43 protein-coding genes, 1 tRNA gene and 1 riboswitch (1 of these 45 only partly in view) are annotated in these 57,671 nt (G+C 68.7%); of the genes, 25 read left to right on the forward strand and 19 right to left on the reverse strand.

The features are described from left to right. The first annotated feature begins 332 nt into the window (after positions 1 to 332). On the forward strand, positions 333 to 1,535 hold the full coding sequence (locus tag ACFV6H_RS05220) for an acyltransferase family protein (protein ID WP_385538759.1): 1,203 nt from the start codon (positions 333 to 335) through the stop codon (positions 1,533 to 1,535). A 62-nt stretch (positions 1,536 to 1,597) separates the two neighbouring features. Then, positions 1,598 to 2,395 (forward strand): HNH endonuclease family protein, encoded by a 798-nt coding sequence (locus tag ACFV6H_RS05225; RefSeq protein ID WP_385538761.1) that lies wholly within the window; start codon positions 1,598 to 1,600, stop codon positions 2,393 to 2,395. Between the two features lie 134 nt (positions 2,396 to 2,529). Here ACFV6H_RS05225 and ACFV6H_RS05230 read toward each other — a convergent pair whose 3' ends face one another. Beyond that, complete coding sequence (locus ACFV6H_RS05230) at positions 2,530 to 3,348, reverse strand: hypothetical protein (RefSeq protein WP_385538763.1); 819 nt, start codon at positions 3,346 to 3,348, stop codon at positions 2,530 to 2,532. 107 nt (positions 3,349 to 3,455) lie between these two features. Further along, entirely contained in the window at positions 3,456 to 4,277 is an 822-nt protein-coding gene (locus ACFV6H_RS05235) for a DUF4352 domain-containing protein (protein ID WP_385538765.1), read from the reverse strand. Positions 4,278 to 4,495: 218 nt separating this feature from the next. On the opposite strand from ACFV6H_RS05235, the gene ACFV6H_RS05240 reads away from it, so the two are divergent. From ACFV6H_RS05240 to ACFV6H_RS05250, 3 genes are all read left to right on the forward strand, one after another. Then, complete coding sequence (locus ACFV6H_RS05240; RefSeq protein WP_385538767.1) at positions 4,496 to 6,694, forward strand: N-6 DNA methylase; 2,199 nt, start codon at positions 4,496 to 4,498, stop codon at positions 6,692 to 6,694. 123 nt (positions 6,695 to 6,817) lie between these two features. Beyond that, the gene (locus ACFV6H_RS05245; RefSeq protein WP_385538769.1) at positions 6,818 to 7,456 is read left to right on the forward strand and encodes a hypothetical protein; all 639 of its coding nucleotides are present in this window, start codon (positions 6,818 to 6,820) and stop codon (positions 7,454 to 7,456) included. After that, positions 7,453 to 8,985, forward strand: coding sequence for a protein kinase (locus ACFV6H_RS05250; protein ID WP_385538771.1), 1,533 nt, complete (start codon positions 7,453 to 7,455; stop codon positions 8,983 to 8,985). Before ACFV6H_RS05245 ends, ACFV6H_RS05250 begins: the two co-directional genes overlap by 4 nt. A gap of 100 nt (positions 8,986 to 9,085) precedes the next feature. On the opposite strand, the gene ACFV6H_RS05255 is transcribed toward ACFV6H_RS05250, so the two are convergent. Together ACFV6H_RS05255 and ACFV6H_RS05260 are read right to left on the reverse strand one after the other, a co-directional pair. Then, a complete protein-coding gene (locus ACFV6H_RS05255) occupies positions 9,086 to 10,165 on the reverse strand; it encodes a chitinase (protein WP_384977382.1) in 1,080 nt (359 codons plus the stop codon). Between the two features lie 150 nt (positions 10,166 to 10,315). Beyond that, positions 10,316 to 11,233 carry a class I SAM-dependent methyltransferase gene (locus ACFV6H_RS05260; RefSeq protein ID WP_384977384.1) on the reverse strand — a complete coding sequence of 306 codons (918 nt, stop codon included), beginning with the start codon at positions 11,231 to 11,233 and terminating at the stop codon, positions 10,316 to 10,318. A 187-nt stretch (positions 11,234 to 11,420) separates the two neighbouring features. Between ACFV6H_RS05260 and ACFV6H_RS05265 the strand changes: the two genes are divergently transcribed. Next, a complete protein-coding gene (locus ACFV6H_RS05265) occupies positions 11,421 to 11,927 on the forward strand; it encodes a GtrA family protein (protein WP_385538774.1) in 507 nt (168 codons plus the stop codon). Here ACFV6H_RS05265 and ACFV6H_RS05270 read toward each other — a convergent pair. Further along, entirely contained in the window at positions 11,890 to 13,878 is a 1,989-nt protein-coding gene (locus ACFV6H_RS05270) for a tachylectin-related carbohydrate-binding protein (protein ID WP_385538776.1), read from the reverse strand. The genes ACFV6H_RS05265 and ACFV6H_RS05270 overlap by 38 nt on opposite strands. Before the next feature lie 200 nt (positions 13,879 to 14,078). Between ACFV6H_RS05270 and ACFV6H_RS05275 the strand changes: the two genes are divergently transcribed. Next, entirely contained in the window at positions 14,079 to 23,837 is a 9,759-nt protein-coding gene (locus tag ACFV6H_RS05275) for a polymorphic toxin-type HINT domain-containing protein (RefSeq protein ID WP_385538778.1), read from the forward strand. A gap of 577 nt (positions 23,838 to 24,414) precedes the next feature. Here ACFV6H_RS05275 and ACFV6H_RS05280 read toward each other — a convergent pair. Then, complete coding sequence (locus ACFV6H_RS05280) at positions 24,415 to 24,597, reverse strand: hypothetical protein (protein ID WP_385538780.1); 183 nt, start codon at positions 24,595 to 24,597, stop codon at positions 24,415 to 24,417. Between the two features lie 42 nt (positions 24,598 to 24,639). On the opposite strand from ACFV6H_RS05280, the gene ACFV6H_RS05285 reads away from it, so the two are divergent. The 12 genes from ACFV6H_RS05285 to ACFV6H_RS05340 all read left to right on the forward strand — a co-directional run bounded on the left by ACFV6H_RS05285 (position 24,640) and on the right by ACFV6H_RS05340 (position 37,925). Beyond that, on the forward strand, positions 24,640 to 25,110 hold the full coding sequence (locus ACFV6H_RS05285) for an NUDIX domain-containing protein (protein ID WP_385538782.1): 471 nt from the start codon (positions 24,640 to 24,642) through the stop codon (positions 25,108 to 25,110). Between the two features lie 1,471 nt (positions 25,111 to 26,581). Continuing rightward, positions 26,582 to 27,238 carry a SurA N-terminal domain-containing protein gene (locus tag ACFV6H_RS05290; RefSeq protein WP_384977399.1) on the forward strand — a complete coding sequence of 219 codons (657 nt, stop codon included), beginning with the start codon at positions 26,582 to 26,584 and terminating at the stop codon, positions 27,236 to 27,238. A 90-nt stretch (positions 27,239 to 27,328) separates the two neighbouring features. Continuing rightward, on the forward strand, positions 27,329 to 28,375 hold the full coding sequence (locus ACFV6H_RS05295) for a nucleoside triphosphate pyrophosphohydrolase (RefSeq protein WP_385538784.1): 1,047 nt from the start codon (positions 27,329 to 27,331) through the stop codon (positions 28,373 to 28,375). A 44-nt stretch (positions 28,376 to 28,419) separates the two neighbouring features. Continuing rightward, the gene (locus ACFV6H_RS05300; RefSeq protein ID WP_385538786.1) at positions 28,420 to 29,976 is read left to right on the forward strand and encodes a tetratricopeptide repeat protein; all 1,557 of its coding nucleotides are present in this window, start codon (positions 28,420 to 28,422) and stop codon (positions 29,974 to 29,976) included. Then, positions 29,933 to 31,309 carry a cytochrome P450 gene (locus tag ACFV6H_RS05305; RefSeq protein WP_385538788.1) on the forward strand — a complete coding sequence of 459 codons (1,377 nt, stop codon included), beginning with the start codon at positions 29,933 to 29,935 and terminating at the stop codon, positions 31,307 to 31,309. The genes ACFV6H_RS05300 and ACFV6H_RS05305 overlap by 44 nt, the downstream gene beginning before the upstream one ends. Positions 31,310 to 31,491: 182 nt before the next feature. Continuing rightward, positions 31,492 to 32,367 carry a transglycosylase family protein gene (locus tag ACFV6H_RS05310; RefSeq protein ID WP_385538790.1) on the forward strand — a complete coding sequence of 292 codons (876 nt, stop codon included), beginning with the start codon at positions 31,492 to 31,494 and terminating at the stop codon, positions 32,365 to 32,367. Between the two features lie 458 nt (positions 32,368 to 32,825). Further along, positions 32,826 to 32,998, forward strand: a riboswitch (cyclic di-AMP (ydaO/yuaA leader). 2 nt (positions 32,999 to 33,000) lie between these two features. Then, the gene (locus ACFV6H_RS05315) at positions 33,001 to 33,825 is read left to right on the forward strand and encodes a transglycosylase family protein (protein ID WP_385538792.1); all 825 of its coding nucleotides are present in this window, start codon (positions 33,001 to 33,003) and stop codon (positions 33,823 to 33,825) included. 335 nt (positions 33,826 to 34,160) lie between these two features. Then, on the forward strand, positions 34,161 to 35,450 hold the full coding sequence (gene eno / locus ACFV6H_RS05320; protein ID WP_066946955.1) for a phosphopyruvate hydratase: 1,290 nt from the start codon (positions 34,161 to 34,163) through the stop codon (positions 35,448 to 35,450). Between the two features lie 187 nt (positions 35,451 to 35,637). Further along, a complete protein-coding gene (locus ACFV6H_RS05325; RefSeq protein ID WP_385538795.1) occupies positions 35,638 to 36,111 on the forward strand; it encodes a septum formation initiator family protein in 474 nt (157 codons plus the stop codon). A gap of 62 nt (positions 36,112 to 36,173) precedes the next feature. After that, a complete protein-coding gene (locus ACFV6H_RS05330) occupies positions 36,174 to 36,749 on the forward strand; it encodes a DUF501 domain-containing protein (protein ID WP_385538797.1) in 576 nt (191 codons plus the stop codon). Then, positions 36,746 to 37,723, forward strand: coding sequence for an exopolyphosphatase (locus tag ACFV6H_RS05335; RefSeq protein ID WP_385538799.1), 978 nt, complete (start codon positions 36,746 to 36,748; stop codon positions 37,721 to 37,723). The genes ACFV6H_RS05330 and ACFV6H_RS05335 overlap by 4 nt, the downstream gene beginning before the upstream one ends. Position 37,724: 1 nt before the next feature. Further along, positions 37,725 to 37,925, forward strand: a complete 201-nt coding sequence (locus ACFV6H_RS05340; protein WP_384977421.1) for a hypothetical protein — start codon at positions 37,725 to 37,727, stop codon at positions 37,923 to 37,925. Positions 37,926 to 37,995: 70 nt separating this feature from the next. Here the strand turns inward: ACFV6H_RS05340 and ACFV6H_RS05345 are convergent, their stop codons facing one another. Beyond that, complete coding sequence (locus ACFV6H_RS05345; protein WP_385538801.1) at positions 37,996 to 38,265, reverse strand: type II toxin-antitoxin system RelE/ParE family toxin; 270 nt, start codon at positions 38,263 to 38,265, stop codon at positions 37,996 to 37,998. Next, positions 38,262 to 38,543 carry a type II toxin-antitoxin system Phd/YefM family antitoxin gene (locus ACFV6H_RS05350; RefSeq protein ID WP_385538803.1) on the reverse strand — a complete coding sequence of 94 codons (282 nt, stop codon included), beginning with the start codon at positions 38,541 to 38,543 and terminating at the stop codon, positions 38,262 to 38,264. The genes ACFV6H_RS05345 and ACFV6H_RS05350 overlap by 4 nt, the downstream gene beginning before the upstream one ends. 457 nt (positions 38,544 to 39,000) lie before the next feature. Between ACFV6H_RS05350 and ACFV6H_RS05355 the strand changes: the two genes are divergently transcribed. Further along, a complete protein-coding gene (locus ACFV6H_RS05355; protein WP_384977429.1) occupies positions 39,001 to 40,389 on the forward strand; it encodes an NAD(P)/FAD-dependent oxidoreductase in 1,389 nt (462 codons plus the stop codon). Positions 40,390 to 40,703: 314 nt separating this feature from the next. Beyond that, entirely contained in the window at positions 40,704 to 42,002 is a 1,299-nt protein-coding gene (locus ACFV6H_RS05360; RefSeq protein ID WP_385538977.1) for a class I SAM-dependent methyltransferase, read from the forward strand. Between the two features lie 143 nt (positions 42,003 to 42,145). Here the strand turns inward: ACFV6H_RS05360 and ACFV6H_RS05365 are convergent, their stop codons facing one another. Next, a complete protein-coding gene (locus ACFV6H_RS05365; protein ID WP_385538806.1) occupies positions 42,146 to 44,701 on the reverse strand; it encodes an ABC transporter permease in 2,556 nt (851 codons plus the stop codon). A 268-nt stretch (positions 44,702 to 44,969) separates the two neighbouring features. After that, a complete protein-coding gene (locus tag ACFV6H_RS05370; RefSeq protein WP_385538808.1) occupies positions 44,970 to 45,740 on the reverse strand; it encodes an ABC transporter ATP-binding protein in 771 nt (256 codons plus the stop codon). 399 nt (positions 45,741 to 46,139) lie between these two features. Between ACFV6H_RS05370 and ACFV6H_RS05375 the strand changes: the two genes are divergently transcribed. After that, positions 46,140 to 46,222: transfer RNA gene (locus ACFV6H_RS05375), tRNA-Leu, on the forward strand. Positions 46,223 to 46,374: 152 nt separating this feature from the next. Beyond that, entirely contained in the window at positions 46,375 to 47,256 is an 882-nt protein-coding gene (locus tag ACFV6H_RS05380) for a Bax inhibitor-1/YccA family protein (RefSeq protein WP_384977438.1), read from the forward strand. A gap of 138 nt (positions 47,257 to 47,394) precedes the next feature. On the opposite strand, the gene ACFV6H_RS05385 is transcribed toward ACFV6H_RS05380, so the two are convergent. Next, positions 47,395 to 47,625: a DUF4287 domain-containing protein gene (locus ACFV6H_RS05385; protein ID WP_066956338.1), complete on the reverse strand. Its 231-nt coding sequence runs from the start codon at positions 47,623 to 47,625 to the stop codon at positions 47,395 to 47,397. A gap of 156 nt (positions 47,626 to 47,781) precedes the next feature. Between ACFV6H_RS05385 and ACFV6H_RS05390 the strand changes: the two genes are divergently transcribed. Continuing rightward, positions 47,782 to 48,102, forward strand: coding sequence for a hypothetical protein (locus ACFV6H_RS05390; protein WP_093594839.1), 321 nt, complete (start codon positions 47,782 to 47,784; stop codon positions 48,100 to 48,102). A 16-nt stretch (positions 48,103 to 48,118) separates the two neighbouring features. Here the strand turns inward: ACFV6H_RS05390 and ACFV6H_RS05395 are convergent, their stop codons facing one another. The 3 genes from ACFV6H_RS05395 to ACFV6H_RS05405 form a co-directional block, all read right to left on the reverse strand. After that, positions 48,119 to 49,108, reverse strand: coding sequence for a hypothetical protein (locus ACFV6H_RS05395; RefSeq protein WP_384977701.1), 990 nt, complete (start codon positions 49,106 to 49,108; stop codon positions 48,119 to 48,121). 335 nt (positions 49,109 to 49,443) lie between these two features. Continuing rightward, positions 49,444 to 50,664, reverse strand: a complete 1,221-nt coding sequence (locus ACFV6H_RS05400) for an acetyl-CoA C-acetyltransferase (RefSeq protein WP_385538812.1) — start codon at positions 50,662 to 50,664, stop codon at positions 49,444 to 49,446. A 136-nt stretch (positions 50,665 to 50,800) separates the two neighbouring features. Continuing rightward, positions 50,801 to 51,865, reverse strand: a complete 1,065-nt coding sequence (locus ACFV6H_RS05405; protein WP_385538979.1) for an SGNH/GDSL hydrolase family protein — start codon at positions 51,863 to 51,865, stop codon at positions 50,801 to 50,803. A gap of 191 nt (positions 51,866 to 52,056) precedes the next feature. Between ACFV6H_RS05405 and ACFV6H_RS05410 the strand changes: the two genes are divergently transcribed. Next, a complete protein-coding gene (locus tag ACFV6H_RS05410; RefSeq protein ID WP_093598789.1) occupies positions 52,057 to 53,445 on the forward strand; it encodes a cystathionine beta-synthase in 1,389 nt (462 codons plus the stop codon). 298 nt (positions 53,446 to 53,743) lie between these two features. Here the strand turns inward: ACFV6H_RS05410 and ACFV6H_RS05415 are convergent, their stop codons facing one another. The 5 genes from ACFV6H_RS05415 to ACFV6H_RS05435 form a co-directional block, all read right to left on the reverse strand. Further along, the gene (locus ACFV6H_RS05415) at positions 53,744 to 54,160 is read right to left on the reverse strand and encodes a hypothetical protein (protein WP_385538814.1); all 417 of its coding nucleotides are present in this window, start codon (positions 54,158 to 54,160) and stop codon (positions 53,744 to 53,746) included. A gap of 104 nt (positions 54,161 to 54,264) precedes the next feature. After that, positions 54,265 to 55,236 carry an ABC transporter substrate-binding protein gene (locus ACFV6H_RS05420; protein ID WP_385538816.1) on the reverse strand — a complete coding sequence of 324 codons (972 nt, stop codon included), beginning with the start codon at positions 55,234 to 55,236 and terminating at the stop codon, positions 54,265 to 54,267. A gap of 13 nt (positions 55,237 to 55,249) precedes the next feature. Then, positions 55,250 to 55,915 carry an ABC transporter permease gene (locus tag ACFV6H_RS05425; protein ID WP_385538818.1) on the reverse strand — a complete coding sequence of 222 codons (666 nt, stop codon included), beginning with the start codon at positions 55,913 to 55,915 and terminating at the stop codon, positions 55,250 to 55,252. A gap of 6 nt (positions 55,916 to 55,921) precedes the next feature. Continuing rightward, entirely contained in the window at positions 55,922 to 56,623 is a 702-nt protein-coding gene (locus ACFV6H_RS05430; RefSeq protein ID WP_385538821.1) for an ABC transporter permease, read from the reverse strand. Beyond that, a protein-coding gene (locus ACFV6H_RS05435) for an ABC transporter ATP-binding protein (protein WP_385538981.1) crosses the window boundary here: on the reverse strand, positions 56,620 to 57,671 show its 3' portion. 226 nt of this gene lie beyond the right edge of the window; 1,052 of the gene's 1,278 nt are visible here — the last part of the coding sequence; its start codon lies beyond the right edge, outside the window; its stop codon occupies positions 56,620 to 56,622. The genes ACFV6H_RS05430 and ACFV6H_RS05435 overlap by 4 nt, the downstream gene beginning before the upstream one ends.

Genomic DNA, 57,671 nt, shown 5'->3' on the forward strand with positions numbered 1-57,671 from the left:
GTGGGGGGGGGGGGGGGGGGGGGGGGGGGGGGGGGGGGCGGCCTGGGTGGTGGTGTGGGGGTTTTTTGGGGGGGGTGGGGGCGGGGGGGCCGGGGGGCCGGTGGCGGTTTTTTGTGTGGGCCGCCGCCCCCACCCCCACGCCCGTAGGCGCCGAGTGACAGAGGCCACACTTGAGCTCCTCGTTGCCTTCTGGACACCTTCAGTTCGCCATGGCCGCCTTGACTGCCTGGATACCGTTCAGCGGGGCAACGGCTGAACCGCCAGGGTGTACGCGCTTGCCCTTCTGCGCCCCGTCCGGTTGCCTCGACCGCACCAGATGGGCAACAGGACACATGAAGCAGGCCGAGACGACCACGGACGAGCGTCACATACCGCAGCCCGAGATGGTCGATGTCAGTACCCTTCCCGCCGCTGTCCCCGCCGGACGGGAGCGGTCCGCCGCGCCGCCGGGCGAGCGGCGCGGGACCAGGCTCTATGTGATCGACGGGCTGCGCCTCGTGGCGGCCCTGATGGTGGTGGTGCACCACTACATCGGCACGGCCCGCGCCGACCGGCCCGACAATCCCATCTGGGGCCGTCCGGTCTCGGAGATCTTCCCGGATGTCTTTCCGGTCGCCACCTACGGCTGGCTCGGTGTCGAGTTCTTCTTCGTCATCAGCGGTTTCGTCATCTGTATGTCCTCCTGGGGACGGCGGCCGAGGGATTTCTTCGTCTCCCGGGTGATCCGCCTCTATCCGGCCTACTGGTTCGCGGTGCTGTTCACCACGGCGGTCCTGACCGTCCTGCCTGCGGTCTTCCAGCCGCTGAAGCCCACGCAGTGGATCCTCAATCTGTCCATGCTCCAGAAGGGCATGGGCGTGCCGGACGTCGACAATGTCTACTGGACGCTCTGGTCCGAGCTCCGCTTCTATCTCATCTTCCTGCTCGTGGTGGCCACCGGTCTGACCTACCGGAAGGTGGTCGTTTTCTGCTGTGTCTGGGGCACGGCCGCGGTGTTCGCCGGGAAGTCCGGGATCCCGGTCCTGATCACGCTCACCAACCCCGACGCCGCGTGGTTCTTCATCGCCGGGCTTGCTCTGTATCTCATGCACCGCTTCGGCCAGGATCCGCTGCTGTGGTGCATCCTGGGCATGTCCTGGGTGATGTCGCAGAACGACATCCTGCACCGGGTCGAATTCGAGGACGTGTCGACCTGGAGCGGCTCGGTCTTCCTGTACACGGTCTTCCTGCTCGTCATGGCGGGCGTCGCGCTGGGCCTGGCCGACCGGATCCGGTGGAAGTGGCTGACCACGGCGGGCGCCCTGACCTATCCGCTCTATCTGATGCACTACGCGGTCGGCACCGCGGTGATCCACTATCTGCGCGACCGCGTCGACGCTCGGCTGCTGGTGATCGGGCTGATCGCCGGAATGCTGGTGCTGAGCTGGCTCGTACACCGCCTTGTCGAGCGGCCCTTGGCGAAGTTCCTGAAGAAGGGACTGACCGGAATGTTCTCCCGCCTGGACACCCCACCCGACCGCACCACTTCGGGCTGAGCCGTGCGACTGTGTCGGCAGAAGGTTTTCGGCGGAAGGGCGGGCAAGTGGGGGGTCGCGGAGTGCGGGCGTCTGGTGGACAGGCTGTCGGCCGCGTCACAGCGGTAGTCGGGACAGTGGTACTCGGAGCGGTGCTGACAGGCTGCACCGGCAGTGGGCTGTCCGACGGGAGTGGGCTGTCCGACGGAAGCGGCTGGCCGGGCGGTGGAGCGACGGCCACCGACGGCCACGGGACCAGTCCCTTGGCCGATCCTGACGGTACGAAGCCAGGCCTGGCGGCGATCTCCTCGGAGAAGGACGAGTCGGCCGCCCGGGATCTGATCGCCGGACTGTCCACCAAAGGGCGCGGGCCGAAGACGGGTTACTCACGGGACGCGTTCGGCTACGCGTGGATGGACACGGCGGACGGTGTGCCACTGGCCCGGAACGGCTGTGACACGCGTAACGACCTGTTGAAGCGCGACGGCCAGAACCTTCGGTTCCGTTCAGGTTCCGACTGTGTCGTGATGTCGATGACGCTGTACGACCCGTACACCGGCAAGGACATCGACTGGACGAAGCAGAAGGCATCGGCCGTCCAGATAGACCATATGGTGCCGCTGTCGTACGCCTGGCAGTTGGGCGCGGCCCGCTGGGACAAGGACAAGCGCGAGCAGCTCGCGAACGATCCGCTCAATCTTCTTCCGGTGGACGGCCCGTCCAACAGCTCCAAGGGCGATTCGGGCCCGGCGTCCTGGCTGCCGCCCAGCAAGGCGATCCGCTGCTCGTACGCGGTGCGGTTCGCGCAGGTGGCGCTCAAGTACGAACTGCCGGTGACGGCACCGGACAAGAGGACCATGCTCGCGCAGTGCGGCGGCTGACGACAGATCGGCGGTTGACGACAGGCCGGTCGGGCCGGGCGGCCGGCCGCCCGCCGGGAAAAGCTGAGAGGGAGGCCACTCCCCTGCGGTGGCCTCCCTGGTGCGATGTGCCGATGTGCCGATGTGCCGACGCGTCAGCCGCCGAGGCCGTCCAGGTCCACGATGTCCTTGTCGGCGGGGACCTCGGCGGGAACGGGCTTGTCGAAGTCCGTGAAGGCCATCGTGCCGGCGTCCTTGCCCTTGACGACTATCTTCAGCAGATACGGCTTGCCCTCGGTGGCGACATACATGGTGTAGTCGGAGGCGCCGTCGGTCTCGTTGAGCGTGATCGCCTGCTGTCCGTCCACCGTGGTGAGCGGTCCCTTGCGGGCGACGCTGTCGCCGTCCTCGAACTCGGCCAGCAGTTCATCGAGATCGCAGAACCCGACGAAGTCCTTGGCGTCCGGAGCCTTGGCGTCGGTCTTCACCCAGCGGTCGGCGAGCATCTTGACCACGGCGTCGGTCTCTTCCTTGGGCTGTCCCTTGCCCTGGGCCCGCAGCATCTCCTCGTCGAACTTCATATAGACGGTCGCACCGACCTTGGACACCGTCGCGGTGCCCTCGCCGTTCATCGACATCGTGCCCGCGCAGTCGCCCTTCTTGTCGAGAGCCATATCGGTGAGGACGGTCCCTGTGCCCTCCTTCACATCGGCCTTGAGCGTGAGGGAGGAGGCGGCGCGGATGGCGGCGAAGGCCTTCTCGGCGATCTCTGGGCCCGAGAGATCCGCGAACGGCTCGGGCTTCTCGCCGGAGTTGCTCTTGCTGGAACTGGACTTGCCGGGATCCTTGGCGTCCTTGCCGCCGTCCTTGCCGTCCGAGCCGGTCGCTCCGCAGGCCGGGAGCGTCAGGACGGCGACGGTGCAGAGGGCGGCGAGTGCGCCACGGCGGATTCGAGGAGCGGTGGTGACGGTCATAACGGTTCTCCGGTGACTGCGATCGGCTGCGATGCGGCGTGGCCGCGATATGGCTGGAGTGGTGCGAGCGGTGCGTGCGGTGCGTGTAGCGCGTGTGGCGCCGGGACTCAGAGCTTCAGGTCCCACTGGGACGAGTCGTGCAGGATGCCCGGGCTGACCTCGACCGTGAGCGCCTTGGCGGCGGACGGCGCGTCGAACGCGAACAGGACCGTGGCCTTCTTGCCGGGCATGACCGTGCCGCCGAAGCCGATTCCGGTGGTGTCGTCGATGATCGACTCCGCCTCGACACCGTCCTCGCCGGCCCGCGCTATGACGGTCGCCAGCCCGGCGTCGAACTTCTTCTTGCCGGCGTTCTCGATCACCACGGTCACCTTGTAGGCCTTGTTGCCCTTGGTGTGGCCGACCGCGTACTCGCCGGGCGTATAGGCGGTGGGCTCCGAGACCGTGACCGTCAGATCGTCGTCGTAGACGGCGGAGTCGCCAGAGCCGAGTATCTCGCTCTTGCCGCCGCCGTCCTTGCCGTCCGTACCGCCCGCCGCCTTGGGTGCCGAACTGACCGAGGACGTCGCCTCGTCCAGTTCCTTCACCGCGTCGCCCACGAGCTTGAAGGTGAGGAACGCGCCGACCGCCGCGAGGACCAGGGCGAGCAGTCCGAGGACGACACCCGAGGTGGCCACTCCCTTGTTCGTCGCCTCGCCGCGTCCGGCTCTGCCTCGTCCGGCCAGCCCGAGGATCAGCCCGATCAGCCCGAGGACACCGGCCAGCCAGAAGAGGAACGGGATCAGCCCCGAGACGGCACCGATGATCCCGAGGACCAGGGAAGCGATCCCGAGGCCGTTGCGGGCGGCCATGGGAGCGCCGTGTCCCGGCGGTACCGGCGCCTGCGGATACGGCGACGACTGCGGGTACTGCGGTGAGGACTGCGACATGGGTGTGCCTCCGCGGACTGGCATACGAGTGTGAGCGGGACTTCGAAGCCATCCCGTGTGGCGATGAGTCAATAACAGCAGAAGCTGTGAACCGAGTCAACAATGAATGTCGTCCTTGGGTTGGTCTACGCTGTGAATCGGACTGTTCGATCACACCGCTATGCTCAGCGTCACAGCGCACGGCCACAGCGGAGCCGCACGGTGAGGGAGGCAGCCAGGTGCCGGAGAACGCAACAGAGGTGACGGCCGCGGGAATCGCCCGGCTCGCGGGCGTGGGACGGGCCGCCGTGAGCAACTGGCGACGGCGGCACGCCGACTTCCCGCAGCCCGTCGGCGGCACCGAGACCAGCCCGTCCTTCGCCTTGAACCAGGTCGAGCAGTGGCTGCGTGACCAGGGAAAACTCGCCGAGGTACCGCTGCGTGAACGGGTCTGGCAGGAGCTGTCGGGCGACAGCGCGACCGCCGCCACCGCCCTTGTCCGCGCCGGCTGCGTCCTGCTGCTCGTACGGGACAGGCCCACGCGGTGGCGGCAGCTGGCCGCCGCGTCGGACGCCCAGCTCGTGGAACTGCTGCCGGTGGCGCTCGGCGAGGTGCTCGCCGTGCACTTCGGCGCGCCGACGGAGAGCGCTGTTCGCACTCCGGGCGCGCGTGAACTGCTTCCTTCCGTCCCGCTGCTGCGGAGTGTTGCCGAACTGGCGGCGGAGCTGGGCCCGCGCCGGACCTTCGAGTTTCTGCTCGGCCGCCATCTCGACGCCAATCCGCGCCAGTACACACCGACTCCGCCGGAGGCCGCCGCGCTGATGGCCGCGCTGGCGATCCCGTCCGCCTCGACCCCGTCTGCTCAGGCGTCCTCCGCCGAGAGCGTGACCGTCCTCGATCCCGCCTGCGGCACCGGCGCGCTGCTGTGCGCCGTACCGCACGCGGCCGTCCTGTACGCCCAGGAGGCCGCTCCCGAACTCGCCGCGCTCGCCGGACTGCGCCTCGCCCTCCACGCGGACGGCACGGACCACCCGGAAGCCGAGGTCCGCACGCGCGCCGGCGACACACTGCGCGCCGACGCCTTCCCTCGGCTCGCCGTCGACGTCGTGCTCTGCCATCCGCCGTTCAACGAGCGCAACTGGGGCCATGACGAACTGGCCTACGATCCGCGCTGGGAGTACGGATTCCCGGCCCGTACGGAGTCCGAACTGGCCTGGGCCCAGCACGCGCTGGCCCGGCTGCGGCCCGGTGGCACCGCCGTCCTGCTGATGCCGCCCGCCGTCGCGTCCCGCCGCTCCGGCCGTCGCGTCCGGGCCGATCTGTTGCGCCGCGGCGCCCTGCGCGCCGTGGTCGCCCTGCCGGCCGGAGCCGCGCCTCCCTATGGCATTCCGCTCCATCTCTGGATCCTGCGCAAGCCCGTAGCGGGCGAACGCCGTTCTCCCGAGCTGCTGTTGGTCGACACCGCCGAACTCTCCACGACCGGTGGCCGGGACACGGGCGGCGGCCGGGACAGCGTCGACTGGACGACCGTCCATGCCACCGTGCTCGACGCCTGGGCGCCCTTCGACCGGCTGGGCACGGCCGAGGAGCGACCGGGCGTCAGCCGTGCGGTGCCCGTGGTCGAACTCCTCGACGACGATGTGGATCTGGCTCCCGCCCGCCACCTGCCGCCTCCGGCCACCGCGGGCGGTACGGCCGAACTGGTCCACGTACGGGAGCGGCTGACCGACACGCTCCGTCGGACGGCCGAACTGACGCCGTCCGACGCTCCGTTCACGGCGGGCGCCGAGTCGGCCGGCCCGGCGCCCGTCCACCGGCCCACCACCACCGTCGGTGAACTCGCCCGCGCCGGCGCCCTCGTGCTGTACGCGGGCGGCTCGGGCGCCACCGCCGACGCCACGTCCGTACCACCCGTATCGCACGTACCGTCCGCACCCGTGCCCGCACCGCCCGTGCCCGTGCCCGTACCCGTTCTCACCGAACACGATGTGCTCGCGGGCCGCGCGCCCTCCGGTGTGCTTCCCGAGGGCGTGGCCGAGGAGCCCGTACGGATCCAGGAGGGCGATGTGGTCGTGCCCGTCCTCGGCGGCGGCGCGGTCGCCCGCGTCATGGACGCGGCTCTGGCGGGCGCGGCGCTCGGCCGCAATCTCCAGCTCCTGCGGCCCGATCCGGCCGCCCTCGATCCATGGTTCCTGGCCGGTTTTCTGCGCGGCACCGCCAACGCCCGCCGGGCCAGCAGCTATGCCTCCACCGCGACCCGGCTCGATGTGCGCCGGCTCCAGCTTCCCCGGCTGCCGCTCGCCGACCAGCGGCGGTACGGTGAACGCTTCCGCGCGCTGGCCGAGTTCGAGGACGCGCTGAGGCTGGCGGGAAAGCTGGGCGAGCAGCTCGTACAAGGGCTGTACGACGGTCTGGCGGACGGCAGCGTTCCGATGTGATCAGCTCGACAACGGTTCGGCGCAACCCGTAACCCGTTGTCCGTGTCGGTGTATACGCTCGGATCCGCATTCCCGTGCGAGATTTCCGTGCGAGCTCAGTCCACCAGGCACCCAGGAGCAGTCATGTTCGGCCCCGGCTTCGCGCCGACGCCCCCGCCCCCGCGGCGACCGCACCTCGCCGTGCTCATCTCGCTGCGGGTGCTGTTCGTGGCTCTCACGGTGCTGAGCTTCGGTTTTCTCGGCTGGGCGGCGATGCTGAGGATCGCGGTCGTGCGGCGCCGGGCGGTCGACTGGCTGCTGTTCTGCGCCGCTCTCGGCTCGGAGCTGGGCCTTTTCCTCTACATCGCGACGACCGCGGATGCGGAGCCGACGAACACGGACCTCGTTCTGCTGGTCCTGCTCCTGCTGTCGGCGGTCGCGATCACGGCCTACTTCCTGGTCTTCGACATCGGGCACTACGCCGAGAGCGGCCGAATATCCGCGTTCCCGTACATGCCATCCATGCCACCATCGGCGGTGCCGTCGCCGCAGCCGTACGGCTACACCTATCCGCCTCCGTACGCCGCGCCGGTCCAGCCACAGGCACAGCCGCAACCGCAGCCGCAGTCCGCGCCACGGCATCAGCCCCAGCCCCAGCCCCAGCATCAGCCGCAGACTCCGCCGCGTATCGACCAGGTCCGTGCCGAGCTTGACGAGCTGAGCGACATCCTGCGCAAGGGACAGGAAGGCCGGGAGGACCGGGAAGGCCGGAACGAGCGGTGAACGGGCGTGTCATCGCCGGTCGTTACGAGCTGTCCACGCTCATCGGCCAGGGCGGTATGGGCCAGGTCTGGACGGCGTACGACCAGCGGCTCGACCGCCGTGTCGCGGTGAAGCTGCTCCGTCCCGACCGGATGGCCGCCGCGACGGCCGCCGAGGAGATGCGGCGCCGCTTCGTACGCGAGTGCCGTGTCACCGCCCGGGTGGACCATCCCGGGCTGGTCACCGTCCATGACGCGGGCAGCGACGACGAGGACCTCTATCTCGTCATGCAGTACGTCGAGGGCGCCGACCTCGCCGACCATCTCGCGGAGCACGATCCCTACCCGTGGCCATGGGCGGTCTCGGTCGCCGCCCAGCTCTGTGCCGTACTGGCCGCCGTGCACGCCGTGCCGATCGTCCACCGCGACCTCAAGCCGCGCAATGTGATGGTCAAGCCGGACGGTACGGTCACGGTCCTGGATCTGGGTGTCGCCTCCGTCATCGACAGCGACACCACCCGGCTCACCCACACCGGATCGCCCATCGGCAGCCCGGCCTACATGGCTCCCGAGCAGGCCATGGGCGGCGCGGTCGGCCCGTACACCGATCTGTACGCGCTCGGCGTGCTGCTCCATGAACTCCTCAGCGGAGGCGTCCCGTTCGCGGGCACCACCGCCCTCGGTGTGCTGCACCGCCATCTCTACGAGGCGCCGCTGCCGGTCCGCAGGATCAGGCCCGAGATACCGGAGGCGCTGGAGACGCTCGTGCTGCGGCTGCTCGCCAAGGATCCGCAGCACCGCCCGTCCGGCGCGCAGGAGGTGTACGAACAGCTCATCCCGCTGCTGCCGCCGCGCGGCGGCCCGGCAACGGGACCGCTCGATCCGACGCGCCCGTTTCTGCGTCCGCACGCTCCCTGGCCCGACCGCGTCAGCACACCGCCGACCGCGCCCGCGCCGCGCGGAGCGCAGGTCCCGGCGCAGCGGCCCGATGTCGCCGCCGCAGTGGACGAGGTCAAACGGCTGCTCGGCGAGGGCAGTATCGCGCGGGCGGTGGACATCCTCGGCGATATCCTCCCGGCGGCGGCCGAGGAGCACGGCGAGCACTCACCGGTCGTACGCATCCTGCGCAAGCAGTACGCCTCGACGCTGATGGACGACGGCCAGTACCGCCGCGCGCTGCCCGAGCTGCGCAGACTCGCCGACGACCGTACGGCGGAGGCCGGCCCGGGCGATCCGCAGACGCTCCAGTTCCGCTTCGACGCCGCGCAGTGTCTGGAGCAGCTCGGCGAGGCGTCCGCCGCGCTGGCCGAGTACCACGCGGTCCTTCCGTACTACGAGAGCGGACAGCCGGGCGCGCTCACCGATCCGGGCCGCGCCTTCGACATCCGGCACCGCGTGGCCAATCTGCTGCTCGCGGTGGGCGATCACGCGGCGGCCCGGCAGCAGTTGCAGAATCTGCTCTGGGACACCGAGCGCGCGTACGGCGCCTATCACGCGCTCCCGACGGAACTGCGCCGCACGCTGGAGCGCCAGCAGCGGTTCAGGGCGTAGGACTTACTCGGGCCGGTCCAGTTCAGGCATCAGGGCCTGGGCGTTGAACACCCAGGCCCTGAACGCCTTTTCAGCGAAAGCCTGTTCAGCGGCCCTGTTTTCAGCGGCCCTGCAACGCCTTGACGTTGTTCCCGAACGTCCAGTTCTTCGAGCCGTCCCAGTTGACCGACCAGGTCATCAGACCCTTGAGAGCGCCGTTGTACCTGGTCCACGCCTGCGAGACCAGGTTCGGCGCCATATAACCGCCTCCCGCGCCCGTCTGCGCCGGCAGTCCCGGGACCTGCTTGTCGTACGGGACCTTGATCGTGGTGCCCTGGATGACCAGGCCCCGGTTGAGGCAGTCCGTCTGCGCGGTGAATCCCGCGACCGTGCCGGCGGAGTACGAGTCGCCCGAGCAGCCGTACATGCTGCCGTTGTAGTACTGCATGTTCAGCCACCAGAGCCGGCCGTTGTCCGCGTACTTCTTCACGATGGGCAGATACGCGCCCCAGATCGAGCCGTACGCCACGCTGCCGCCGGTGACATACGCCGTCTCCGGCGCCATCGTCAGACCGAAGTTCGAGGGCATCTGGGCGAGCACGCCGTCGATGATGCGGATGAGATTGGCCTGCGACGGCGACAGCGTGTTGATGTTGCCGCTGCCGACCAGACCGGTCTCGATGTCGATGTCGATCCCGTCGAAGTTGTACTTCTTCAGGATCGGCACCACCGTCGCGACGAACCGGTCGGCGACCGCGCTCGAACTGAGGTCGATACCGGCCGTGGCGCCGCCGATCGACAGCAGTGTCGTGAGCCCGGAGGCCTTGGCCGCGCACATCTCGGCCGGTGTCGCGACCTTCACCGTCGCGTCCATCCCGTCCTCCCAGAGGACGGTGCCGTCCGAGCGGATGACCGGGAACGCCGCGTTGATCACGTTGTAGCCGTGCTCACGGATACGGCTGTCGGTGATCGGGATCCAGCCGAGCGGCGGATGCACACCGTTGGCGGCGCCGTCCCAGTTCTCCCAGTAGCCCTGGAGCACCTTGCCCGTGGGCTTCGACTTGACCGCGCAGGTGACATCCTGCGCCGCGCTCGTCGCGCCCGCCGCACGAGGTGCGCCAGGCGCCGCGGCGATCAGCCCTTGCAGAACGAAGGCCAAGGCGAGGCCGGCCCCCAGAAAACGTACCGTCCGAGCGATCATGCCGTGCTCCCTTCCGCCCCGGCCGGCCGGGAGCGTGGGGGACCCGGAGGCGTACGGGTGCGATGCGACGCGCTTAACGTAAGTTGGTCCAGACCTTTCGTCAATAGGGTCCGGACCAACCCGACTTGTCAGGCGCAGGCCCACAGGTTGTCAGGCGCGCGCCCGCAGAAAGGCCGAGGTGGAGACGCGGCCGAGCATCTCCAGCCGTGAGGTGCCGCCCGCGAGATGCTTGTCCGCGGCCTCCTTCACGCCCGGCCACTTCCCGTCGCCGAAGTCGTCAAGGACGACGATCCCGCCGGGAGCCACGATGTCCTCGGCCCACTCCAGATCGGCGAGTACGCCCTCCGCGGAGTGGTCACCATCCACGATGATCACGCCGTACTCACGGTCGGAGACCGCGGCCCGTACCTCGGGATCGCCGGAGAAGCCCTGCTCGATCCGGGCCTCGGCGCCCGCACGGCCGCCCAGCAGGAGATTCTCGCGTACGACATCCATCCGTACCGGCGTACCGGTCGGGTCCGCGCCCATGCCCGCGCCGGGCTGGAGCTGGCTGCCCGCGAGCGGATCGACGATCGTCAGCCGCGCCTCCAGGCCCGCGCGGTGCAGCATCCGCATCAGCGTGGCCGCGAAGACTCCGTGCAGAGTGCCGATCTCCAGGACGTCCTTGTTCGGCGGGTCGAGCAGCGGCACGGTGGCGAGCTTGCCGCAGATATTGGCGGTGGAGCCGGCCAGCCGGCCCACGGCGAGGGCCTCCATCGCGATCACATTGCGGAAGGCGATGGTGGCGTTGCGGCGCGCGACACCGCCCTCCTGCCCGGTCACATCGGCGATCTGACGCACCAAAGTGTTGAACGCGGCAGGCGTGAACACCCGGGGACCACTGCGGCCCATCTTGTTGAACAGCAGGCCCACCACATACTGCTGATTGCGCAGCTCCTTCACCTCGCGCTGAAGGGTTTCCACATCGGAGCGCAGGGAGGAGGACGACCGCTTGACGCGCTGATCCACTCGGGCCGCGACCGGACGGAGAATCCGCTTCGCCAGCCGGTTGCTCAGTAGGGATGACATGCGCGGAACGTACGCCGGTGCCTCCGTTTCCGGACCATCTGCGGATGCCGAAAAGATGAAGTCTTGATGAGGCGGGAGTGGACGAAATGTGGAGGTGTGGCCACCAGCTCGGGCCGGGCCGCTTGTGTCACACTCCTGAGGGCCGGCGGCGCGCCGGTCACTTCACTCGGGGAGAGCGCGTACGGAGATGACGGTCCGGGTCCAGCTCCTCAGATTCGCCCTGGTCGGGGTGGTGAACACCGGCACGTACTACGCGTGTTACCTGGCCCTGCTGAACAGACTGCCGTACGTCGTGTCCCACGTCCTGGCCTTTCTGCTGAGCATGGTCGGATCGTTCTTCCTGACCAGCCGTTTCACCTACCGGACGCGTCCCACCTGGCGGAAGTTCCTGCTCTTCCCGCTCACCAACGCCGCGAACTTCGTGATCACCACGAGCGGTGTCTATCTGCTGGTGGACGTCCTGCGTCTGAGCAGCCGTTACGCGCCGCTGATCGCAGCCGCCGCGGCCGTTCCGGTCACCTTCGTGGTTTCCCGTACGATCATGCTCCGCCCGGAGCGGGACAGGCCGGACCAGGACAAGTCGCTTCGGCACAGGCCCGAGCAGGGAAAGAGGGCCGACCGCATCGCTGCGGCCGGCCCTCCTGCTCCTTCGTGTGTCAGTTCGTCGGGGGAGCCGGCAGGGAATGGGCGGTGAAGGCGGGAGCCTCGGACTGCTTCGCCGCGCCGGAGGCCTCGGCCCGCTTCAGCGCGAAGTCCGGACGGACGCTGTACAGCCGCGTCTGGTTGTCCGCGGTGCGGAATGAGTAGGCCCAGGTCGGACCGGACGAGTCGGTGAAGGTGAACACGTTCGGCTCGGTCGCGGAGAGCTCCTCGCTCTCCTGCCTCCACGCGCGCCAGGTCCCGCTGCCCTGCACCGTCTCACCGGTGTGGTAGATCGTGTCGTCGGCGCCGCGTACCACGATCTCGGTAATGCCGTTCAGCGGGCTGATCACGGCGGCGGGCGAACCCTTTGCCGTCACACCGGCGACCGTGGTCCACGCGTCGTAGGCGGCGCCTTCGGTGGCCTGGACGGTCGTGACGACCGTGCCCGTCTGGTCGGTGGCGAAGACACGGAGACGGTAGCCCGGGTAGACGACCACCGCCGGAGTGCCGGTGATGGTCTGCGTGCCCAGCGCCGTCCAGGAGGAGATGGTGCCGGGCTCCTTGAACAGCGCCGTGCTCAGTACACCGGAGGCGTTCTTGCTGAAGAGCTGGACGCCGTCGCGGACGGTCACCGCGGTGAGCTGTCCGGAGATGCCGGTGCCGGAGAGCGGCGTCCAGCCCATGAAGTCCACATTGGCGCGCTGCTGGAGGCGGTACCAGGGAGCGCCGTTCGCGTCGACGGAGAACTGGACGAGCAGCCCTGACGGAGTCTTGGCGGTGACGGCGGGCTGGGCCATCGCGCCGGCCAGATCGATCCAGCCGCCCCAGTCGGCCGATCCCTTGGCGGCCTGGTTGCGCTGCGCGACACTGCCCGCGGTGTTGAGCGCGGTCACCACGATCCGGCCGTCGGTGTGCTCGGCCAGCGACGGCTCTCCCGAGTACGCCGCCTCGTTGCCGGAGATCGTCTCCCACTTGACACCGTTGAAGTCCGACGGATCGTCCTGACGGCCGTACCGGATATATCCGAGGTTGTCGGTGTACGCGTACGCCAGCCCGCCGGCCGAGGACTTGAGCACGGCGCCGCGGCTGTACGGCTGCAGGGCCACGGCCGGCGACGCGGGCGTGTGGTCGGTGTCGATCCGGCAGATGTCGGGCGCCGTGGAGACCGTTGTGTACGCGTTGGCCCAACCGCTGTTCGCCACCAGCTTGTTGTAGACCGGGAAGTCGCGGGTGTCCTCGTCGTAGCGGTAGTAGCGGACCTCGCCGTTGCCCTTGACCCGGAACAGCGTGTCCGCGCCGTAGGTGGACATCGACTTCGTGTCGGTCCAGTCCGCGGAGGAGGCCAGGACATGGCGCTCCAGCCAGCGCTGGCTGGTGACGTCGTAGCGTGACCGGTAGATCTTTCCGTCGGCGGCGCGTCCGAAGAGCACGCCCTTGTCGCCGGCGTAGATCGCCTCGTAGCGGTCCCATCCCATGTCGACGATCTTGCCGCCTGTGGCGGTGACGTCATCGCCGCTGACGCTGTAGTGCCACCAGCGCAGCGCTCCGGTCTCGGTCTCGAACGCCCAGAGGTAGCCGCCACGGTCGATGGTGACGTCATCGGCCTTGTCGCCCGTACGGAACTGGGCGAAACCTGTGGTGAGCTTCTTGTGGTGCACGTCCCATGTGCTGCTCGCGGTGATCCGGTGGCTGTAGTACAGACCGTCCGACTTGATCCCGTAGAAGGTCGCTCCAGGGCCGGCCATGAGCTTTCCGTAGCCGGTCCATCCCGTGTCGATGGTGGTGGCGGCGGGCAGCGTGTTGCCCGAGATGGGCGAGGGCATGTCCTGTCTCATCAGCTTGCCGGCCGAGTCGATGCCGTATGTCGCTCCGTTCGAGCCGCAGGTGACCGGAGCGGCGGCCTCAGCGCTGCCGGGAACCGCTACGAGCAGAGGCAGAGAGGCGGCCACTGCCATGGCCAGCGCTGTCCAACGTGCCGAGCTACGAGGCGAATTGAGAGTCATGCGTTGGACGCTAGGCGTCGCTGGGTGAACGGAGCGGTAGCGCTCGGGTGAACAACAATCTTGAGCAATCGACCACCGGGTGAACCTTCCGTAATCGACTCGACACATTCGTCATGCACTCATCATGATTTGAAGATCACTCAACTCGGCCCAGTGGGGGGACCGTGCCGGCGTACCGCAGGCTTGCGCAACGCTTCCTGATGACTCGTCTCCGGGGTAGCGGCTGGTTCAAGGCCATCGCCCTGGCGGCCGTCGGTGTCCTCACCGTCGGCACGCTCGCGGTCGCGGGAGCGGGCTTCCCGCTCTTTCCCGATCCGCTGCCCGGAGCCGAAGGGCCCGGTCAGCGCTGGGGCAGTGCCGAAGGACGTGACCATCTCGTCGCGGACAAGACCAATCGCCGTACCGGGACGTCGCTGCGTGCGAAGTATCCGCTGCGCGCCCAGGCCGTGAACAAGCCGGACAAGGGACGCAACACCGCCTCCGTCGGCACACCGCCCGCCGCGGACGTCGCGGACGTCAAGGGCTTCGACCGCAGGACCAGCAAGGAGATCGTCTCCGAGCGCGGCGCGCGCAGCCGTACGTACGCCAACGCCGACGGCACCGAGACCACCGAGCTGTCCACCGTTCCCGTCAACTACAAGGACGACAGCGGCGCCTGGCGGCCCATCGATCCCTCGCTGGTCGAGTCGGACGCGGACGACGGCGCCTTCTCCAACACCTCGGACTCCGTGGACATCCGGCTCGCGGACCGGGCCGACGCGGACCGGCTCGCCGCCCTTGCTCTCCCTTCGGGCGAGTCCTTCGCATACGGGCTGGACGGCGCCGCCGCCGCCCAGGGCAGTGCGGACGGCGACCGGGTCAGCTACTCCGATGTACTGCCCGAGACCGATCTGTGGCTGGACTCGCAGGCGGGCGGCGTCAAGGAGACGCTGGTCCTGCGCTCCGCCGAGGCGCCGACGAGCTTTGTCTTCCCGCTCCGGCTGACCGGTCTGACCGCCAAGCCCGGTACCGCGGCCGACGGCGGTGAGGGCTCCGTCGTCCTCGCCGACGGCCAGGGCCGTACGAAGGCCGCCATTCCCGCCGGATTCATGGAGGACGCCGGGCGCGTCGTCTCCCACGCGGTCCGCTACGAACTGATCGAGCGGGACGGCGGCCAGGCCCTCCGGGTCAGCGTCGATCGCGACTGGCTCACCGATCCGGCGCGCGAGTTCCCCGTACGCGTCGATCCCTCGGTCGACACCACCAAGTCGTCCTCCTCGATGTATGTCACGAGCAGCGGAGCGGTCTCGGGAGCCAGTGAACTGCACGTCGGCAAGGGCCCGGCCGGCTCCACCGCCTCCTACCTCGGCTTTCCCGGCCTTGAGACCAAGCTGAAGAACCACAACATCTTCGGTGCGCAGCTCCAGGTGGTGAACTACGACGCGGCCTCCTGCAAGCCGCGCTCCGTCTCCGTCCATCCGGTGACCCAGTCCTGGACGGTCGGGACCGGCGGCTCCTACCCGGGCCCGTCGGTCGGCGGTGCGCTCGCCTCCCGGTCCTTCGCGTACGGCTACATAGCCCTCGGCTCCTCGTCCTCCGGCTGCCCGGCGGCCGGTGAGCTGTTCAACCTCGGCAAGGGCGGCCGTGACCTGGTGCAGCGCTGGGCGGACGGTACGCAGCCCAACTACGGGCTCTCCCTGCGCGCTTCGGCCACCGATTCGCTCGGCTTCAAGAAGTTCACCGGCGACACCACCGCGAATCCGCCGACGCTGTTCGTCACGCACTCGCCGTACAACGCCTCGTACTCCTTCCCCAAGCCGGTGCCCGATCCGCCGGTCCTGCAGAACCAGGCGGGCAAGGTCAAGGTCACCGTCACCAACAAGGGCGCCGAGACCTGGACCTCCAGCGGCTACTACCTCGCCTACCGGGCCTACGACTCCAAGGGCAAGCTGGTCACACAGCAGCGCGCGGCCAATGTCACCGGCCAGGTGGCCCACGGCGGACGCATCACCTTCGACGCCACCATCAAGGCGCTGCCGCCGGGCACCTACATGCTCGACTTCACGATGGTGCGCACGGGCGGCAAGGTCTTCACCGACGAGCAGGTGCCGCCGGGACGGCTGATCCTCCAGGTCTTCGACATCGCGCCGGTGGTCAAGGAGCAGTTCCCGCCGAACGGATACCAGGCGCAGACGCTCACTCCGCAGCTCTGGGCGGCCGGCGTCGACATCGACGCGCCGCCCGGATCCACGCTCCAGTACAAGTTCGAGATCTGCGAGGCGGACAAGGACAACAAGCCCACCGCCTGTACCACCTCCGCCTATCAGTCCGGATCCGCATACCCGGTGCCCGCCGGACGGCTGAAGTGGGGCACGACGTATCTCTGGCGCGGCTTCGTCAAGGACGCGTCGAACGAGGTGCCGACCGCGCAGGTCGCGCTGATCGCCGCCGTCCCGCAGCCCGAGATCACCTCGCGGCTCGCCGAGGCCCAGGGCAAGGAGTTCGATCCGAACGCCGGCAACTTCACCACGGCCGCCATCGACGCCTCCGTCGCCGGTGTGGGCCCGGATCTGACGCTCGTACGGACGTACAACAGCCTGGACCCGAGGCGTGACGCCGCCTTCGGCGCGGGCTGGTCGACGCGGTACGACATGAGGCTCACACCCGACGACGACGGGACGGGCAATGTCGTCATCCGCTATCCGGACGGCCAGGACGTCCGCTTCGGCAAGAACACGGACGGTACGTTCGCGCCGCCGTCCGGCCGCTTCGCCAAGCTGACCGCCGACGCCACGGCCGGTACGTACAAGCTCCAGGACAAGACCGGCACGACGTACGAGTTCAGCAACTCCGGTCTGCTGACGAAGATCACCGATCCGTTCTCCACGGCCGTCACCTACACCTACTCCGGCGGAAAGATCTCCACCGCCGCCAACGCCCGCAGCGGCCGGTCGCTCACCTTCACCTGGACCGGCGCGCATGTCACCAAGGTGGCCACCAACGCCGTCGACGGCGCGGCGCTGAGCTGGACGTACACCTACACCGGAGACCGGCTCGACAAGGTGTGCGATCCGGCGGGCGGCTGCACCCAGTACGGCTACGGCGCGGGCAGCCACTACCGCTCCACCGTGCTCGACGCCCGTCCCGAGTCGTACTGGCGGCTCGGCGAGGACGAGGGCACGGCCGCGAACAGCGCCGTCGAGGTCAATCTCGGCAAGGACCGCGGCACCTACACCGATGTCACGCTCGGCGCGGAGGGCGGTATCACCGGCGATCCCGGTACGGCGGCCACCTTCAACAGCACCAACGCCCGTGTCGACCTGCCCTCCGGCACGCTCAAGAAGAGCCGTGACGCTGCGGTCGAGGTGTGGTTCAAGACCTTCGCGGCCGGTGTCGGCGGCCCGCTCGTCGGCTACCAGAACAAGGCCTGGGGCACCGCGCCGACCGCCGGCGGCCCGCTGCTCTACGTCGGTACGGACGGAAAGCTGCGCGGCCAGTTCGCCACCGGCACCGTGGAGCCGATCACCGACATCACCAAGAACGTCAACGACGGCAAGTGGCATCACGCCGTGCTCTCCGTCTCCGGCTCCACCCAGAGCCTGTATCTGGACGGCAAGCTCTCCGGCACGCTGAGCGGCAAGCAGCTCACGCAGAATGATCTGACGTACAACCAGATCGGCGCCGCCCGTACGGTCACTCCGGCCTCCTGGCCCGGCTGGGGCGCCAACGCCGCCAAGTCCTTCGTCGGCACGCTCGACGATGTGGCCGTCTACCACCATCCGCTGGGCTCGTCCGTGGTCGCGGGACACTTCCGCGAGGGCGGACGCACCGCCGATCTGCTGACCTCCACGACACTGCCCTCCGGCCGTATCGCCTCCGAGGTCCAGTACGACACCTCGCGCGACCGTGTCGAGGAGTACACCGACCGCAACGGCGGCACCTGGAAGATCGGCTCGCCCGCGGTCTTCGGCGACGACCGGGACCTGCGGCGCACCATCGAGGTCCATGACCCGATGGACGCGCCGTACTTCTACGAGTACGACGGACTGACCGGCCAGATGCTCCGCTACGGCGAGCCGATGGCGCTGGGCGCCCGCGAGTCCGCCACTCCGTCGCCGTCGGACTCGCCGGAACCGCCGGACGAGATCTGCACCCAGCCCGATCCGGGCGATCCGGCCTTCTGCACCAATCCGCCCGGTGACGGCGGCGCCGAGCCGGACTTCATCCGGCATCCCGTCGACGGTGTGGCCATCCGTACGTACGGCTACAACGACAAGGGCTACCAGACCGAGATCACCAGCGAGAACGGCGACACCGTCACGCTGGGCTACGACGACCGCGGCAATGTGACCAGCCGTAAGACCTGCCGGGCCAAGGACGACTGCCAGACGTCGTACACCACCTATCCGGTGCCGACGGGCGACTTCGACCTGCGGGCCGACCAGCCCTCGGAGACGCGCGACGGCCGCTCCTCGGGGCCCACGGACAACCGTTACCGCACCCAGTACCAGTACAACGACAAGGGCTCGCTGCTCCTTCAGACCTCTCCCGACGGCGGTACGGTCCGGCACGTCTACACGAACGGTTCGGAGCCCGCGGTCGACGGAGGCAATACGGCCACCGGTCTGCCGCTGACCACCACCGATCCGCTCAACAAGATCACGCGCTACCGCTACTACAAGAGCGGCGACCTGGCGTGGCTGACCGAACCGTCCGGCATGGTCACCAAGTTCACCTATGACGCGCTGGGCCGAAAGCTCACCGAGACCAGCGTCTCGGACGCCCAGCCGGCCGGTGTCACCACGACCTTCAGCTACGACAAGCTCTCCCGGCTGGTCTCCGTCACCGATCCGGCCGCGACCAACGCCGTCGCCGTGGCCGAGCACCGGCAGAAGACGCAGCACCAGCAGAAGACGCTGACCACCTACGACGCCGACGGCAATGTGGTGCGCACCGAGGTCAGCGATCTGCTCGGCGGCGACGCCACGCGCACGATGATCTTCGACCTGGACGACCGCGGCCGTCCCGAGAAGGTGACCGACGCCGAGGGCGGCGAGACCTCGTACACCTACGACGTCTTCGGCAACAAGACCTCGATGGTCGACGCCAACGGCAACCAGTTCGAGTACACCTACACCGCGCGCAACATGCCGGCCGAGTCACGGCTGCGCGACTGGGAGGACGACGGAGGCGACAACGACTACACGGTGCTGGCGTCGTACGCGTACGACATGGCGGGCCGCGTCGCCCGTAACACCGACTCCATGGGCCGCACCGTGGTCTACGAGTACTTCGGCGACGACCTGGTCAAGTCCGTCACTCTCAAGGACTTCCACAATCCGGACGGCACGAAGCGCGATGTCGTCATCGAGAAGAACACGTACGACGGCGCCGGCAACGTCCTCACCGAGACGTCCGGCAACGGCAAGCTCGTCACGCAGTACACCTACGACTCCGTGGGCCGTACCCAGTCGACCGTCACCGATCCGAGCGGAGTGGCCCGCCGTACCTCGGTGACCTACGACCTCGCCGGCAATGTGAAGACCACGACCTCCGGCGGTCTGCCGTCCAATGTGCCCTGGCCGGTGAGCGTCAATCCGGAGACCGTCAGCTATGTCTACGACGACGCGGGCAACGCCACGCAGGAGACCATCGAGAACGGCACCCAGTCACGCACCACGAAGTACTCCTACGACCAGCGCGGTCTGACCACGTCCCGGACCGATTCGGGCGGCCGGACCACCCAGTACACCTATGACGAGCTGGGACGTCCGGTGAGCACGGTCGCGCCCGAGGTGATGACCGAGTCCGGCGGCGGCGCGCCGGCCGCCTCCCGGCCCACCGCCTTCACCGGCTACGACACCTTCGACGCCGTGACCGACTCGATGGACGCGCTGGGCAATGTCAACCGCTCGACGTACGACCGGCTGGGCCGGGTGGTCGCCGCCACCGCGCCCGCGTATATCCCGCCCGGTACGACCACTCCCGTCACGCCGACCGTCACCAACGCCTATGACGCGCTGGGCAATGTGACCGAGTCGACCGACTCGCTGGGCCGGGTGACGCGGTACGAGTACGACCGGCAGAACCGTCTGATGGTCAGGGACGAGGCCACGGGCAACGGCGAGGACCGCGCCAAGTGGTCGTACACGTACACCCGCACCGGCGAGGTGCTCTCGGTCACCGGTCCGGACGGAGCCCGCGCCGAGAGCACGTACGACGACATGGACCGGCCGCTCACCACCACTCAGATCGAACGCAAGCCCGTACCCGCCGCGTTCACCACCCGCAACGAGTACGACGACCTGGGCAATGTGGTCAAGCAGACCGCGCCGAGCGGTGCGTTCAGCCAGTTCGGCTATGACGCGCTCGGCCAGATCACCCGGGTGACCGACGCGGCCAATGTGACCACTCAGCTCGGCTACGACATCGCGGGCCGCGAGGTGCGCCGTACCGACGGCCTCGGGCGCAGCTCGTCGAAGCTTTACGACGGGCTCGGCCAGCTGGTCCAGGACGCCGATCTGGACGCTACCAACAGCGAGCTGCGCAAGGTCGGTTACGGCTACGACCAGGCGGGCAATCTCACCACCGCGACCGACGCGCAGGGACGTCAGACGATCTTCGCGTATGACGCGCTGGACCGGCTGACCAGCCAGACGGAACCCGTCACCGACACCAAGTCGATCACCACGTCCTTCGGCTACGACGCGCTCGGCAACCGCACGCGCTACACCGACGGCCGTGGCAACAAGACGGTCTACACGGTCAATACGCTCGGTCTGCCCGAGTCCGTCATCGAGCCGTCCACCGCTCGCGATCCGTCAGCGGCCGAGCGTACCTGGACAACGGCGTACGACGCGCTCGGCCGGCCGGTGAAGGTGACCGCGCCGGGCGGTGTCACACGCGAACGGGAGTACGACAAGGCAGGCCAGCTGATCCGCGAGAGCGGCGCGGGCGCCGAGGTCGCCACCGCGGAGAAGAAGTTCGGCTACGACGCGGCGGGCCGGCTCATCAAGGCGTCCTCGCCCAAGGGCGACAACGCGTACGAGTACAACGACCGCGGTCTGCTGCTGACGGCCGAGGGCCCGTCGGGCGACGCCTCGTACGAGTACAACAACGACGGTCTGCTCACCGAACGCACCGACGCCGCGGGAACGGCCTCCTTCACCTACGCGCGCCAGCAGCTCGCCACCGCCGACGATCCGCTCACCGGAGTGCGGCAGACCTATGACTACGACGGCTCCGGCGCCGTCGAGCGGGTCGACTACGGCTCCGGTCAGTCGCGCTCCTTCACCTACGACAAGCTCGGCCGTGTCGACACCGACACGGTGAAGAACAGCGGTGGTGCTCCGGTCGCCGCCACGGACTACGACTACGACACCAACGACCATCTCGTCGGCAAGACCACCACCGGAACGGCCAAGGCGGGCAAGAACACCTACGGCTACGACCAGGCCGGCCGGCTCACCTCCTGGACGGCCGACGGCACGACGACGGAGTACGGCTGGGACGACAGCGGCAACCGCGTCAAGAACGGCGCCAAGACCGCCACGTTCGACGAGCGCAACCGGCTGCTGTCCGACGGCGACTACACCTACGACTACTCCTCGCGCGGCACACTCACCTCCCGCACCAGCTCCGGGCTGGAGGAGGAGTTCACCTTCGACGCCTTCGACCGGCTGACGAAGGCGGGCGAGTCCGGTACCTCGTACACCTACGACGCACTGGACCGGGTCGCCGACCGCAACGGTGTGGACTTCACGTACGCCGGACTCGCGCCCGATCCGGTCAAGGACAACTCGGCCACCTATGGACGCGGAGCCGCCGACGAGCTGATGTCGGTCTCCGAGGGCGGTGCGGCGCAGCTCACCGTCTCCGACGAGCACGGCGATCTGGTCGGCGGGATGTCGCCCACCAACGGCGCGGCGTCGTCGCTGTCCTCATCAACGGCGTACGACCCGTTCGGCCAGACGATCGCCGCCTCTTCCGAGGAGGTCGCGGGCAACGCGGGCTTCCAGGGCGACTGGACCGACCCGGAGACCGACCAGGTCAACATGGGCGCGCGCTGGTACGACCCGGGCACGGGCACCTTCGACTCCCGCGACGCGTACACCTATGCCTCGGGCGCGTCGATTCTCGCCAACCGGTACACGTACGGCGCCGGCGCGCCGCTGGACTACACGGACCCGGACGGCAACTGGCCGAGCTGCGGCTGGTGTGCGAGGACCTGGAACAAGGCCAAGAGCAAGGTCAAGAGCAAGCTCCAGAGCACCAGGGTCGGCCGCGTGATCTACAAGACCGCGAGCGCGGTCTACAACGCGGCGATGTACACCGTGCGCCATCCGCGTGCCGCGCTCAACAAGGCCTTGGACATGGCCGGCCAAGCCGCATCGTGGGTCTACCGGAAGTCGGGCGCGAAGGCGGCTGTCAACGCGCTGGCGAGTGCGACCAAATGGGCCAATGACAAATACGAGTCGGTGAAGAAGTCATCAGCCCAATGGATTGTGGCGAAAGCGGCCGAGGCCCGACAGCGGTACCACGCGGCGAGAGTCGCCATCACCCACAGGGCCCAGCAGGTGGCGACGTTCGCGGCCAAGCACAATCCGATCCCGCATATCGTGGCGGCTGCCGCACCGATAATCGTCGTGGCCGCGGCGATCGTGACGGCCGATCCGAATCTGCCGGCGATCCTGGTCTCGGCTACGCGCAATGTCATCGTGGACGCCGGCAAGGCCGTCAATGATCTGCGCGCCCTGGCGGTCGCGGCGAACGGCGTCGTCGTCGAGAGCGTCTCGAACGCCGTTGAATTCGCCATCGACAACGTTCCCGCGGCCTTGAAGACGGCCGGGAATTTCGTCGGCGAGGTCACGGGCTTCAACGACATCAAGGACTGTGTGACCAAGGGCGACGCGGAGGCCTGCGCCTGGGCCGTCGCCACGGTGGCGGGCCTGGCCCTGGGCGGCGCGGGCGCGGGCCTGGTCCGCGCGGCGAAGGCCGGCCGGATGGTCGCGAAGACCGCGAAGTACTCGGACGACATCGCGAAGGCGGCCGAGAAGCTCGACAAGGTCGAGAACGTGGTCGACAAGGTCGAGACGGCGGTCACCTGCGCGCAGACGGCCGGCGAGGTCGCCCAAGCCGCCGTCGCCCAGAGCTTTGTGCCCGGCACAGAGGTGGTGATGGCCGACGGCACCCGTAAACCGATCGAAAATGTCGAAGCGGGCGACAAGGTGCTCGCCACCGACCCGACGACGGGCAAGACCTCGTCCCAGAAGGTCACCCAGACGATAGAGGGCAAGGGCCTCAAGCACCTCTTCAAGCTCACGGTCGACACGGACGGCGACAAGGGCGACAAGACCGCCACCATCACCGCCACCAACGGCCATCCCTTCTGGGTCCCGGACCTCAAGAAGTGGCAGAAGGCCCAAGACCTCAAGCCGGGCCAATGGCTCCAGACGGGCAAGGGCACCTGGGTCCAGCTCAAGGCAGTCCAGTCCTGGACCCAGCAGGCGGCGGTCTACAACCTCACGGTAGACACGGCACACACGTACTATGTCTCGGCGGGCGCTACGCCGGTCCTGGTTCACAACTGCGGTGACGGCGGTGAATACCTTTATCGAGGTGTTGGAAAAGGGCATCCGAAGCATGCCGATGCACTTGAAGGCCGAGCTGTTCCGATCGGCGGTCCCTCCAGTCCAGCGGCGCATGTCGGGGGTAACCAAACAGATAGTCCATTCACTTCCTGGAGTCACGCTGAGTGGAGAGCCCAAGAAGAGGTGGACGAGTGGGGGCAGGGCTCAGTAGTGATGCGGATCCGTCGTTCCGATCTGGAGGTGCCCGTGGGGCCGAGTAGGGATATTCAGGTCCATGACACGGACATCGACAAAGGCTTCTTCGAGGAGGAGCATCTAATCGTCGGCCCTATCGACGCGACAGAGATCAGGATCGGCGATGGGCCATGGTTCAATCCGCGATCGCGATAGGGGTACAAGTGGAGCGAGATGAGCTGAAGCAAGCATTCACTGTCGAATCCACTGTCAACTCGCAGGCCAAGAGCGCCCTTGTCGCTGGGGCGCCGTTCGAAATCTGGCCAGCAAGAGTGCCTGCCGCGAGACTGCATCACACCTACGCTCGGCGATTGCGGAGGTTGCAGAAACTCGATCGCCCATCATTGGGTTTCGAGGAGGCGGTGGTTAGCCTCGCGGAATGCGATACCCAGGAACTTCTGGTCGGGTCTATTGATGACCGAAAAAGGGGGGGGTATTGCTTTATGGTGTTCCTCAGCACCGACCTTAAGCGAGTGATCGCATGCATTGGCTTGATAGTTCCCTCGCAAGATGTCTTTGATCCTGATGTAACGGAGGGGTAGAGATTTTCATCAGTGTGTCTGGCATCGCTGAGGGGGGCAGGCAGGCGAAGTTGACGGTGCGCTCTGGATTTCCGCTCCACGCGGAATAGGGCACTGCCGACCGTCGCAGCCTCACAGTGCCGTAGCGGCCCCTCCGGATCTGTTTCCGGTGGGGCCGCCGGGGTTTCTGACGGCAGTAGTTGACGGCAACGTCAGCGGACGGAGGCGGTGCAAGGCGGCCGTTCGTCGCCCTCGGCCCGGTTGGGATTGATGCTCGGTCCGTCGAGTGCGGTGCTGAGGGTGTCGGTGGCGTCTTGTTGGAGGCGGAGTCGGACGTGGGCGTAGACGGTGGCGGTGACGCCGATGTGGGTGTGGCCGAGGAGTTCCTTGATCACGACGAGTTCGACGCCTTGCTTCAGAGAACAGGAAGGCTGACCGTGGCCCGCACCGATTACTACGACGACCCCGCCGCGCCCAAGCCGAACAGCATGGTCGTCGCCGCCTCCGCCGTCGTCACCGACGACCACGGGCGCATCCTCCTCCAGCGCCGCCGCGACAACGACCTATGGGCACTGCCCGGCGGAGGCATGGACCTCACCGACTCCCTGCCCGGCACGGCCGTCCGCGAGATCAAGGAAGAAACCGGCCTCAACGTAGAGATCACCGGCCTCGTCGGCACCTACACCGACCCGAAACACATCCTCGCCTACACCGACGGCGAGGTCCGCCGCCAGTTCAACATCTGCTTCACCGCCCGCATCACCAGCGGCCAACTGGCAATCTCCGACGAGTCCACCGAACTCCGCTTCGTACCGCCCGAAGAGATCGAGCAGTTGCCGATGCACCACACCCAACGACTCAGGCTCCAGCACTTCCTGGAACACCGTGAAATCCCCTACCTGGGCTGAACCGACTGACGGCAGTAGTGACGGCATCAACCCCGCACACCCACGCACTTCACCGGACCAGCAAACTGCGCTTGACCTGCATAAAAGCAGGTAGATGGAGCCACGCAGCACACGTACTATGTCTCGGCGGGCGCTACGCCGGTCCTGGTCCACAACTGTGAAGCGAACGCTGATGGATATCTGTATCGCGGTCTCGCCAAGGGGCACCGTAGTTATGATGCCGCTGCTCAAGGCCGTGCGGTTCCCGTCGGAGGCCACTCGAACATAGGCGATCGCGTGGGTAGCAATAATATGGATTCCATCTTCACGTCTTGGACGGATGACCCCGAAGTTGCCATCTATGGTGCGGAGAACCTGAATAATAAACGGGTTGGGGAAGGTGTGATGTTGCGCATCAGGGCAGCAGGCATAGATCCCCCCGTGGGGCCATCGCGGAATATTCAAATCCATGACAGTCAGTGGGATCGGTCATTCGGCGAGGATGAGCCTCTCATCGTTGGAGAGATCCAAGCCCACGGAGTTAGCTTTGACTTTGGGAGAACCTGGACGAACGTTACAGGGGGATGAGGTGAACGAAGTATCTGTGAGTGAACTGCTCACCGCATTCGAGTCTGACTCCGAGGCCGGCATCCGGGCCCAAGATGCACTACTGTCCGGAGCGCATTTCGACATCTGGCTCCACCCAATTTCAGCGGCGAGGCTCGAGGGCATCTGCCGCGGAAGGATGAGGACCTTGCAACGGCGTGGCAAGCCGACTGTCGGGGTCACGGAATGCCTTGCGAGTCTCGCTGAAATGGGCGAGCGGGGCCTTCTTGTGGCCTACGTGGACGATCGCAAGCGAGCAGGATATTTCTTTCAGCTCTACCTCGACCCGCACCCGCTCAAAGTAGTCGGATGCATAGGAGTCAACATTTCCCCCGAAGATGACCCCATCACTGGTCCCGCACAATAGGCGAAGTTGATGGTGCGCTCTGGATTTCCGCTCTGCACGGAATGAAGCACCGCCGACCGTCGCAGCCGCACAGTGCCCCAGCGGCCCCACCGGATCTGTTTCCGGTGGGGCCGCCGGGGGTGTTTGACGGCACGGTCCGTCGAGTGCGGTGCTCAGGGTGTCGAGAGCGTCTCGTGGGCGACGGCGGCGGGCCGACGGGCGATCTTGGGTGGGCCTGGGCGGGTCACGGCTCATTTACGCCCGCTTGGGGTGCCGCATTCTGGGTCGATCTGTCGCCGGAGATGGTTGCGGTGGTCCGAGCTGCTGCCCACGAGGCAGGGGCGGCAGGTGTAGCTTCTGGGCCGGAGACCGGGCGCCACGCGGTGAGGTAGGCGCACCCGGACCATGTGAATCCGCGCACGTGCCTCAATCTCCACGTGAATCGTTGGTCGAACCAGTGGCCCAGGCCACGTCCACTGCCTACCATCGATCACTGCAAGGCCTTGTGCATCGCCGCACAATCACGCCGGGAGGCCCACTTTGCACCGCCGCCGTCGCACCGCGCTCTCCGTCTCCGTCGCGCTTCTCGCCGCGGCCCCTCTGCTCACCGCCTGCGGCAACGACGCCCATCCCGGAGCCGCGGCGGTCGTCGGGGGCCACCGGATCGAGGTGTCCACGATCCAGGCCCAGGTACGGGACGTCCGGGACGCCCAGGAGGCCGCGCCGGACGGCGCGCAGCTCGTCAAGAACACCGGGCAGCTCAGCCAGGCCAAGCTGAACAGTCTGATCTTCGACCGGATCCTTCAGCAGGCTGCCGACGAGGCCGGTGTGAAGATCAGCCGCAAGGAGATCCAGACCACCCGGCAGCAGGCCGCCGCGCAGTCGGGTGGCGAGCAGCAGTTCGCCACGATGCTGCTCCAGCAGGGCGCGCTCTCCGCCGGGCAGATCGACGCCGCGATCCGCCGTGAGGTCCTGCTGAACAAGCTGGCCCAGGCGCTCGGCGCGAACACCATGACGCCCGAGGGCCAGCAGACCGTGCTCGCCGATCTGACCAAGACGTCGGAGAAGCTCGGTATCGACGTCAATCCGCGCTACGGAAGCTGGGACTACAAGCAGGTCCGGCTCGGCGAGTCCAAGCTGCCCTGGATCACCCAGGTCACCCGCCAGGCCCCGGAGCAGCAGCCGTCGGGCGCCTGACGGCCGGGCCGCTCGGCCCGGCCGACCTGCCCGGCTGAGCGGTCGACCGCCGCGGTCCGGCCGCAGGCGCGCCGGAGGTAGGTTCGAGTGGTGACAGACGAAGCTCCCGCCACCTCCGGCCGTATCGTCCTGCTGACCGTCAGCCACCGGGTCGCGCCCGGACTCCTGTCCTGGCCCGCCTGGCAGACGCTGCACGCCGCCGACCGCGTGCTGTGCGCCGACGGCGGCCATCCGCTGCTGCCGTATCTGCGCGAGGCAGGCATCACCGTCGAGGCCGGTACACCCGCGCCCACCGCACAGGAACTGGTCGACGCCTGCGCCGGCGGCCGTACGGTTGTGGTCATCCCGTCCACCGGCGTCGACGGTGGGGGCGCGGGCGACGGCACCGGCGACGGCGCCCTGACCGACGGCCTCGCCCGGCTCGCCGGCTCCGGCCGCGTCCAGATGCCCGACCTGGAGCTGCTCCCCGGCTCCTACGACCTGCCCGGCGCCCGTCTTCTCGATCTCGTCCATGTCATGGACCGGATCCGGCGCGAATGCCCGTGGTCGTCGGTCCAGACGCACAAGGGACTCGCCAAGTACGGCATCGAGGAGGCGTACGAACTCGTCGAGGCGATCGAGGACGGCGACGGCGACGAACTCCGCGAGGAACTGGGTGACGTACTCCTCCAGGTCGTCTTCCACGCCCGTATCGCACAGGACGGCCTGGAGGAGGGTGAAGAGGGGGGAGAGGGGGGGGAACCGTTCTCCATAGACGATGTCGCCGCCACGATCGTGGAGAAGCTGATCCACCGCCATCCTCATGTCTTCGGCGACGAGACCGCCGAGACGCCCGAGGACGTCAAGGCGCACTGGCTCCGCACCAAAGCGGTCGAGAAACAACGCGACTCGGTCACCGACGGCATCCCTCTGGGCCAGCCCGGCCTGGCCCTCGCCTCCAAACTCGCGGGCCGTGTCCGCACGGCAGGCCTGGACGTCCCGCTCCCGTCGGGTGACGGCGTCGGCTACGACCTGCTCGCCATGGCCGTACAAGCCGAAAAGGCAGGCGTAGACCCGGAAACAGCCCTCCGCGCGGCGGCCCGCACCTACCGGGACGCGATCCGCACGGCTGAAGCGGGCGGCGTCGCCACTGAGTAACGTGGCGACAGCGATTGGTGAGAATGCGGGGGAACGGGGCGGGAATGGGCACGAGTTGGGGCGCACCGGAGGCGGAGACGGAGCGGGAACGGCCCGGGTCCACCCATAACGGGATCTCCGGTGGTGCGGTCGTCGGTAACGTCGTACAGACGGGCTCAATCGGGTCGTTCTACCTCGGCGACGGAGGCCATGCAGGCGGCCTACCCGCGCCCGACGACTGGCCTCGGCCGGACGAACTGCTTCCGTTCGATTTCGGCGTACGGATGTCCCGTACCTTCCGCGACGAGCCCGACCTCACGCCGTATGTGGAGCGGGATCACGACGTGCGGCTCGGCAACCTGGTCTGGGACGGTGCCGAGTCGGGCGGCTTGGTGGTGGTGACGGGCGAGCGCCTGTCCGGCAAGACGAGGACCGCGTACGAGGCGCTGAGCGCCGGTCTGAGCCGCCGAGGGAAGGTTTTCGCGCCCAGCCCAGGTACGGACCTCCGGACGCTGCCCGCGCTGCTGCGCAGCCGTTCCGACGGCCCGTACGTCCTATGGCTGGACGATCTGGAGGACCACCTGGGCGGGCACGGGCTGACGCCCGGCTTGCTCACCCAACTGATCCAGCAGCGCGTGATCGTGTTGGCCACGATGAGCGAGAAGGAGTACGAGAAGCACCGCTTCGATTCCGCCACGAACTCCCGGGTGCTGGCGAGGGCGGAGACGGTCGAACTGTCCTCGCGGTGGAGCGAGGACGAGCTGTCACGGCTCATGAAGCTGTCGTCCCACGACGCCCGGCTGGCCGGTGCGCTGAACCGGCGTGGTGACAGCGGTGTCACCCAGTACCTCGCCGTTGGTCCCGACCTCTGGGCGCGGTGGAACCGAGCTCGGCGCCCCAGCGCGCACCCGCGTGGCCATCTGCTGGTCCGGGCCGCGATCGATCTCGCGCGGCACGGGATCAGTGTGCCGGTGCCGCTGGAACTGCTGCGTGCGATCCATAAGTTGTACGGTCCCGAGATCGCGGACGCGAGCAGCGAGTCGTTCGAGGACGCCCTCGCCTGGGCCACCGAGACCAGGCACGGTGTCACCGGGCTGCTCGTAGCGGGTCCGGAGCCCGGCACCTGGCGTGCGTACGGCTCATTGGTCGCCGACGGGGCACGGTGCCCGGACATGGCGCCGATGCCTTACTTCGCCTGGGGGTTCGCGATGGACATGGGAATCGACGGTATGTCCGAACCCGAGAAGATAACCGCAGCCCAAGCCGCCCTGCTCCCAGCGGCGGAGAAGGGGGACATCGACGCCATGCTCTGGCTCGCCGTCTTCTGTGAGGATGCGGGAGACGTGGTGGAGGCGGCACGCTGGTACCGGGCGGCGGCCGACGCTAATTCCTCGTACGCATACTTGGCGGGGGATTACCTCGCCGAACACGGCAGCGTCCTGGAGGCGATTCCGTACCTCAGGACCGCCGCCGAGACCGGGAACCGGACATCCGCCGCCCTGCTCGGCAGGCTGCTGCGCGATCAGGCCGAGCACTGGTTGCGCGTGGCGGCTGGAGACGGCGACGGCGCGGCGGTGTATGAGCTGGGCGATCTGCTCAACAGACCCGGCCGGCCCAGCTAGGTCGCCTGGGCCACACACCCGCACCCGACGGTCTCCAGGCCCGCCCCGATACCGTCAACCGGTGACCGAAAAGCCTCCCATCCCCGCCCCCGCCCCCGAGCTCTTCACCTGGGAGTTCGCCACCGACCCGTACCCCGCCTACGCCTGGCTCCGTGAGCACGCGCCCGTGCACCGGGCCCGGCTGCCCAGTGGTGTCGAGGCGTGGCTCGTGACGCGGTACGGGGACGCCAAGGCGGCGCTCGCCGATGCGCGGCTGTCCAAGAATCCCGTTCATCACGCGGAGGCGGCGCACGCCAAAGGGAAGACCGGGATTCCCGGGGAGCGCAACGCGGATCTCATGACGCATCTGCTCAATATCGATCCGCCCGACCACACCCGGCTGCGCCGGCTGGTGTCCAAGGCGTTCACGCCCCGGCGCATCGCGGAGTTCGGGCCTCGCGTCCAGCAGCTCACCGACCGGCTCATCGACGGTTTCGCGGCGAAGGGCGAGGCGGATCTGATCCATGACTTCGCCTTCCCGCTGCCCATCTACGCGATCTGCGATCTGCTCGGCGTACCGGCCGAGGACCAGGACGACTTCCGCGACTGGGCCGGCATGATGATCCGGCATTCAAAAGCCGGCCACGGCGGCGGGCCGCGCGGCGGTGTGGCGCGGTCGGTCAAGAAGATCCGGGGATATCTGGCCGAACTCATCCACCGTAAAAGGGAGAATCCGGGCGACGATCTGATCTCCGGCCTCGTCCGGGCCAGTGACGACGGCGAGCATCTCACCGAGAACGAGGCCGCGGCGATGGCCTTCATCATCCTCTTCGCCGGTTTCGAGACCACCGTCAACCTGATCGGTAACGGCGTCCATACGCTGATGCGCCACCCGGAGCAGCGCGCCCGGCTTCAGCGGTCGCTCGACGCGGGCGAGACGGAGCTGCTCGCGACGGGTGTCGAGGAACTGCTGCGCCACGACGGTCCGGTGGAGCTGGCGACCTGGCGGTACGCCACCGAGCCGGTGACGCTCGGCGGGCAGCGGATCGCGGTGGGCGATCCCGTACTCGTCGTACTCGCCGCGGCGGACCGCGACCCGGAACGGTTCGCCTCGCCCGACACACTCGATCTCGCACGGCGTGACAATCAGCACCTCGGCTACGGGCACGGCATCCACTACTGCCTCGGCGCACCGCTCGCCCGCCTTGAAGGACAGACCGCTCTCGCGACGCTGCTGACCCGGCTGCCCGATGTGCGGCTTGCCGTGGATCCTGCCGATTTGCGCTGGCGCGGAGGGCTCATCATGCGTGGATTGCGCACACTTCCGGTGCAGTTCACGCCATTGTCCGGCTGATGGACCGCTGCCGGTTTCGAGGCCCGATCAGGAAGCTGCAACTGACGGACCGTCAGGAATGTGACTTTCACGTGATCTCCGCTGCATCGACTTGTGACAGACGTTCGAGTACCGCTACGTTCACCGACGACTCAGCAGCAACACGCCGTAGTCGAAACGACAGTCACACGGAAGGCAAGCGCATGCGCTCCGCGAACGGCCGACACCGCAGACCACGCCAGGCCCCCGCTCTGATCGTCGCCGCTGGGGTGACCGGGTCGGCGATCGCCATCCCGCTGTTCGCCGCCTCGGGCGCCAGCGCGGCGGACGCCTCCACCTGGGACCGTGTCTCCGAATGCGAGAGCGGCGGTATGTGGAGCGCGGACCTCGGCAACGGCTACTACGGCGGCCTCCAGCTCGGCCAGGAGACCTGGGACGCCTTCGGCGGCGGCGCGTACGCGGCCCGGCCCGACCTCGCCAGCCGTTCCCAGCAGATCACCGTGGCGGAGAAGATCCTCGAAGCGCAGGGCTCGAAGGTCTGGTCGAGCTGTGCGTCGGTCTCCGGGCTGACGGGCACCCTGCTGCCCGGTGTCGGTCTCGGAAGCGGCTCCGGCTCCGGCTCCGGCTCCACGGGAGCCTCGCAGGGCGACCAGGGCGCCGATCCGACGGGCAGTCCCTCCGGCGCTCCGGACGCCGAGCCCTCCGCTCCGGCCGACGGAACGGGCGTGCGGCCCGGCGAGCCGGTCCCTTCCGGTTCGGCCGGCACGCCCACGTCCGGAGCTTCCGCGGACGGCGCCGAGGGCACCGACGGGCTCGGCCTCGGTGGCACTGCCACCGGCGGTACGGAGTCGGCCAAGGGCAAGCACCGCGGTGAGGCCGCCCAGGAGGATGCCGTAACGGGCAATTCGGATGAAGGACTTGAATACGGTCGCCATGCCTCACGAGGTGACGGCCTGTCGCGCAGTACGGACGGCCTGCCGGATCGTACGGAATCGCCCGCTCCGGCGGAGGCCGATCAGCCCGCCGAGCGCAACTGGCTGGTCGCCGACGGGCAGAAGGTGCTCGGCGGGTGGCTGTAAGGCGTACGGGCCGATGGCTGTGAGGTGAGCGAGGGCGGCCGGTACCGGCCGCCCTCGGTGCGTTCTCGGTGTGTTCTCGCCGGCCGTGGCCCTGATCCCGCCCGTGGTCCCGGCCTTGATGCCGCCTTGATTCAATCCTTGGTCCAGCCCTTGGTTCAGCCCTTGATCCCGCCGTGAAGTGGCGCGGATTCAGAGGGTAGTTCGCGGTTCTATGTCCGCTTCTGTGCAAGTGAGACAAGGGTCTCTTTGTTGCAACTAGGGACTTTTGCCCTGTGCGTTGCCCTGCTTTCTGCTCCCACCAGCGGAAATGCGTAAACCTGGGCGGTGGGTAAGGGCGTTATTTCCCTGATGTCTCCTTTGAAGAACCGGCGGGCCTGTGATTACGGTCTGAACCGCTCGCACCGCGGGCCTCGTCGACCGTCACGCCGAATCCTGCCGTCGGTCGGGGGGAGTAGTCGTCGCGTCATGCGCCGAAGGCAGGAGCGGGGGACCCACGGTTTGTGCCGGCCCCGGCCGTCGAGAGACGGCCGACGACCGGCTCGGGGTGAAGCCGGATGCGCGAGCGTCCGGCCGGGCAACTCACTTGGCCCGAACCCGACAGCTCACCTCGTAGGCGTCGGTGAGGAGAGTTCCATGCCGCGTTCCAGCAAAGGTTCCAGCAAGGGCAAGCACCGCCGTCCCTCCCGCTCCGTGACCGCCCGCTATGCCACGCTCGCCGGAATCACCGGTGCCGCCGTCGCGGTCCCGCTGATCGGCGCCACCTCCGCCTCCGCCGCGACCGCCTCCGAGTGGGACCGGGTCGCCCAGTGCGAGTCCGGCGGCAACTGGTCCATCAACACCGGTAACGGGTACTACGGCGGCCTCCAGTTCAGCAGCTCCACCTGGGCCGCGTACGGAGGCACCGCCTACGCGGCCAGGGCCGACCTCGCCTCGAAGTCCCAGCAGATAACGGTCGCCGAGAAGGTGCTGGCCGGCCAGGGCAAGGGCGCGTGGCCCACCTGTGGCGTCAACCTCTCCAACGCCGCGTACGACGGTGGCTCGGCCGGCACAGGCTCCGGTTCCGGTACGGGCTCCGGTTCCGGCTCGGGCTCCGGGTCCGGTTCGAACTCCGGCGGCGGCTCTGATTCCGGTTCCGGTTCCGGTTCCGGTACACAGGACCAGGCCGCCCAGCAGCAGGCGCAGCCCCAGCAGCAGACCCGGCCCGCCCAGCCCAAGCGGCAGCAGGCGCAGCCCGCCTCGCGCGGCGAGAGCCGCGCCGCCACGGATGCCGCCACCGGCGCCGCCACCACGTTCAAGAAGGGCGACGGCGAGTACAAGGTCAAGTCCGGTGACAGCCTCTCCAAGATCGCCGCCGCGCACCAGGTCAAGGGCGGCTGGAAGAAGCTGTTCGAGCTGAACAAGGACATCGTCCGCGACGCCGATCTCATCTACCCGGGCCAGCAGCTCCATCTGACCTGACCTGACCTGACCCGACCCGACCCGACCCGAGCTGACCTGACTCGCCCGGCCCGGCGCGTGATCCCCGTACGCGCCGGGCCGCGGTCTGCGCCTGTCCGGGCGTACGCGAGGGATACGCAGGGAGGACTCAGGACGGACTCAGGACGGACGCGGAGGGTACTCGGAGCGGTGCTCAACACGGCACTCAAGGCGGTGCTCATCGGCGCGCCGAGGCGCTCGGGTGCTTGATCCGTCCCAGCGGGCGGGCACCGGCCGGCCGACGCCTCCGGGCCGGTTAGGCTCATGCCGCAAGGCCAATGAGACCCTGCACTCCAAGCGTCACATCCCAGAAGGAGATGCTCGTGCCGTCCATCGACGTCGTCGTAGCCCGGGAAATCCTGGACTCCCGAGGCAACCCCACGGTCGAGGTCGAGGTCGGCCTCGACGACGGCAGCACCGGCCGTGCTGCCGTCCCGTCCGGTGCCTCCACCGGTGCGTTCGAGGCCGTGGAACTCCGTGACGGAGACGCCAACCGCTATCTGGGCAAGGGCGTCGAGAAGGCCGTACTGGCCGTCATCGAGCAGCTCGGCCCGGAGCTCGTCGGCTACGACGCCACCGAGCAGCGCCTGATCGACCAGGCCATGATCGACCTGGACGCCACCGAGAACAAGGGCTCGCTGGGCGCCAACGCCATCCTCGGTGTCTCGCTCGCCGTCGCGCACGCCGCCTCCGAGGCCTCGGACCTCCCGCTCTTCCGCTACCTGGGCGGCCCGAACGCGCATCTGCTGCCCGTTCCGATGATGAACATCCTGAACGGCGGCTCGCACGCCGACTCCAATGTGGACATCCAGGAGTTCATGATCGCTCCGATCGGCGCGGAGTCCTTCTCCGAGGCGCTGCGCTGGGGTGCCGAGGTCTACCACACCCTCAAGAAGGTCCTGAAGCAGAAGGGCCTCTCCACCGGTCTCGGCGACGAGGGCGGCTTCGCGCCCAACCTGGAGTCCAACCGCGCCGCGCTCGACCTGATCCTCGAAGCCATCAAGGAAGCCGGCTATGTGCCGGGCCGTGACATCGCGCTCGCGCTGGACGTCGCCGCCTCCGAGTTCTACAAGGACGGCTCGTACGAGTTCGAGGGCAAGTCCCGCTCGGCCGCCGAGATGACGGAGTACTACGAGGAGCTGGTCGCCGCGTACCCGCTCGTCTCCATCGAGGACCCGCTCTTCGAGGACGACTGGGCCGGCTGGAAGGTCATCACCGACAAGCTCGGCTCCAAGGTGCAGATCGTCGGTGACGACCTGTTCGTCACCAACCCGGAGCGGCTGGCCCGTGGCATCGAGGAGGGCTCCGCCAACGCCCTGCTGGTCAAGGTCAACCAGATCGGTTCGCTGACCGAGACGCTGGACGCCGTCGAGCTGGCCCAGCGCAACGGCTTCAAGTGCATGATGTCCCACCGCTCCGGCGAGACCGAGGACGTCACCATCGCGGACCTCGCCGTCGCGGTGAACTGCGGTCAGATCAAGACCGGCGCTCCGGCCCGCTCGGACCGTGTCGCCAAGTACAACCAGCTGCTGCGTATCGAGGAGATCCTCGACGACGCGGCGGTGTACGCGGGCCGCAGCGCGTTCCCGCGGTTCCGTTCCGCCTGAGCGACTCGGCAGTCGGCAGGCGTGGCGGGCGCAGCGCGCGGCAGACGCGGCAGGCGCCCGCAGGCGCAGCAGCGGCGGTTGCCGGGCGGGGCTGCCGTCCCGTCCGTACCGCCCGTCGTCCGTACGTCCCCGGCCCCGGTCCCGTACCGTGTCCGGGGACGTACGCACGTGACAGGGGAGGCGAGCCATGGCCGGGAACCGGGACCGGTTCACCACCGCGACCAGGCTGCGGCTGCTCGGCGAGCAGACCGCCGCGCGCGTCTACCGCTCGCAGAACCGCCGCCAGGACCGCCGCTCCCGTCTCACCGGCCGGGCGGCCTTTCTCGCCCTCGTGGTGTGCACACTGGTGGTGGCGCTCGCGTATCCGATGCGGCAGTACGTGTCGCAGCGGAACGAGATCGCCGAGCAGGAGCGGGAGGCCCGGGAGGCGCGGCAGCGGGTCGAGGAGCTGCGCGACGAGAAGGCGCGGCTCCAGGACGACGCGTACATCCAGCGGCTGGCCCGTGAGCATCTCCACTATGTGATGCCGGGAGAGACCGGTTACACCATGATCGACCCGGAGGCGGTGCGTGAGCGCCGTGAGGAGCGGGACGCGACGGACCGTCCCTGGTACTCGAATGTCCTGGACGGCGTGGACGACGCGGACCGCCCGGACCGGTAGGGCCCGGCCTCCCTCCGTACGTATCAGGCACGCAGAACCAGAACCGTAGAACCAAGGCAGGCATGGACATCCCTCCTCCGCAGACTGAACGCACCGAGCCCACCGAGGCGGACGTGGCCGCGTTCCAGGAACAGCTCGGCCGTCCTCCGCGCGGACTGCGCGCCATCGCGCACCGCTGCCCCTGCGGACAGCCGGACGTCGTGGAGACCGCGCCGCGGCTCCCGGACGGCACGCCCTTCCCGACGACGTACTACCTGACCTGTCCGCGCGCGGCCTCGGCCATCGGCACGCTGGAGGCGAACGGTGTCATGAAGGAGATGACCGAGCGCCTCGCGGCCGATCCGGAGCTGGCCGCCGCGTACCGCGAGGCGCACGAGGACTATCTCGCGCGCCGTGACGCCATCGAGGTGCTGGAGGGCTTTCCCAGCGCGGGCGGTATGCCGGACCGGGTGAAGTGTCTGCACGTCCTGGTCGGCCACTCGCTGGCGGCGGGCCCCGGCGTGAATCCGCTGGGCGACGAGGCGCTGGCGATGCTGCCGGAGTGGTGGGCGAAGGGCCCGTGCGTGAGCCCGTGCGCTCCCGCGGACAAGCCCGCGGATAAGAACGACGGGGACGACGAGGACGAGGAGCGCGTATGACCCGGGTCGCCGCGATCGACTGCGGTACGAACTCCATCCGCCTGCTGGTCGCCGACGTTCACCCGGATACGGGCGAAGTGGTCGATCTGGACCGGCGGATGAGGATCGTCCGGCTCGGCCAGGGCGTGGACAGGACCGGCCGGCTGGCGCCCGAGGCGCTGGAGCGGACCTTCGAGGCGTGCCGTGAGTACGCCGCCGTCATCAAGGAGCACGGCGCCGAGCGCGTCCTCTTCGTGGCCACCTCCGCGTCGCGCGACGCCGAGAACCGCGACGAGTTCGTCCGCGGTGTGCTGGACATCCTGGGCGTGGAGCCCGAGGTGATCACCGGCGACCAGGAGGCGGAGTTCTCCTTCACCGGTGCCACCAAGGAGCTGCCGGGCCGGGACAGTTATCTGGTCGTGGACATCGGCGGCGGTTCGACGGAGTTCGTCGTCGGCGACGACCGGGTACGCGCCGCGCGCTCCGTGGACATCGGGTGTGTACGGCTGACCGAGCGCCATCTCGTACGGGACGGTGTCGTCAGCGATCCGCCCACGACCGCCGAGATCGCCGCGATGCGCGCGGACATCGAGGCGGCCCTCGACCTCGCGGAGCTGACGGTCCCGCTGCGCGAGCCTGGCACCCTGGTCGGACTCGCGGGCTCCGTGACCACCGTGGCCGGTATCGCGCTGGGCCTGCCCGCGTACGACTCCACCGCGATCCACCACTCCCGTATCTCCCGCGCCCGAGTAGCGGAGATCACAAGGCAACTGCTCGCCGCCACCCACGACGAACGCGCCGCGATCCCGGTCATGCACCCGGGCCGAGTCGACGTCATTGGCGCGGGCGCCCTCATCCTCCTCACCCTCATGGAACGCACCGGCGCCGCCGAGGTCGTCGTCAGCGAACACGACATCCTGGACGGCATCGCCTGGCGCGCGGCACTCGGCGACGAGCGAGGTGCCGGCTCGTGTCCGGCGCGGCGAGACGGTTGATGTGACCGAGTACGGCCGCCTGGTGGCGCGGATCGTGCCGGTGGAGGAGCGGGAGGCGACGCCGGTACTGGACCGGCTCGCGGCGGAGGGCAAGGTCCGGGCCGCGGTGCGCCCCGGCTACCGGCCGCGGATGCGGGCGGGCGACGGCGGCGACCGGCTGAGTGACGCGCTGGCCGCGTTGCGCGAGGAGGAGTCCTGGTGAGTCTCTGCTACGTCACTACGTCGGCACCTCTGCGGCGCTGAAACTGCTGGTGGAGGAGAGCCGCGGCCGATCAGAGGCTGCGGTAGAGGTCGCGGCGGTCGCCGACCTTGACCACGAGGATGAGAAGTTCGCCGTCGTTGATCTGGTAAGCGACGCGGTAGCTGCCGACGCGGAGCCGGTAGAGGCCCGACGGGCCGGTGAGCTTCTTGATGTCGGCGTCCTCGCGGTACGGGTCGTCGCCGAGGGCGGTCAGCGCGGTCAGGATGCGCATGGCCGCGGGCCGGTCGATGGCCCGCAGTTGCCGCTGTGCGGCGGCGGTGAAGCGGAACGCGTATTTCATGCCGCGCCTTCGGCGGGCTCGCCGCGGTCGGTGAACAGATCCGCCAGCAGTTCGGCCATCGTCACGGTCGGGCCGCCCTCGGCGAGGACCGCTTCCGCCTCCCGTGCCAGCAGCACATCGGCCGCCTCTTCCAACGCGTCGAAGTCCGCGATCGGAACCACGGCGGCCACCGGCACGCCGTTTCGAGTGATCACCGTGGGCGTTCCCTGTTCGGCGCGGTTGATGTGGTCCGCGAGGTGCGCGCGGGCTTCGCGGACGGTCACAGAGATGTCGGTCATAGTGCCAGTGTACGCGCGATTGTGTACACCGCTAAGGGCGCTGAGTAAGGGGTGGAAGCCCCGGCTCCGTCGCCCGTGTGAGCCCCGCTCCGGCGTCCGTTCAGGCCTTCGCCGAGGGCCTCGCGAGAAAGTTCGTGAAGTTCTTCACAAGGAATTCGAGCCTCTTGAGTGCCGCCGCGGTTCCATACGGCCGAGTGGGGCCATCGATGGGTCACCGCGTCCTTATACCGGGCGGTTCCGGACGCGTTACGGGCGCATGAACCGGACGGGTGGTTCGGGCGGTGGCGAGGGTGGAGGGCCAGCTCACAGGGGGTGGGCAACGACCGGCGGAGGGCCTTGGTTCCCTGGGGGCACCGTGATCTCGATCATGTGAGCCGCGCAGTGTAGCACCATAGGGCGCAGACCTTGTGAAGGGGCTCACGAGCACCCCCTCCGAGGGGGGTGGATACTCGATGGCATGAGCACCACGGAGCGTCCCAGGATCCTCGTTGTAGGCGGTGGGTACGTAGGCCTGTACGCAGCTCGTCGCATTCTGAAGAAGATGCGCTACGGGGAGGCGACCGTCACGGTTGTCGACCCGCGCTCGTACATGACGTACCAGCCCTTCCTCCCCGAAGCCGCCGCCGGCAGCATTTCGCCTCGGCATGTCGTCGTACCGCTGCGACGCGTGCTGCCCAAGGCTGAGGTGCTCACCGGCCGAGTCACCACCATCGACCAGGACCGCAAGGTCGCCACGGTCGCGCCGCTCGTCGGCGAGGCCTACGAGCTGCCCTTCGACTATCTGATCGTGGCCCTCGGCGCGGTCTCCCGTACCTTCCCGATCCCCGGCCTCGCCGAGCAGGGCATCGGTATGAAGGGCATCGAGGAGGCCATCGGCCTGCGCAACCATGTGCTCGAACAGCTCGACAAGGCCGACTCGACCACCGACGAGGACGTCCGCCGCAAGGCGCTCACCTTCGTCTTCGTGGGCGGCGGCTTCGCCGGCGCGGAGACCATCGGCGAGGTCGAGGACCTGGCGCGCGACGCGGCAAAGTACTACACCAGCGTCAAGCGCGAGGACATGCGCTTCATCCTCGTGGACGTCGCCGACAAGATCCTTCCCGAGGTCGGCCCGAAGCTGGGCTCCTGGGGCAAGGAGCATCTGGAGAGCCGCGGCGTCGAGATCTACCTCAAGACCGGCATGGACTCCTGCGTCGGCGGTCATGTGGTGCTCAACAACGGCCTTGAGGTCGACTCCAACACCATCGTGTGGACGGCCGGCGTCAAGCCGAACCCGGCCCTCACCCGTTACGGTCTGCCGCTCGGCCCGCGCGGCCATGTGGACACCAGCGAGAAGCTCCAGGTGCAGGGCACCGACTACATCTGGGCCGCCGGCGACAACGCCCAGGTCCCGGATGTCGCCGCCCGCAGGGCCGGTGCCGAGAACGCCTGGTGCCCGCCGAACGCCCAGCACGCGCTGCGCCAGGCGCGGCTGCTCGGTGACAACGTCATCTCCGGTATGCGGGGCTTCCCGCAGAAGGAGTACAGCCACGCCAACAAGGGCGCCGTCGCCGGTCTGGGACTGCACAAGGGCGTCGCGATGATCGTCATGGGCAAGATGAAGATCAGGCTCAGGGGCCGGCTCGCCTGGTACATGCACCGCAGCTACCACGGTCTGGCCATGCCGACCTGGAACCGCAAGATCCGTGTCTTCGCCGACTGGACGCTGGCGATGTTCCTCAAGCGCGAGGTCGTCTCGCTCGGCGCGATGGAGACACCGCGCGAGGAGTTCTACGAGGCCGCCAAGCCCAGCCCGCCGGCCGTCGCCGCCGTCACGCCGACACCGGAGAGGGCCAAGGCGTCCTGAGGCCGGGCCGCCGGTACGCCTTCGGTCACCGGCACAACTGACGTAACTGATATACGAGAAGGGCCGCTCGCCATCCGTGGTGCGAGCGGCCCTTCTCGTACCTGCGGTCGCTCCGACGGCCTACCCTCCGGCTCCCTCCGTACGGTCACCCGCACACCCCCGCCTGGGAGAAAAGGCGCACACCGCCAGGAAAGTGTGTGGTGGGTGCAGGCATTTTGCCGGTCCATTGCGAGCCGCAGGGACTGCATCCGTACCCGTCCGGTGTTTACGTGGTGTTGAGCATGTCCGTATCCGCCACCACGGAGGTGTGCGCCATGGCCGACGCCGCGCTGCGGCTGACCACTCTTGCCGAGGAGTTGCTGGGAGTTCCGCTCCCGGTCCGTATCCGTGCCTGGGACGGCAGCGAATCGGGTCCTCCGGACGCCCCGACCCTGATCATCCGTAACCGACGCGCCCTGCGCCGACTCCTGTGGAAGCCGGGCGAGATGGGCCTCGCACGCGCCTGGGTGGCCGGTGAGATCGATGTGGACGGCGATCTCTTCGCGGTTCTCGACCGGCTCGCCGCGTTCATCTGGGCGCGCGGCGCCGACGCCAAGGACGAGGTCCATCCTCTGCGCGATCCCCGGCTGCGGGCCGCCGCCCGTACGCTCCTGCGCATCGCGGGCCCCTGGCCGCCGCCCGCACCGCCCGCCGAGGAGGTACGGCGGCGGTACGGCGCGCTGCACACCAAGCGCCGGGACAAGGAGGCGATCAGCCACCACTACGACGTGGGCAACGACTTCTACGAGCTGGTGCTCGGCCCGTCCATGGTCTACTCCTGCGCGTACTGGGAAGGCGACGCCGGATTCAGTCTCGAAGACGCACAGCGCGACAAGCTCGATCTGATCTGCCGCAAGCTCGCGCTCAAGGAGGGTGAGCGGCTGCTCGACGTCGGCTGCGGCTGGGGCTCGATGGCCATCCACGCCGCCCGTGAGTACGGCGCCCGCGTCACCGGAGTCACCCTCTCCAGGGAACAGGCGACCTATGCGCGCAAGCGCGTCGCGGAGGAAGGGCTCGCCGACCTGGTCGAGATCCGGGTCCAGGACTACCGCGACGTCAGGGACGGTCCGTACGACGCGATCTCCTCCATCGGGATGGCCGAACACGTCGGCTCCGTGCGTTACCGCGAGTACGCCGACGATCTCTACGCCCTGCTCAAGCCGGGCGGACGGCTGCTCAACCACCAGATCGCCCGGCGCCCGGAGCGCGACGAGAGCCAGTACCGCATCGATCCGTTCATCGACGCGTACGTCTTCCCCGACGGCGAACTGGCCCCGCTCGGCCGGACCGTCGCCACGCTGGAGGAGGCGGGCTTCGAGGCCCGGGACGTGGAGTCGATCCGGGAGCACTACGCGCTCACGCTGCGCCGCTGGGTGGCGAATCTGGAGAAGCACTGGGACCAGGCGGTACGGAGCACCTCGCCCGGCCGCGCCCGGGTCTGGCGTCTCTACATGGCGGCGTCCGCGGTCTCCTTCGAGCGCAACAGGATCGGTGTCAACCAGATCCTGGCCGTGAAGACTCCGGAGGCCGGGGCCTCCGGGATGCCGTGGCGGGCCCGCGCCTGGGGCGTCTGACGGAGCCGGAAGGGCCGGAGGAGGCAGACGAGCGGGAAGGGCCGGACCTCCGTCGTGTCGGGAGATCCGGCCCTTCTTCGCGCGTGCCGCGCCGCGCGGGTTCGTACCGCGTATCGGGCCGCGTAGGCGCCCGCCGCGTACCGCTATTCGGTCTTGATCGCCGTCAGCATGTTCAGCTTCGCCGCGCTGCGCGCCGGCCAGAGCGCGGCCAGCACACCCACCAGCCCGGCCAGCACCAGGAAGATCCCGATCCGGTCCCACGGGATGACCAGGGTGTAACCCGGGATGGAGTCCTTGAACGTCTCGCCGACCGCCCAGGCCAGGAAGGTCCCGAGCACCACTCCGATCACCGCGCCGAAGACCGAGATCACCACGGCCTCCAGCCGGATCATCCGCTTGACCTTGCTGCGGTCCAGGCCGATCGCCCGCAGCATGCCGATCTCCTGCTGCCGCTCGAAGACCGACATCGCCAGGGTGTTGACGACTCCGAGGACCGCGATGATCAGGGCCATCGCCAGCAGTCCGTACATGATGTTCAGCGCGGTGTTGATGAAGCCGCCGAAGGTGTTCCTGATGTCCTGCTGGTCCATGAAGTCGATGCCCGGGTTGTCGCCCAGCGCGTCCACCAGCGCCTGCTCATGGGCGGCGCTCGCACCGCCGTCCATCTTCACCCAGACCTCGGGGATGTACGGCTTGGACTCGTGCGGGGCGACCAGGTCCTTGGAGATCAGCACCGGCGAGAGGAACTCGTTCCCCGCATAGACCGCACCGACCTTCAGCCGGGCGGACTTGCCGTCGGAGTACGTGACTTCGACGGTGTCACCGGGCTTCCAGCCGTTGGACTCCGCGGTCTTGTCGGCGACCGCGATCCCGCCCTGGCCGAGTGTGTCCAGCGAGCCGGAGACATCGTTGAAGGCGAAGACCTTCTCGATGTCTCCGGGCGTGACCGCCGAGGTGGCGTGGAACTCGCCCTTGATCTTCAGCGAGGTGGCCTGCTGCGGGGAGAGGGCGCTCACACCGGACACCTTCTCCAGCGCGGTCAGGGCCGACTCGTCCAGCGGACCGCCGCTCGCCATGGTGACCATGTAGTCGGCCTTGATGTTGTCCGTGGTCATCCGGTCCACGGCCTGGCCGATCGTCACACCGATCACCGTGAGACCGGTGACGAGCGTGAGCCCGATGGCCAGCGCGGAGGCGGTGGCTCCGGTACGGCGCGGATTGCGGACCGCGTTCTGTCCCGCCAGCTTGCCGGCGACGCCGAACACCCGCTGGAGGGCGGGCCGTACGAGTGCGATGACCGGCCGCGAGAGCAGCGGGATCAGCACGATGACACCGATCATCGTCAGGAACGCGCCCCCGCCGATCAGCAGCCGTCCGTTGTCGGCGCCCGCCGCCGCGCCCGCGACGATCAGGACCGCGCCGAGCAGGGCCAGTACCGCGCCGATCGAGTTGCGTACGACCAGGGACCTGGTGGTGGCCACGGCGTGCACACTGCTCATCGCCGCCACCGGCGGGATCTTCGCGGCCCTGCGGGCGGGCAGCCAGGCGGCGATCAGGGTGATCAGCACACCGACGACGAAGGCCGCGCCGACGGCGGTCGGTGAGATCACCAGCGGCCCTGCGGGCATCTTCGCGCCGAACGAGCCCATCGCGGACCGCAGTCCGGTCGCCAGACCGAGACCGACCAGAAAGCCGACCGCCGAGGCGATGGCGCCGACGACCGCGGCCTCGGCCAGCACCGAGCGCTTGACCTGGCGGCGCGAGGCACCGACGGCGCGCATCAGCGCCAGCTCCCTGGTGCGCTGGGCGACCAGCATGGTGAAGGTGTTCGAGATCAGGAACACGCCGACGAACAGGGCGATGGCGGCGAAGGCCAGCAGCATCTGGTTGAGCGTGGAGACGCTCGACTCGATGTTCGCGGCCTGCTCGTCGGCGAGCTGCTTGCCGGTCTGCGCCTCGGCGTTCTTCCCGATCAGGCCCTTGACGTCGGTCAGGATCGCGCTGTCCGAGGCGCCGGGCGCCGCGGTGACGGTGACGTCCATGAAGTAGCCGGGCTCCAGATAGAGCTTCTGGGCGACGGCGGTGTCGAAGAGGACCAGACTGCCGCCCGCGTTGACCGCGCCGTCCTCGGTGGTGAAGACACCGGAGAGGGCGTACTCCTTCACCGGTCCGTTGGTGGCGACGCGCACCTGGTCGCCGACCTGGTAACCGCCCTTGGCGGCCGAGGACTTGTCGAGTGCGATCTCGTCGTCGCGCGTGGGGCCCGAGCCGTCGGTGAAGGTGTAGGCGGAGTCCTGGCCGTTCGCGCCGGGCGCGAAGTTGGCACCGGTGTTGGACCAGCCGTTGCCGATGAGCTTGCCGTCCGCGTCGGCGACTCCGGCGAAGCCGCTGACACGGCCGGTGACGGAGGCGACGCCGTCGACGGCCCCGATCTTCTCGACGGTCTGCCGGCTGATGCCGGGGCTCTGCTCGCCTTCCTTCTTCGGGCCGTTGTCACGGCTGCCACGGCCGTCATGGGACGTGACGGCGACGGCGACGTCCTTGTAGCTCTTGGCCGACTGATTGCGGAAGGCGTTGCCGATGGTGTCGGTGAAGACCAGGGTGCCGGAGACGAAGGCCACGCCGAGCATGACGGCGAGCACGGTCATCAGCAGTCTGGCCTTGTGCGCGAGCACAGTGCGCAGGGCGGTACGGAACATGGTGGGAGTCCTGGTGGAATGGGATGGGCCGGGCGGCGGAAGGCGCGGGCCGGAGAAGCCGGCGGGAGGCTCGCGAGAGGCGAGGAGAGGCACGCGGTTGGCACGGGAGACGCTGTCGGCACAGGAGGCGCGGTCGGCACGCGAGGCCGGTCGGCGTCGGTGCCGTCGGCCCGGGTGCGGTATCCGGTGCGTTCCGCTGGAGTCTGCTTGAGGTCTGCTCGAAATCTGCTCGACGCCCGCTGGACGTCTGCTTGAGGCCTGTCCGGCGTCAGCTCGTACGGCCCTTGGCGTCGAAGGCCTTCATCCGGTCGAGTACACCGTCGGCGGTCGGGTGCAGCATCTCGTCGACGATCTGGCCGTCGGCGAGGAAGATGACACGGTCCGCGTAGGAGGCGGCCACCGGGTCGTGCGTCACCATGACGACCGTCTGCCCCAACTCCCGTACGGAGTTGCGCAGAAAGCCCAGCACCTCGGCGCCGGAGCGCGAGTCCAGGTTTCCGGTGGGCTCGTCGCCGAAGATGATCTCGGGCTGGGAGGCCAGCGCGCGGGCGACGGCCACCCGCTGCTGCTGACCGCCGGAGAGCTGGGTGGGCCGGTGGCCGAGCCGGTCGGCCAGCCCGATCATCGCGATCACCTGGTCCAGCCACAGCCGGTCGGGCTTACGGCCCGCGATGTCCATGGGGAGCGTGATGTTCTCCAGGGCCGTCAGCGTGGGCAGCAGATTGAACGCCTGGAAGATGAAGCCGATCTTGTCCCGGCGCAACTGCGTGAGCTGCTTGTCCTTGAGCGTGGAGAGTTCGGTCTCGCCTATCCGTACGGATCCGCCGCTGAAGGTGTCGAGACCGGCGACGCAGTGCATCAGGGTGGACTTGCCGGAGCCCGAAGGCCCCATGATCGCGGTGAACTCGCCCTGGCGGAAGTCCACGGTGACCCGGTCGAGGGCGACCACCTGGGTCTCGCCCATTCCATAGACCTTCGACAGTTCGGAGGCGCGCGCGGCCACCGCGGTGGCGCGGTGGGCGATCGGGGTGGTGGTCACGGGAGGACACTCCTGTTTTGTCGGATGCTCGGTGGGAACGACTCCATCCTCCGCGCCGCCTTGGCGCGGGTCGTCCGTCCCGATGCCCGTTCCCGGGGCCCTCTTGGGTCTGACCGCCGCGCGCCGCCCTCCTCCTTCGGTATGACACCGCCCCTGAGTGGTGTCCACCCGGGACGGAGGGCCCCGGCGTTGTGCCGAATGAGTGACCGGGCGGCGACTTTTCGTCATTCCTGTACGCCTGGGTACGAGTTGACCACCCGCGCCCGGCATGTGCGGATGGCTCGGTACGTGCCCTGACGCACCCTCAGACGTCAATAAAATAAGACAACATCGGGTTGCCGCTCGGCTGTTCGAGTGGTGTGTCCCGATAGGCTCATGTGCCAACGCGGCGTCGCGCGTGCCCGGATGGTGGAATGCAGACACGGCGAGCTTAAACCTCGCTGCCCCTCGGGGGCGTACCGGTTCAAGTCCGGTTCCGGGCACATTTCCGACCGTCCGACGGCCGCCGGTGTGACGCGCGGCACGCGTGTGGTGTCACGATCCTGGAAAGATCCTCCCCCAGCACTAGGGCAGACGCTTTGCGTCCCTATTACTCTTGTGGCAAGGCCACGCAGGGTGGCCATGGAGGAGTGAGATGAGGAGCAGTAACCCGGTCTTCTCGCGACGGGGCTTCAGCCGCGACAACGGCCACGCGGGCTTCAACGCGGCGCCGCAGGCCGGGAGCCCCGCCGTAGGAACCAACCCGTACGCGACCAATCCCTACGCGACCAACCCGTACGCGCCCCAGCAGGGCGCGGGATACGGCGCGGGACCGCAGGCGCCCGCGCGCACCGACGTCATGACGATCGACGACGTCGTGACCCGTACCGCCACGACGCTGGGCACGGTCATCCTCACGGCCGTTCTCTCGTGGGTCCTGCTGCCGGTCGACCCGGCCAACATCGGCAAGTCGTACGGCATCGCGATCGGCGCCGCGCTGGTGGCGATCGTCCTGTCGCTCATCCAGTCCTTCAAGCGCCGGCCGGCTCCGGCGCTGATCCTCGCGTACGCCGCCTTCGAGGGTGTCTTCCTCGGTGTCATCAGCAGCGCGGTGAGCACGTACATCGCGCCGGGCGTGGTGATCCAGGCGGTCATGGGCACGATGGCGGTCTTCGCCGGTGTGCTGTTCGCGTACAAGATGCGCTGGATCCGTGTCACGCGCCGCTTCTACGGCTTCGTGATGGCCGCGGCCATGGGCTTCCTGCTCCTGATGGTCGCCAACATGCTCTTCAGCGTCTTCGGCGGCGGTGACGGCCTCGGCTTCCGCAGCGGCGGTCTGGGCATCGTCTTCGGCATCGTCGGGATCGTTCTCGGCGCGTGCTTCCTGGCGCTGGACTTCAAGCAGGTCGAGGACGGCGTCGCGTACGGCGCTCCGCGCGAGGAGTCCTGGCTCGCGGCCTTCGGCCTCACGCTCACTCTGGTGTGGATCTACCTGGAGATGCTGCGGCTGCTGTCGATCCTTCAAGGCAACGACTGACGGCGCCTTCAAGGCAGCGGCTGACGACGGCGGTGACCGTCTGACGCGCTGACACGCCGATACAGCGCTGAGGGGTCCGCGGGCTTGGTGCCCGCGGGCCCCTTCTGTTGTGTGCGCGGCTGTTGTGTGTACGGCCGGTCAGAGCAGACGGCGGGCCGCCCGCCTCAGGTCGTACTCATGGACGATCGCCTTCGCGTGTCCGTATGCGAGGTTGTGCTCGCTCCTCAGCCAGCTCACCTTCTCCTCGAAACGGATGAGGGACGGGCCCTCCTCGACGGCGCGCAGCCAGTCGGAGATCTCACGACCGGTGCAATGAGGGATGCGGGAGAGCATGTTGCGGTGGGTCTCTTCGGAGAAGACAAGGGACATCGGCGCCTCCGGACGCTCTGCGCGTACTGGTCCTTCAGGCCACCGTGCCCGAGCGTTGGCCTGTTGGCAACAGTCCCGTAGCCATTCCTGTATGCCTTGGCTCTGCCTTGGCCATGCCTTGGCCGCGATCCCGGCCGGGCGCGTAGGGTCGGCCGGGTGCTCGATACAACGCCGCTGACCGCCGCCGTGGACCGCTTCGCCGACCGGCTGCGGGCCGCTCCGCAGAGCAGGCTCCGGCGTGGTGCCGCGGCCGAGGCACTGGCGCTGGCCAGGGAACTGTCCGTACGGGCCCAGCGGCTCGACGCGCCCGGCGAGGAGCCGCGGATCATGCCGGACGCCGGTGTCTTCGTCGTCGCGGACCAGCTCACCGTCGCGGCTGCGGATCTGGCCGAGGCATTGAGAACGGCCCCGTCCGTGAGGGAGCTGGACGAGGCCGTGAGGTCGGTCGAGCGGGCGGTCGGCCGCGCGGCCCTGTGAGGGACTACGCGCGGGACTACAGCGAGGCGATGACGCGGTCCGCGAGGATGTAGACGTGCTCGGCGCCCTCTCCGTCGGCGGCTTCTCCATCGGCGCCGGGGCCGGTGGTGTCACGGCCGGTGGCGTCATGGTCGGTGCCGCTGCCGTCGCCTCCGTAGGAGAACGTCAGGGTGTACGCGCCGGAGACACCGGAGCCGCCCAGCAGGAACGGCGCGTCGCCCGCGCGCAGTGCCGCGGCGAGCCGCTCGGCGGTCTCCCGGTGGCCAGGAGTCATACAGAGCGTCGTACCGTCCGCGAAGACATAGACGTCGAGCGTGCCCAGCGGGCCCGGCCGTACATCGGCGAGCGCCGTACGCGTCGCGGCCAGCTCTTCGAGCCGGGTGATCGTGCGCTCGTGGTCGGTGACGACGGGCGTCTGGAGCGGTACGAAGTCCGGGTGCGAGGGATGCCGGCGGCGGGCCGCGGCCAGCTCCGGCGAGTCCTCCGTGAAGTCGCCGACCTCGCCGATACCGCCGCTGCCGCCCACTCCGCTCACCTCACTGACTTCGCTGACCTCACTGATCTCGCTGAGGTCCGGATAGTCGGCGAAGCTGTCGAGAGCCTCGGCCGCGTCGAGATCCAGCGACTCGAAACCGGCGAAGTCCACCTGGCGCGGGATGTAGAACGGTCCGTCCTCGGCGCCGAGGCCCGCGAGTCCGCCGAGCAGCGACGGCGTGTCGGCCGCGTCCCGCGCTTCCTGTGCGGCCCAGAAGGCGCGCGCCTCGGCGAGCTCGCGCTCACGCTCCTCGGCGAGGGCCTCGGCCACGGCGGTCCGTATGGCATCCGGGCAGTCGGTCCGGTCGGCGTTTCTGGCCTGCGGTACGGCGGCGGTGAGACCGCCCGGGTTCGCCGCGGCCAGTTCGCCACGCAGGGCGCTGACCTGCCTGCGCAGTCCATGAGCGGCGTGCAGGGCAGCGACGCCCACGGCCGTGGCGGCGGCTGTGGTCAGCAGCAGGGCAAGAGACATGGCGCTCACTGACTACTCCCGTTCCGATCGATACCCCCGACTTCCTACCTCAGCTTGTCGTGGGCGGGATCCGTCCGTCAGTGCATTACGTCACGAAATGGACAGGTCTTTGGGCCTTAGGTTTACTCCCATTGGCGCCCTGACCTGGACAAACGAATCTCCCCCGGGACTAGGTCACATCCTGGGGGAGATTCAGTCACGACTGGGGATCGGTGGGGTTCTTCTATGCGATTCCGGACTGCCCGGCTACGCTGCGCGACGAGTCTCCGCATTTCGGACAGGTCGCGCGCCGCCGGGAGTGGCTCGGCTCGGGCACTTCGGCCCGGGCGGGCGCCTCAGCTCAGTCGCTCGATCACCATGGCCATGCCCTGGCCGCCGCCGACGCACATGGTCTCCAGACCGAACTGCTTGTCGTGGAACTGGAGGCTGTTGATCAGTGTGCCGGTGATCCGGGCGCCGGTCATACCGAACGGGTGGCCGACGGCGATGGCACCGCCGTTGACGTTCAGTTTCTCCAGCGGGATGTCCAGGTCGCGGTAGGACGGGATCACCTGGGCCGCGAAAGCCTCGTTGATCTCGACCAGATCGATGTCACCGATGGTCAGCCCGGCCCGCGAGAGCGCCTGCCGGGACGCCTCGACCGGGCCGTATCCCATGATCTCCGGCGACAGCGCGGTGACTCCGGTGGAGACGATCCGGGCCAGCGGCGTCAGGCCCAGCTCGCGCGCCTTGGTGTCGGACATGATCACGAGCGCGGCGGCGCCGTCGTTGAGCGGGCAGCAGTTGCCGGCCGTGACCAGACCGTCGGGCCGGAAGACGGGCTTGAGGCCCTGTACGCCCTCCAGCGTGACTCCGGCACGCGGTCCGTCGTCCTTCGCCACCACCGTGCCGTCCGGGACCGTCACGGGCGTGATCTCGCGCTCCCAGAAGCCGTTCTTGAGGGCTTCCTCGGCGAGGTTCTGGGACCGTACGCCGAACTCGTCCATCTCCTCGCTCGTGATGCCCTTGAACCGGGCCAGATTCTCCGCGGTCTGTCCCATCGCGATGTACGCGTCCGGGACCAGACCGTCCTCGCGCGGGTCGTGCCACCGCGCGCCCTCGCTCTGCGCGACGGAGGCGGTACGGGCCTCGGCGTCCGCGAAGAGCGGGTTGTGGGTGCCGGGCATCCCGTCCGAGGAGCCGTTGACCTGACGCGAGACCATCTCGACACCGGCCGAGATGAAGACGTCGCCCTCGCCCGCCTTGATGGCGTGCAGCGCCATCCGCGAGGTCTGGAGGGACGAGGAGCAGTAGCGGGTGATCGTGCAGCCCGGGAGGTGGTCCATACCGAGCTGTACGGCGACGATCCGGCCCAGATTGTGGCCCTGCTCGCCACCGGGCAGCCCGCAGCCGAGCATCAGATCGTCGATGTCGCGCGGATCCAGCTCAGGGATCTTGGCGAGCGCGGCCTCGATGATCGTGGCCGTCAGGTCGTCGGGCCGCACTTCCTTGAGCGATCCCTTGAAGGCCCGCCCGATGGGCGAACGGGCGGCAGAGACGATCACGGCTTCGGGCATCACGGCTCCAGGAGGAGAGAAGGCAGGGCTGAGGTGGAAGTTACCGCTACGTAGCGTCGAGGTCACCCGACCGGTCGTGTGACGAGGACCTCTTTTCTAAGCGCTTGCTCAGCGGACGGCGGGTCACACCTTCGGGTCATACCTCCCGTGGCACCTGGCTCGGTTCCGTCGGGGTCGCTTCCGTCTGTGTCGGGAGGTGGCGGCGTCTGCGGTGTTTCAGCAGGGCCCAGGGAGCGCGGGCCGCCGTGACCTCCGTACCCGCCCGGGACGCCGCCGCCGAGGCTGCCTTCGCCACCGGGAGCATGTCCTCGTCGCGGGACGCGTCCAGGTGGTCCGTCTCCGGCCAGAGGTCCAGCACCGCGCAGAGCGTGGGCAGGACCGCCATCGCCGCGGTCGCGTAGCCCTCCGCCGACGGGTGGTAGTTGTCCGGGCCGAACAGCTCCCGCGGATTCGCGGCGAACTCCGGGCCCAGCAGATCGCCCAGCGAGACCGTACGGCCGCCCTGCTCGACCGCCACGATCGTCTGCGCCGCGGCGAGCTGGCGGCTCACGCGGCGGGCCAGCCAGCGCAGCGGCTGGTACACCGGCTCGATCGTGCCGAGATCCGGGCAGGTCCCGACGACCACCTCCGCGCCTGCCGTACGCAGCCGCCGTACCGCCGCCGCGAGATACCGCACCGAACGGGTGGCCGGCATCCGGTGCGTCACATCGTTCGCGCCGACGATGATCACGCAGACGTCCGGGACGCGCGCCGAATCCGAGAGGAGCTGGGTCACCTGGCGGTCCAGATCGTCCGACTGGGCGCCGGGCAGCGCCACATTCCGCAGCTCCACGGGCCGCTCCGCGACCGCCGAGAGCCCCGAGGCGAGCAGCGCTCCCGGAGTCTGTCCCGCCCGCCGTACGCCCTGGCCCGCCGCCGTGGAGTCGCCGAGCATGCCCATCCGCAGCGGCTCGGCGTGCCCGTGCGCGTGTCCGTGCGCGTGCGCCCGTGCGTGCCCGAGTCCGTGGCGTCCGTGCCCGTGACCCTGCCCGTACGCCAGTCCGTACCAGCCGTCGCCGCTCGGCGGCACCGGTGCCGCTCCGCCGCCCACCGACCGCTTCGCCAGTTGCAGTTCCGCCAGTACCACTCCGACGCCGGCCGCTCCCAGCAGGCCGATGCTCCCGCCGCCGTAGGCCGCGCCCGCGGCGATCCGCCGTGCCACTCTCGCCCTCGACACAGTCCGAGCCACCTCCCTCTGGCCGTACGCACGGGCCGCCGTACGCGCGCGCGTACGCAGCCGTACGCACGAGTATGGGTACGTACACCAGCTAACTGCCCCGTAAGGACCATGGCCCAATCTCGCGTGCGTACGCATACCCTGGCCGGACCATCACGGAGACCCCGGAGACAACGGTGCAATTCCACGACTCGATGATCAGTCTGGTTGGCAATACCCCCCTGCTGAAGCTGCACAGCGTGACCGCAGGGATCCAGGCGACAGTCCTGGCGAAGGTCGAATATTTCAACCCCGGCGGTTCGGTCAAGGACCGGATCGCCCTGCGCATGATCGAAGCCGCCGAGGAGAGCGGTGAGCTGCGGCCCGGCGGCACGATTGTCGAGCCGACGAGCGGCAACACCGGTGTCGGTCTCGCCATCGTGGCCCAGCGGAAGGGCTACAAGTGTGTCTTCGTCTGCCCGGACAAGGTCTCCACGGACAAGATCAATGTGCTGCGCGCGTACGGCGCCGAGGTCGTCGTCTGCCCGACGGCCGTCGATCCCGAGCATCCGGACTCGTACTACAACGTCTCCGACCGGCTGGTGCGTGAGACGCCGGGCGCCTGGAAGCCGGACCAGTACAGCAACCCGAACAATCCGCGCTCGCACTACGAGACGACCGGTCCCGAACTGTGGAAGCAGACGGACGGACGGATCACCCACTTCGTGGCCGGCGTCGGCACGGGCGGCACCATCAGCGGCACCGGCCGCTACCTCAAGGAGGTCAGCGACGGGCGCGTACGGATCGTGGGCGCCGATCCGGAGGGATCGGTCTACTCGGGCGGTTCGGGCCGGCCGTATCTGGTCGAGGGCGTCGGCGAGGACTTCTGGCCGACCGCGTACGACCGTACGGTGACGGACGAGATCGTCGCCGTGTCCGACAAGGACTCCTTCCAGATGACGCGGCGGCTGGCCAAGGAGGAGGGCCTGCTCGTCGGCGGCTCCTGCGGGATGGCGGTCGTGGCCGCGCTCAGGGTGGCCGAGGGGCTCGGGCCCGACGATGTCGTGGTCGTCCTGCTGCCGGACAGCGGTCGCGGCTATCTCAGCAAGATCTTCAACGACGAGTGGATGAACGACTACGGCTTCCTGGACCAGGGCGGCGGCGCGGTGACCGTCGGCGATGTCCTGCGGCACAAGGCGGGCGCGATCCCGACGCTCGTCCATATGCACCCGGAGGAGACGGTCGGCGAGGCGATCGAGGTGCTGCGGGAGTACGGCGTCTCGCAGATGCCGATCGTGAAGCCGGGCGCCGGACATCCGGATGTGATGGCCGCGGAGGTCATCGGTTCGGTGGTGGAGCGGGAGCTGCTGGACGCGCTCTTCACTCAGCGGGCCTCGCTCGGTGACTCGCTGGAGAAACACATGTCGTCGCCGCTGCCGCAGGTCGGCTCGGGCGAACCGGTGGCCGATCTGATGGCCGCGCTGAGCGGTTCCGACGGCGCCGACGCGGCGATCGTGCTGGTGGAGGGCAAGCCGACAGGGGTTGTGAGCAGGCAGGATCTGCTGGCGTATCTGTCGAAGGCCTGATCTCGACGGTTGTGTAGCGGGCGGTTCAATGGGCGGTGGCGCGTATCCGCGAAAGTGGTACGAGCGCGACACGTCCACGCAGCACCCGCTTAACACGCGTCCTGCACAGTAGTTGTTGTCGGCGTCAAGGACCTCCGGAGCGGCTCCCGGACCTCCATGGACGCCAAGGACACGCACACCGGCCCTGACCCGGACCGTGTCCCTCGCGGGGACCGCCGTCGTCCCGCCCCCCGGTAACGGGGGTGCGGCGGTCCCCGCGACTATCTTTTGCACCCCTCCTTGTGCTCACTCTTCGTGCTCACTCTTCCCAGTCGGAGGAGCGGCGGCGCCTGCCGAGTATCCAGGGCCGGCCGCGCGAGGCATGGACCGCGTTGACACCGAAGATCCCGAGCCAGCAGACGACCAGGCCCTCGATATCCGCGTTCACCGCGGCGATGGCGGACAGCGGGATCGCCAGGATCAGCGAGATGACGCCGAAACCGAACCGCTCCCCGAAGCCCTCCACGGGGCTGGACGTACGGGCGTCCCGGGCAGCCGCCATCTGCCGCTCGGCCAGCTCACGCCGGACGCGGCGCTCGACCGTACCGTCCAGGCGCTGCTCGACCTTCTCCAGGAACGACTCGACGAGCGCGGGCTCATACTCCGCCCCCAACTCATGCCGCGCCCGGAGGGTCGCGTCGAGTTCCTTCTTCAGCTCAGGGTCGCGGGCTTCCATGCCCGCCACGGTACGAACACCGTCGCCCCGGGGTCATTGGGGCTAACCCCCCACTTCACCTCGGGCCCTCACCAGCCCGGCGCGGTCCGCACGCGCCTGACCGGTCACGTCTTGGTCAGGCCCTGGGTGGTGGCCCAGGTGTGGGCCACGTCGTCCGGGTCCTTTTTGTCCTTGTCTACCTGGCGGTTGAGTTCGGTGAGGGCCTCTGTGGTGAGGGTGTTGCCGAGGCGGGCCAGGGCCTTGCGGACCGTTGAGTCGGCCTTGCGGTCGGCGATCAGGGGGACGATGTGCTGGCCGGGGACGAGGTTCTTGGGGTCGGTGAGGACCACCCAGCCCTCGGCGGCGATGTCCGTGTCCGTGGTGAAGAGGTTCGCGACGTCCACGTCGCCCTTCTTCAGGGCTCCCTTGACCAGCGGGCCCGAGGAGTCCAGCGACTTGAACTCCTTGAACTCCACGCCGTACACCTCCTTGAGCCCGATGACGCCGACCATCCGCTTCTTCACCTCGGGCGCGGCGCCGATGACCAGCTTGCCGTTCTGCTTCTTCAGGTCCGCCAGCGTCGTGAGGCCGTACTTCTCGGCGGTCTCGCGGGTGACGGCGAAGGCGTCCGAGTCCTCGGCCTGCCCGTACGGGAGGACCTGGAGGCCCGCCGGGAGGGCGATGGCGAGGGCGTTCTGCATCTCGCCCTCCTCCGTGGCGGTGGCCTTCGCGTCGAGGTAGTGGAGCAGCGCGCCCTGGTACTCCGGGAGCAGATCGATGTCGCCGCCCTTGAGCGCCGGGATCAGGATCTCGCGCGTGCCGAGATTGGCACGGACGGTCGTCTTCACGCCCACGGCTTCGAGTACGGCCGCGTAGAGATGGCCGAGGATCTGGTTCTCGGTGAAGTTGGCCGTGCCGATCGTGATGCCGCCCGCGCTGGAGCCGCCTCCCGCGCCGCCGGCGCCCTGGCCGTCCAGGGAGGTGATGCCGGTGCTGCACGCGGCCAGTACGGGTACGGAGGCTCCGGCGAGCAGGCCCGCCAGTACGGCCCTACGGGTCTGCGGCGAGGTGCTCGGCGAGGTCTTCGGTGAGGTCATCGGAGTTGTCTCCCTAGGCGGCGGTGCGACGGCGGAACAGAACGCGCTGGAGTCCGGACAGCGCCAGATCGAGGACGACGGCGACGACCGCCACCAGCACCGCGCCGCCCAGCACCTGGACGAGATCGCGCTGGGCCAGACCGTCGAAGACATACCGGCCGAGTCCGCCGAAGCTGACATACGCGGCGATGGTCGCCGTGGCCACCACCTGGATCAGCGCGAGCCGCAACCCGGTCATGATCAGCGGAAGCGCCAGCGGGATCTCGACCTGGAACAGCACCTGGTGGCCGCGCATGCCCTGGCCCCGGGCCGCGTCCTTCACCTCCGGATCGACGGCGGTCATTCCCGCGTACGTATTGGTCACGATGGCCGGCACGGCGAGCGCGACCAGTGCCACATACACCGGCGTCATGGAGAGACCGCTCGTCAGGAAGACCAGGACGACCAGACCGACCGTGGGCAGCGCCCGGCCGAACGAGGCGAGATTGATGGCGACGAACGCGCCCCGGCCCGTATGCCCGATCAGCAGTCCCAGCGGCAGCGCGATGACGGCGGCGATCAGGGTCGCGAGCAGGGAGTACTGGAGGTGTTCGGCGAGCCGGTGGCCGATGCCGTCGGCTCCCGTCCACTGCTCGCCCGAGACCAGCCAGGAGCCCAGGTCCTTGAAGAGTTCGTACATGGGGTGTCAGGCCCTTCCGCGTGCCGGGCGCTGTTGCCTTTGCCTGGGCTGCCGGTGCCGATCCTTTGTCCGGCGATCCCTCGTCCAGGGCGTGAGGACGTACTGCACGGCCACCAGCAGCGCGTCCGCGACCAGCGCGAGCAGCAGAGTCAGCACGATGCCCGCCGCCACCGGCGTGGGAAAGTCGCGCTGGAAGCCGTCGGTGAAGAGCTGGCCGAGACCGCCGTCACCGATGTACGTGGCGACACTGACGAGTGAGATCGACATGACGGTGGCGATCCGTACACCGGCCATGATCACGGGCAGCGCGAGCGGCAGCTCGACGGTGAGGAGCGTACGCAGCGGGCGCGTGCCCATGGCGACGGCGGCCTCACGGGCCTTGGCCGGTACGGAGTCGAGCCCTTCGACCGTGTTCCGGAGCAGCACGACGAGCGTGTAGATCGTCAGACCGATGACGGTGGTGGTCCTGGTCAGCCCGGAGACGGGCAGCAGCAGGACGAAGACCGCGATGGACGGGATCGTGAACAGGACGTTGGAGAGCCCGAGAAGGAAGCCGCGCAGCGGGCGCACACGGTGGGCGAGTACCGCGAGAGGGAGGGAGATCAGCAGACCGAGGAGTACGGCGGTGAGCGCGGCCTGGAGATGGGAGAGCGTGAGGGTGGTGAGATCGCCCGCGTGGTCGGAGATCCATGCCCATTCGATGGTCATAGGGCTCCGTCCGAGGTCTTGGGCGCGCTGCTCTTCGGCCCGGTCCCGGCCGGTGCTGCGGGGCTCGGTATCGGCGAGCTCGGTGCCGGCGGGCTCGATGCCGGCGGGCTCGGGGCCGTAGCACCCGTGCCCGTCTGCGAGTCGGCTTCCCGGGCTCCTGCATCCCGGCCTCCGGCTTCCCGAGTCCCGGCTTCCCGGGCCGCCCGCGCCGCCTCCTGGTGTCTGCGGCCCGCGTGCTCGTGGATCGTCTCCCGTGCGGTGACTCCCGTCAGCACGCCCTCGGCGTCGACCCGGACTATCAGGCCCGTCGGCGACGCGATCGACTCGTTCAGCGCCGCGAGCAGCGAGTCCGTGTCGCGCAGCGGTCGTACCGGCACCGACACGCCGGCGGTGCCCGGCTCCGGATCGAGCCAGCCCAGCGGTTCGTTCCTCGCCGACACCACCAGATACGGTCCGCCGCCCGCCCGCGGCGCCGGCTCGCCCTCCCGTACCACCTGCGCCCGCTCCACCGGCACCTCCGCGAGCGTCGTCAGCGACAGCAGCTTCAGCTCGCGCTCCGCGCCGAGGAAGCCGGCGACGAATCCGTCCGCCGGGCGCGCCAGCAGCTCCGCCGGCGCCGCGCACTGCACGAGGTGGCCGCCCGTACGGAAGACGGCGATCCGGTCGCCGAGCCGTACCGCCTCGTCGATGTCGTGCGTGACAAAGACGATGGTCTTGTTCAGATCCTTCTGGAGACGGAGCAGTTCGTCCTGGAGCTGTGTCCGTACCACCGGGTCGACCGCGCCGAACGGCTCGTCCATCAGCAGCACCGGCGGATCCGCCGCCAGCGCCCTGGCCACTCCGACACGCTGCTGCTGGCCGCCGGAGAGCTGATGCGGATAGCGCTTGCCCGCCTCCGCCGTCAGCCCGACGGTCTCCAGCAGCTCCGCCGCCCGCGTACGGGCCTTCCGCCGGCCCCAGCCCAGCAGCAGCGGCACGGTCGCGATGTTGTCGAGGACCGTACGGTGCGGGAAGAGCCCGGACTGCTGGATGACATAGCCGATACCGC

The organism is Streptomyces sp. NPDC059743, from assembly GCF_042732975.1.
In the GTDB taxonomy this organism is placed as follows: domain Bacteria; phylum Actinomycetota; class Actinomycetes; order Streptomycetales; family Streptomycetaceae; genus Streptomyces.

Coding starts and splice junctions, on each gene's coding strand:
- ACFV6H_RS05220 (WP_385538759.1), top strand. CDS start 333: ATGAAGCAGGCCGAGACGACCACGGACGAGCGTCACATACCGCAGCCC.
- ACFV6H_RS05230 (WP_385538763.1), bottom strand. CDS start 3,348: ATGACCGTCACCACCGCTCCTCGAATCCGCCGTGGCGCACTCGCCGCC.
- ACFV6H_RS05235 (WP_385538765.1), bottom strand. CDS start 4,277: ATGTCGCAGTCCTCACCGCAGTACCCGCAGTCGTCGCCGTATCCGCAG.
- ACFV6H_RS05245 (WP_385538769.1), top strand. CDS start 6,818: ATGTTCGGCCCCGGCTTCGCGCCGACGCCCCCGCCCCCGCGGCGACCG.
- ACFV6H_RS05255 (WP_384977382.1), bottom strand. CDS start 10,165: ATGATCGCTCGGACGGTACGTTTTCTGGGGGCCGGCCTCGCCTTGGCC.
- ACFV6H_RS05260 (WP_384977384.1), bottom strand. CDS start 11,233: ATGTCATCCCTACTGAGCAACCGGCTGGCGAAGCGGATTCTCCGTCCG.
- ACFV6H_RS05265 (WP_385538774.1), top strand. CDS start 11,421: ATGACGGTCCGGGTCCAGCTCCTCAGATTCGCCCTGGTCGGGGTGGTG.
- ACFV6H_RS05270 (WP_385538776.1), bottom strand. CDS start 13,878: ATGACTCTCAATTCGCCTCGTAGCTCGGCACGTTGGACAGCGCTGGCC.
- ACFV6H_RS05275 (WP_385538778.1), top strand. CDS start 14,079: ATGACTCGTCTCCGGGGTAGCGGCTGGTTCAAGGCCATCGCCCTGGCG.
- ACFV6H_RS05300 (WP_385538786.1), top strand. CDS start 28,420: ATGGGCACGAGTTGGGGCGCACCGGAGGCGGAGACGGAGCGGGAACGG.
- ACFV6H_RS05305 (WP_385538788.1), top strand. CDS start 29,933: ATGAGCTGGGCGATCTGCTCAACAGACCCGGCCGGCCCAGCTAGGTCG.
- ACFV6H_RS05310 (WP_385538790.1), top strand. CDS start 31,492: ATGCGCTCCGCGAACGGCCGACACCGCAGACCACGCCAGGCCCCCGCT.
- ACFV6H_RS05315 (WP_385538792.1), top strand. CDS start 33,001: ATGCCGCGTTCCAGCAAAGGTTCCAGCAAGGGCAAGCACCGCCGTCCC.
- eno (WP_066946955.1), top strand. CDS start 34,161: ATGCTCGTGCCGTCCATCGACGTCGTCGTAGCCCGGGAAATCCTGGAC.
- ACFV6H_RS05325 (WP_385538795.1), top strand. CDS start 35,638: ATGGCCGGGAACCGGGACCGGTTCACCACCGCGACCAGGCTGCGGCTG.
- ACFV6H_RS05330 (WP_385538797.1), top strand. CDS start 36,174: ATGGACATCCCTCCTCCGCAGACTGAACGCACCGAGCCCACCGAGGCG.
- ACFV6H_RS05335 (WP_385538799.1), top strand. CDS start 36,746: ATGACCCGGGTCGCCGCGATCGACTGCGGTACGAACTCCATCCGCCTG.
- ACFV6H_RS05345 (WP_385538801.1), bottom strand. CDS start 38,265: ATGAAATACGCGTTCCGCTTCACCGCCGCCGCACAGCGGCAACTGCGG.
- ACFV6H_RS05350 (WP_385538803.1), bottom strand. CDS start 38,543: ATGACCGACATCTCTGTGACCGTCCGCGAAGCCCGCGCGCACCTCGCG.
- ACFV6H_RS05355 (WP_384977429.1), top strand. CDS start 39,001: ATGAGCACCACGGAGCGTCCCAGGATCCTCGTTGTAGGCGGTGGGTAC.
- ACFV6H_RS05360 (WP_385538977.1), top strand. CDS start 40,704: ATGGCCGACGCCGCGCTGCGGCTGACCACTCTTGCCGAGGAGTTGCTG.
- ACFV6H_RS05365 (WP_385538806.1), bottom strand. CDS start 44,701: ATGTTCCGTACCGCCCTGCGCACTGTGCTCGCGCACAAGGCCAGACTG.
- ACFV6H_RS05380 (WP_384977438.1), top strand. CDS start 46,375: ATGAGGAGCAGTAACCCGGTCTTCTCGCGACGGGGCTTCAGCCGCGAC.
- ACFV6H_RS05385 (WP_066956338.1), bottom strand. CDS start 47,625: ATGTCCCTTGTCTTCTCCGAAGAGACCCACCGCAACATGCTCTCCCGC.
- ACFV6H_RS05395 (WP_384977701.1), bottom strand. CDS start 49,108: ATGTCTCTTGCCCTGCTGCTGACCACAGCCGCCGCCACGGCCGTGGGC.
- ACFV6H_RS05400 (WP_385538812.1), bottom strand. CDS start 50,664: ATGCCCGAAGCCGTGATCGTCTCTGCCGCCCGTTCGCCCATCGGGCGG.
- ACFV6H_RS05415 (WP_385538814.1), bottom strand. CDS start 54,160: ATGGAAGCCCGCGACCCTGAGCTGAAGAAGGAACTCGACGCGACCCTC.
- ACFV6H_RS05420 (WP_385538816.1), bottom strand. CDS start 55,236: ATGACCTCACCGAAGACCTCGCCGAGCACCTCGCCGCAGACCCGTAGG.
- ACFV6H_RS05425 (WP_385538818.1), bottom strand. CDS start 55,915: ATGTACGAACTCTTCAAGGACCTGGGCTCCTGGCTGGTCTCGGGCGAG.
- ACFV6H_RS05430 (WP_385538821.1), bottom strand. CDS start 56,623: ATGACCATCGAATGGGCATGGATCTCCGACCACGCGGGCGATCTCACC.